The organism is Blastococcus sp. SYSU D00813, from assembly GCF_054050735.1.
Genome location: NZ_JBJGZX010000002.1, coordinates 168,529 through 223,230, shown reverse-complemented (window position 1 = coordinate 223,230; position 54,702 = coordinate 168,529). Strand labels below are relative to the sequence as shown.

Genomic DNA, 54,702 nt, shown 5'->3' with positions numbered 1-54,702 from the left:
GGGTACGGCCGGCGCTCGAAGTACTGGACGGCCTTGGGGGTGAGCGGCAGCCCGAGCCGGCGGCTGAGCCGGACCTTGGGGCGAGGTGTGTTCACGGGACCTCCGGTTTGGTTAGGCTCACCTTACTACTGGTCGACAGTCGCGAGGGAAGCCATGGACGCACGCCAACCGACCCGGACCCCGCGCCGGGGCACCGACGCCCCGGGCCCGGCCGAGCGCGCCCGCACGGTGGCGACCTGCGCCGCGGCCTGGGTGCACACGCTCGGGCAGGGGACGGCGCCGCTGCTGGCCGCGACGACGACGGCGAGCGGTGAGGTGCTGCTGGTCGTCCCGCGCTCGGGCGGCCTGGCCGAGGCCGTGCGGCGCTCTCCCCTCGGCGACCTGCCGGCCCGGCTCACCGTCACGCGCCGCTCGCCGCTCCCGCTGCGCGACCCCGTGCGCGGCCAGCTGGAGCTGGTCGGCTGGCTGACGCCGGTCGCACCCCCGGTCGAGGCGGCGCTCGTCCTCGACTTCGCCGAGGCCTGCCCGGCCGACGTCCTCCTCGACGTCGGGCTGACGGCGACGCTGCTGCGGCTCGACGTGGCCGAGGTGCTGCTCGAGGAGGGCGGCAGCTGCACGCCGATCGAGCCGGAGGACTTCGCCGACGCCCGTCCCGACCCGCTGGCCGCCGACGAGGTCGACCTGCTCGGCGAGCACGCCCGCGTCCTGGCCGAGCTCTGCGCGCGGGTCCGGCTGTGGGCCGGGGTGGACGACGGTGTGCACCTGCTCGGCGTCGACCGGTTCGGCGTCCTGTTCCGGGTCGAGTGCCCGGCGTCCCGTTACGACCTGCGCGTCCCCTTCCCCGGCCCCGTCGCCGACCGGGCGGCGTTCGGGGCGGCGCTGGCCGAGCTGCTGGCCTGCGCCCGCGCCTGAGTCCTCCGCGGCCGGGCGGCCGCTACGCTCCTCGACGGCGAGCTCGAACCCCGCGGCCGCTCGATCGGCCGGAGAGAGGCGTGGCGGTGAAGAGCTCGAGCCCGCGCAGCCACGCCCTCCCCCTGGGGACGCTGGCGGCCGTCGCGGCCACCGACGTCCTCCTCGGCCGCGACCAGGTGCTCATCAGCCTGGTGGCGATCGCGCCGATGGTCGCCGCGGTCCTGCTCGGCCGCCGGGCCACCGCCGCCTACGCGGTCCTCGCGGTGGTCACCGCGGCCCTGCTCGGCATCTACGACCAGCAGTACACGCCCGAGACCGTCCCCGCCCAGATCGCCCGCATCGTCGGTGTCGCCGTCGGCGGGGTGGTGGCGCTGGCGGCCTGCACGATCCGCCAGCGCCGCGAGCAGCAGGTGCTGCGCATGACCGCCCAGGCCGCGGCCGACCGCGCGCGCGTCACCGTGGCCGAGGCGATGCAGCGCAGCCTGCTCGCCGACCTGCCGCTGCTGCCCCGGCTGGAGACCGCGGTGCGCTACCTGCCCGCCACCCGCGACGCCCAGGTCGGCGGTGACTGGTACGACGCCTTCCGGACGCCGGACGGCGGCTCGATGGTCGTGGTCGGCGACGTCGCCGGGCACGACGCACCCGCCGCCGCGACGATGGCCCAGGCTCGGGGCATGCTGCGGGGCCTGGCGCAGGAGGTGCTCGGCTCCCCGGCGGCCGTGCTCGGCGCGCTCGACCGGGCACTGGTCCACCTGCACGTCGACACGCTCGTCACCGTGATCGCGGCCAAGGTGGTCGAACGACCCACGGGCGGGGTGCTGCTGCGCTGGTGCAACGCCGGCCACCCCCCGCCGGTGCTGGTGCGCGCCGGCGGCACCGTCGAGCTGCTCGCGCGGACGCCGGACCGCCTGCTCGGCGTGGGCACGTGGGTGGCCCGGACAGACCACGCGGTCGACCTGGCCCCCGGCGACACGGTGCTGCTGTACACCGACGGGCTGGTGGAGGCCCCCGACCTGTCCCTGGACGCCGGTACCGCCGCCCTGCTCGAGGCGCTGGCGGGCGCGGCCGGGCGGTCGCTCGAGCAGCTGTGCGAGGACCTCGTCGCCGGACCGGGACGACGCCACCACGACGACGTGGCCCTGCTGGCACTCCGCGTCCGGTCCTGAGTCACCGACCGCGTCGGCCTGGCTACGCTTCCGGCAGGTACCCGCGTCGCGCGAGAGCGTCGCGGCCGGACGAGGAGCACCGGAGTGGACCGACCCGCCGCAGCGGCACACGCGCTGCCGGTTGCGGCCGTCGCCACCGTGGCGGGGATCGTCGGGGCCGGGGTCGGCAGCATCGCGACGATGGTCGTCCGCGCCCGCCGGCAGCGGAGCGAGCCGGCGGCCGCGCCGCCGGGCGGCGGGGACGAGACCGACCGCGCCCTCCTGGAGCTCTCCGAGACGCTGCAGCGCAGCCTCCTCACCGCGCCGCCCCAGCTGCCGTGGCTGGCGACGGCGGCGCGGTACCGCCCGGCCACGGCGGGAGCCCACGTGGGCGGGGACTGGTACGACGCCTTCGCCGTCCCCGACGGCGCCACCCTGCTGGTCATCGCGGACGTCGCCGGGCACGACGCCGGCGCGGCGGCGACCATGGCCCAGGCCCGCGGGGTGCTCCGCGGCCTCGCCCAGTCGGTGGTGGGGTCGCCGGCCGCCGTCCTCTCCGCCCTCGACCGGGCCCTCGACGACCTGGGCGTCGGCACGCTCGTGAGCATGGTCCTCGCCTCGCTCGAGCCGCTCCCGGCCGGCGGCGTGCGGCTGAGCTGGACCAACGCGGGCCACCCGCCGCCGGTGCTGCTCGGCGCGGACGGCGGCGTCGTCCTCCTCGACCGCCCGGTCGACCCGCCCTTGGGGCTCGCGCCCGGGCTCCCCCGGGTCGACCACGAGCTGGAGCTGGCACCGGGCGACGCCCTGCTGCTCTACACCGACGGGCTGGTCGAGAGCCGGACGGCCGACCTCGACGCCGGCCTGCGCGTGTTGGTCGACGCCCTCCGGGACGCCCCGGACCGGTCCCCGGAGGGGGTGTGCGACGCCGTCCTGGCCCGGCTGGGCCGCCGCGCCGGGGACGACGTCGCGCTGCTGGCCGCCCGCCTGCTCAGCTGACGGCGCGCGACTCCTGCGCCAGCGCGGCCAGCGCCTGCTCGAAGCACTCCCGCGGCGGCTGCACCAGACCCGCCCCGACCTGCCCGGTGCCCGCCACCCGCCCGGCCATGCCGGTGTTGATCTGCGGCAGCCAGCCCGTGCGCGCCACCGAGACGACGTCGATGCCGGTCGGCGACCCGCGGAAGCCCAGGATCGGGATGGCCATCGCCGGGTTCTCCGCCAGCGTGAGCTGGTACATCCGCTCGGTGGTGGCCAGCGCGTCGGGCACGGTCCCGCCGACGAAGCGGACGATCGCCGGCGCCGCGGCCATCGAGAAGCCGCCGACGCCGTAGGTCTCCATGATCGCGGAGTCGCCGATGTCGGGGTTGGCGTCGTCGGGGCCGTAGTCGCCGAGGAAGAGGCCGACCGGCGTCTGCGCCGGCCCGGTGAACCAGCGGTCGCCGGTGCCGGCGGTCTGGATGCCGAACTCGGTGCCGTTGCGGGCCATGACGGTGACCATCGTCGAGCCGGGGACGTCGCGGGCGGCGTCCATCGCCAGCTTCGCCGTCGGCATGCCGAGGTTGAGGAAGAAGTGCTCGTTGCCGCCGATGAACCGCAGCACCGCCGCGATGTCGGCCGACGGGGCGTCGACCCCGACGATCGCCGGGGAGAGCTCGCGCAGCGCCATCAGCGAGCCGGCGCGGTTGCGGTTGTGCCCCTCGTCGCCCATCTGCAGCATCTGCGCGAGCACGGCCTTGACGTCCAGCGGGTCGCTCATGGACCCGACCGCGGCGGCCAGCACCGGCCCGAGCACGTCGCGCATCCAGGCCAGGCGGGTGAGCACCTCCTCGTTGAAGGCGCCCATCCGCAGCACCTTGCCCAGGCCCTCGTTGAGGTTGCAGTAGGCCTTCCCGCCCTGGACCGGGTCCTCGAGGCACCACATCCACATCGACGGGCTGGTGATCCCGGCCATCGGGCCGACCGCGGAGTGGTGGTGGCAGGGGTCCAGGGTGATCTCGCCGGCGGCCAGGACCCGCTCGGCCTCCTCGACCGTGTCGGCCCAGCCCTCGAAGAGGGTGGCGCCGATGAGGCCGCCGCGCAGCGGGCCGCTGGCGTCGGCCCAGTCGATGGGCGGGCCGGCGTGCAGGATCGTGCGGTCGGGCAGCCCGAGGACCTCACGGGCGGGGCGGACGTCGGTGAGCACCGAGCCCGCGGCCAGCACCCGCTCGACCGCCGTCCGGTTGGCCGCGGCCCGGCGCGGGTCGAGGGCCAGCTGCGCCAGGTCGGCGGCGTCGCCGAGGCCGGGCGGGCGCCAGTCGACGTCGTGCACCTCGGCGCCCTGGGCCCGCAGCGCGCCGGAGAAGACGTCGACGCCGGCGGCCACCACGGCGGGCGGTCCGGAGAGCAGGTCGGCGAGGCTCATCGGGCCGCTCCGATCAGGTCGAGGGCGAACCGGGTGGCTGCGGCGTTGGAGGCGAAGACGTGCGCGCCGGCCGCGGCGAGGGCGTCGGCCTGGCGGCTCCAGCCCTGCGGGTCGGCCTCGGTGCCGACCAGCGCGACGACCACCGGCAGCGTCGTCCGCGCGCGGGCGGCGGCCAGCGCCGGGGCGAGGGCGCCGGCCGGGTCGGGGTCGGCGCCGTACCCGAGGACGACGTCCAGCAGCAGCACCGCGGGCTCGCCGCTCGCCGCCAGCCCGGCGATCGCCTCCAGCCGCAGGGTCGGGTCGATCATCGGGTGGGCGCGGCCGACGGTCAGCGCGTCGTCGCCGAAGTCGACGACGACGTGCCCGCGGGCGGACAGGTCCGTCCCGAGGTCCAGCTCGGGCCGCAGCGGGGTGTTGGAGCGGACGTCGCCGAGCACCGGGGCGGCCAGCAGCATCGCCTCGTCGGCGAGCGTGCCGCCGGAGTAGAGGCCCTTGAGGACGGCGCCGGGCAGCGCGGCCTCCGCCGGCCCCGGGCGCGACGGCCAGTCCGGGACGGCCACACCCAGGTCGCCGAGCAGCGCCTCCACGGCGGCGGTGAGGTCGGGCGTCCCGGCGCTCAGCGCCGCGGAGCGGACCGGCACCGACAGCGCGGCGGCTGCCTCCTCGACCCGGGCGGCCACCGACGGCGCCGGTGGCTTGGACACCAGGAGCACCCGCTCGGTGGCCGGGTCGGCGTCGAGCGCGGCCAGGGCGTCGAGCGTGGCCAGCCCGCCGACGGCCTCCGAGAGGTCCCGGCCGCCCACGCCGAGCACGTGCGAGACGCCGATCCCGGCCATGTCGAGCAGGCACGACACCTGCTGGGCGCCGGTGCCGCTGGCGGCCACCAGGCCGACCGGCCCGCGGCGGACGACGTTCGCGAAGCCCAGCGCGAGGCCCGACACGATCGCCGTCCCGCAGTCGGGGCCCATGACCAGGACACCGGCCTCGTGCGCGGCGCGCTTGAGCGCCACCTCGTGCTCGACCGGGACGCCGTCGGAGAAGACGAGCACGCTCTGCCCGGCGGCGATCGCGTCGGCGGCCTCGGCGACGGCGTAGGGCCCCGGCACGCTGACGATGGCCAGCGCCGGACCGGCGTCGGGCAGCGCGTCCAGCCCCGCGCCGACGGTGCGGGCCGGGATCGCCTCGGCGCTGCCGGTGGACCGCTGGCGCTCGGCCAGGGCCGCCTCGACCGCGGCCACGGCGGCGGCCAGCGCGGCGTCGTCCTCGGCCTCGAGCCCGACCAGCAGCTGCTCGGGCGTGGCCGGCTCCTCCGGGGCCAGGCCCATGCCGGCGGCGAGCTCGAGGTTGAGCGGCGTGGCCATGGCGACGAGCACCGCGGTGACGCCGTCGCGGGCGCCGACGTCCCGGCTGACCTGCATCAACCGCACGGAGTCGGCGTAGACGCCGCTGCGCAGCACGACGGAGCGGACGCCGGGGCGGGGCGGGGAGCTCACGGCCCGAACGCTACCGCCGGAAGTACCTCAACGGTGAGACACCCCGGTAATAACGATTTAGCGGTGAGCTACTTCCGTTGGCCCGCCGAAGGGGTGTCAGATGGTGCCTCCCGGGCGCGGCCAGCAGGAGCCGGCCTCCGGGTCCCGTGGGTTCGAGCGAGTGAAGGGGCCGTTCAATGGCGTTCGGCTGGAGGCTCTACGGAGACGGCCAGACCCCACCCCTGGGCGAGGCGGTCGCCCCCGACGAGCGGCTCTCCTGGCCGCTGACCGTCGGCATCGGCGCCCAGCACGTCGTCGCGATGTTCGGCGCGACGTTCGTCTTCCCGATCATCATGGGGCTGGACGCCAACCTCGCGATCATGATGAGCGGGATCGCGACGATCGTCTTCCTGCTGATCGTGCAGGGGAAGGTGCCCTCCTACCTGGGCACCAGCGCCTCCTTCGTCGGCGCGGCCGCGGCCATCACGGCCGACGGCGGGGACGCCGGCGACATCGTCGGCGCGATCCTGATCGCCGGCGTCGTCCTCGCCCTGGTCGGCGTGGTCATCCACTTCGCCGGCATCCGGGTGGTCAACGCCGTGCTCCCCCCGGCGGTCACCGGGGCCGTGGTCATGCTGATCGGCTTCAACCTGGCGCCCGTGGCCGCCTCGACGTACTGGCCGCAGGACCAGTGGGTCGCGCTGGCCGTCATGACCTTCGTGATCGTCTGCGCGCTGGCGCTGCGCGGCTTCTGGGCCCGCATCTCGATCCTGCTGGGCCTGGTCTTCGGCTACCTGCTGTCGATCCTGCTCGACGCGACCTCCGGCCCGATCAACTCCGTCCTGCCCGGGCAGAACCTGCTCGACGCCGACGGCAACCCCTGCGAGGCGGCCGGCCCGTACTGCGTGGCGACGGCGTTCGACCACGACCGGATCAGCTTCCAGTCGGTGCAGGACGCCGACTGGTTCGGGCTGCCCGAGTTCACCGCGCCGTCCTTCTCGGTCAACTTCGCGCTGCTCGCCCTGCCCGCCGTCATCGCCCTGGTCGCGGAGAACGCCGGGCACGTCAAGGCGGTCGGCGAGATGACCAAGCGCGACCTCGACCCCTACATCGGCCGCGCGGTCGCCGCCGACGGCCTCACCACGGTCCTGGCCTCCTCCGTCGGCGGGTCGCCGACCACCACCTACGCCGAGAACATCGGCGTCATGGCCGCCACCCGCGTCTACTCGACCGCGGCGTACTACGTGGCGGCGATCGTGGCGATCCTGCTGGGCCTGTGCCCCAAGTTCGGCGCGCTGATCAACATCGTCCCGGGCGGGGTCCTCGGCGGGATCACCGTCGTCCTCTACGGGATGATCGGCCTGCTCGGCGCGAAGATCTGGAAGGAGAACCGCGTCGACTTCGCCAACCCGGTCAACCTCGTGCCGCTCGCCGCGGGGATCATCATCGGCATCGGCCCGGTCACGCTGCAGATCACCGACGACTTCTCGCTCGGCGGCATCGCCCTCGGCTCGATCGTCGCCGTCGCCGGCTGGCACCTGGCCAGGGCCCTCGCGCCGGCCGACATGAAGGCCGCGCTCACCCGCGAGGGCGCGCACCCGGCCGCGGGCACGACCTTCGGCCACGTCGCGGGCGACGAGGTCTCCCCCGACCCGTCGTCGGTCGACGAGGTCGGCCGGCCCGGTGTCACCGCCGGCCGCACGCCCGGCCGCGGCCGGGGCCCGGGCAAGGGGAGGTCCCGCCGGTGAAGCCCGCCCCCTTCCGCTACGCCGACCCCGGCTCGCTCGACGAGGCGCTCGCCGTCCTCGCCGCCGAGGGGGAGGGCGCCAAGGTGCTCGCCGGTGGCCAGTCGCTGCTGCCGCTGCTGTCCATGCGGCTCGCGGCGCCGACCACCCTGGTCGACATCAACCGGGTGCCCGGCCTCGACACCGTGGAGGCCACCGGGGACGGCGTGCGGGTGGGGGCGCTGGTCCGGCACCACGCGCTGCTGCACGACGACGCCGCCGCCCGGGTCCAGCCGCTGCTGGCCCGGGCGACGGCGAACGTCGCGCACCCCGCCATCCGCAACCGCGGGACGACGGTCGGCTCGATCGCGCACGCCGACCCCTCCGGCGAGATGACGTCGGTGCTCGCGCTCACCGGCGGCTCGGTGACGGTGGCGACGCCGTCCGGCCGCTCGACCGTGGGCTGGCAGGACCTGTTCGTCGGGCCGCTGGAGACCTCGGTGCACGGCCCCGCCGTCGTCGTCGACGCGTTCTTCCCCGCGCTGCCCGCCCGGTCGGGCACCGCCTTCGCCGAGATCGCGCGGCGCAAGGGCGACTACGCCGTCTGCGGGGCGGGCGTCGTGGTGACCCTCGACGCGGACCGCCGGGTGGAGCGGGTGACGGCGTCCTACATCTCCGTCGGGCTGGTGCCCGAGGTGCACGACCTGACCGAGGCCGTGCACGGGCAGCCGGCTGGGTCGGCCGACTGGTCCGCCGCCGGAGAGCTGGCCCGCACGCTGGTCGAGCCGGACGGCGACCTGCACGCCAGCGCCGCCTACCGCCGTCTGCTCGTGGGCGTGCTGACCGAGCGCACACTCGCAGGAGCTGCTGCCGAGGCACTGGAGAGGACCGCCGCATGACCTCCGTGGACACCGAGCGCTCGATCACCGTGACGGTCAACGGTGTCCCCCGGGAGGCGACGGTGCCGGTGCGCCGGCTGCTGTCGGACGCGCTGCGGCACGACCTCGGGCTGACCGGCACGCACGTGGGCTGCGAGCACGGGGTGTGCGGGGCCTGCACGGTGCTGGTCGACGGGGCGCCGGTGCGCTCCTGCCTGGTGCTCGCCGTCCAGGTCGACGGCGCCGCGGTGACCACCGTCGAGGGGCTGGCCCGCGACGACCACCGGGGCGGGCAGGTGCTGCACCCGGTGCAGGAGGCCTTCCGCGAGTGCCACGCGCTGCAGTGCGGCTTCTGCACGCCCGGCTTCCTGGTGACCATCGCCGCCGGCCTCGAGGCGCGCGACCGGTCGGCGGAGATCACCGACGAGGAGGTCGAGGAGCTGGTCGGCGGCAACCTCTGCCGCTGCACCGGCTACGCCAACATCAAGAAGGCCGTGAAGCACGCGGCCGCCGCGATGCGCCCCGGGGAGGGCGACCACACCGGCCACTTCGGCGGAGGGGACGGCGCCCGGTGAGAGCGTTCCGCGCGCGAGAGTCCCTCGGGGGAGGCGCCCGATGACCACCAAGCTGTTCGGCGAGCCGGTCCGCCGCCGCGAGGACGCCCGGCTGATCACCGGGAAGGGCCGCTACCTCGACGACATCGGGCACGACGCGCTGGCCGCCGCGTTCGTGCGCAGCCCGCACGCGCACGCGCGGATCACCGACGTCGACGTGGAGGGCGCGCTCGACGTCGAGGGCCTGGTCGCGATCTACACCTACGAGGACCTGACCGGCCCGATGGCCGAGCCGCTGCCGGTGCTCATCCCCCACCCGCAGCTGCACGCGCCGCGCACCGGCTACCCGCTGGCCGACGGCGAGGTGAACCACGTCGGCGAGCCGGTCGTCATGGTGGTCGCCACCGACCGGTACGTGGCCGAGGACGCCGCCGAGCGGATCGTGGTCAGCTACGAGGAGCTGCCGGTGGTCGTCGGGGTGGACGCCGCCCGGGACGCGGCCGCCGCCGTCCACGACGAGATCCCGGACAACGTCGCGGCGCGGCACCACCAGGAGACCGGGGACGTCGAGCCCGCGCTGGCCGCGTCTCCGCACACGTTGAGCTTCACCCAGTACATCGAGCGCAGCGCCTGCATGCCGATGGAGGGCAAGGGCGTGCACGCGCGGTGGGACCCGGCGGACTCGTCGCTGCGCGTCTACTCGAGCACCCAGGCGTCGACGTCCGTGCGGGCGGCGATCGCGGCGAAGCTGGAGCTGTCGCTGGACGCCGTCGAGGTGATCGCGCCCGACGTCGGCGGCGGCTTCGGCGTCAAGATCGTGCACCCGTGGCCGGAGGAGCTGCTGGTGCCGATGGCCGCGATCCGGCTGGGCCGGGAGGTGAAGTGGGCCGAGGACCGGCGGGAGCACTTCATCGGCAGCGCCCACGAGCGCCAGCAGCGGCAGGAGATCACCGTCGGGTTCGACGACGACGGCAGGATCACCGCGCTCGACGTGCACGCCTGGCACGACAACGGCGCGTACACGCCCTACGGGATCATCGTGCCGATCGTGACGGCGACCCAGCTGGTCGGGCCGTACGCGATCCCCGTGTACCGGGTGGTCGTGGAGAGCGTCTACACGAACACGGTGATCGTGACGCCGTACCGCGGGGCCGGGCGGCCGCAGGGCTGCTTCGCGATGGAGCGGACGATGGACCGCATCGCCGACGCGCTCGGTCTCGACCGGGCCGAGGTGCGGCGGCGCAACCTGATCCAGCCCGACCAGTTCCCCTACGACCACCACCTGACGTTCCAGGACGGCCGGCCGGTCATCTACGACTCCGGCGACTACCCGGGGCTGCTGGACAAGCTGACGGCGCTCGTCGACTGGGACGGCATCGAGGAGCGGCGGGCCGAGGCGGCCGCGCGCGGGAAGATGCTGGGCGCCGGGATGGCGCTCTACGTGGAGGGCACCGGGCCCGGGCCGTACGAGGGCGGGCACGTGCAGGTGCTGGGCAGCGGCAAGGTGCTGGTCGCCACGGGGCTGACGTCGCAGGGGCAGGGCCACGAGACGTCGTTCGCGCAGATCGTGGCCTCCGAGCTCGGCGTCCCGATCGAGGACGTCGAGGTGACCACCGGCGACACGCGGCGCTTCCCGTACGCCGTCGGCACCTTCGCCTCGCGGGCCGCGGTGATGAGCGGCAACGCGATCGCGCTGGCCGCCCGCGGGGTCAAGGAGAAGGCGCTGCGGATCGCCGCGGAGGTGCTGGAGGCCGACCCGGACGACCTGGAGATCGTCGACGGCGTGGTCGGGGTCAAGGGGACCCCCGGGGCCTCGCTGCCGCTGCGCACGGTCGCCGTCCTGTCCAACCCGCTGCGGTACGCGTTCGACGAGGCGGCCAAGCAGGCGACGCAGTTCGCGCGGGCCGGGTCGGACGACAGGCCGCCGGTGGCGCCCGGGGACGCGCCGGGGCTGGAGCACCGGGACTACTACTCGCCGATCCGCTCGACGTTCGCCTCGGGCGCGCACGCCGCGGTGGTGGAGATCGACCCGGCCACCTGGGAGATCGACGTCGTCTCGTACGCGGTCGTGCACGACTGCGGCAACGTGGTGAACCCGATGATCGTCGAGGGCCAGGTGCACGGCGGGGTCGCGCAGGGCGTGGCCGGGGCGCTGTACGAGCGGATGGCCTACGACGCCGACGGGCAGCTGCAGAACGCCTCGTTCATGGACTTCCTGATGCCGTACGCGTCGGAGGTGCCCGACGTGGCGATCGACCACCAGCAGACGCCGTCGCCGCTGAACCCGCTGGGCATCAAGGGCGCCGGCGAGGCCGGCGTCATCCCCGGGACTGCGGCGATCGCCTCGGCGATCGAGGACGCGACCGGACGGCGGATCGCGGCGATGCCGATCTCGCCGACCGAGCTGTACGACGTGATGCGCTCCCCGGATGCGGAGCTGACGGCGGCCGCGGGCCGCAGAACGGGAGTGGGTGCGTGAACCTCGACGGCTCGGCGGTGCTGCACGGGACGCCGGAGCAGGTGTGGGCGGTTCTCACGGACCCGGCGGTGCTGGCGCGGACGATCCCCGGTTGCGAGTCGCTGGAGCTGACGGGGCCGGACGAGTACCGCATGAACGTCTCGGTCGGGGTCGGCGCCATCCGCGGGACGTACGCCGGCGAGGTGCGGCTGACCGACCAGCAGAAGCCGACGTCGTACGTCATGCACGCCTCGGGCGCCGGTGCGCCGGGCAACGCGCGGGCGAAGGTGCTCATCTCCCTCGCCGGGGACGGCGACACGACGACGCTGACCTACTCGGCCGACGCCGTGGTCGGCGGGCCGGTGGCCGGCGTGGGGCAGCGGATGATCACCGGCGTCGCCAAGCGGATGGCGGGCCAGTTCTTCCAGGCCGTCGACGACGAGCTGATGAACCCGGCCGGGGCCGTGCCCGCACCCTCTCCGGCCGAGGCGCGGGCGACGTCCGCCGCGGTGAGCTCGACGACCGCGCCCGCCGCGGAGGCCGTTCCCGCGGGGACGTCCCCGGCGCCCGCTCCGCAGGTCTTCACCGGCCGCGCCGCCGCTCCCGCTGCGGCCGGGGGCACGCTGGACCTCCGCTCGTTCCTGGTGGGCGCGGCGTCCGGCGGCCTGCTCACCGCCTGGGGCGTCGCCCTCGGCTACCTCCTCGGCCGCCGCCGCTGATCAGGCGGGTCGTGGTGAGAGACCGCGCCGTTCAGTAGCTTCGCGTCACCACCCGCGTCTGGAGGCCCACCCGTGGTCGACGCTGCTCACGGACACCCCCGCACCGTCCGGCGGCGGCCGCTGCTCGCGGCTCTCCTCGCCCTGGTGGCGCTGGTCGCGGCGTGCACGTCGGACTCCGGCGGGGGCGACGACGCCTCCCCGGAGAGCAGCGAGGCGAGCACGCCCCCGGGTACCGATCCCCTGCCGCCACTGCCGGACGACGTCGCCCTGCCCATCGTCTTCGTGCACGGTTTCGCCGGCTCGGCGCAGCAGATCGAGTCCAACGCGATGCGGTTCGTGGCCAACGGCTACCCCGAGGCCCGGATCGTCGCCTACGACCACGACGGCGCCGGCCTGGAGATCGAGGCCTACGCCGCGGGCCTGGCCGAGGTGGTGGACGAGACCCTCGCCGGGTTCGGCGTCGAGCAGGTGTACCTGATCGGTCACTCGCGGGGCACCAGCGTCTCCAACCAGTTCCTCACCGACCCGGCGCAGGCCGCGAAGGTGGCGAAGTACGTCGCCATCGACGGCCGCCCCTGCCCCGGAGGCCCGGTCCCCTGCATCGCGCCGGTGCAGGCGCAGTTCCTCGGCCAGACGCACGTCGAGGTGGCCACCTCGAAGGAGTCCTTCGCCGTCCAGTACGAGTTCCTCGTCGGGGAGGCCCCCGAGGTGGTCGACATCGTGCCGCAGAACGACCCGGTCGAGATCTCCGGTCGGGCGGTCAACTTCCCGGCCAACACCGGCCGCGAGGCCACCCTCGACGTCTGGGCGATCGACCCCGAGACCGGCGCCCGCACCGGCGACGAGCCGCACGCCAGCGTCGAGCTCGGGCCGGACGGCGAGTTCGGGCCGATCGAGCTGGAGAACGGCGCCCACTACGAGTACGCGCTGAGCAGCGACGCCTCGCCGATCGTCCACCACCTCTACCTGCAGCCCTACGTCCGCAGCAGCTCCTTCGTCCGGCTGCTCTCCTCCGAGCCCGACGGCCCCGTCCGGCTGAACACGAACACCGGCGACGGCCACAGCGCGCTCGTGATCACCCGCATGCGGGAGTGGCACTCCGAGGGCGACGCCGACGTCCTGGAGCTGAGCGTCGACGGCGACGAGCCCGTCGACGTCATCACCGACTTCGTGGGCAACGACGGCATCGGCCTGCACGTCCACGACGACGCCGCCACCCCCGGCCAGACCACGCTGGCTCCGCTGCCCTACTTCAGCGAGCAGCCCTTCCAGAGCGGCATCGACGTGTACCTGCCCGCCTCCCCCGACGCGGACGGCACCATCACGGCCACCAACCTGCCGCGCGGCGACGCGAGCCGGCCGCAGACGCTCAACGTGCCGAACTGGCCGTCCAGCGGGCACACGGTCAGCCTGGTATTCACCGACTGGCCGGTCGACGGGGCGGCGTGAGGGTCAGCCCAGGGCGTCGTACACGGCCTCGACGTAGGCCTGGGCGCGGTTCGAGCCGAGGATGCCCGGCGCCATCGCGTTCATCACGTAGGTGATCGTCAGCCGGCGGTCGAGGTCCATCACGGCCAGCGAGCCGCCCCAGCCACCCCAGTAGAAGGTCCGCCCCTCCGGCACGTACGGCACCACCGGCGAGCCCAGGCAGTAGCCGATGCCGAACCGGAACGGCTCGCCGAGCACCAGGTCCACGCCGTCGGACTGCTGCCGCAACACCAGCTCGATCGTCTCCGGCGACAGCAGCCGCACCCCGCCGGCCTCGCCGCCCAGCGACAGCACCCGCAGCACGTCCAGCACGCCCCGCGCGTTCGAGTGGCCGTTGAGCGCCCCCAGGTCGGCGGCCCGCCACTCCGGCGTCGTCGTCGCCTTCACCGACATCGTCGGCGCGGTGAACGTCCGCACGGAGATCGAGTTCGGGTCGACCTCCCCGGCCGGCTCCACCCGCGGCGGCGCCACCACCGGGGCGATCCGCTCCCAGTCGGCCTCCCGCGCGCCGACCTGTAAGTCGGCGCCCAGCGGGCCGGCGATCTCGTCGCGCACGAACTTGCGGAACGTCTTGTTGGTGATCCGCCGGATCACCTCGCCGACGAGGAAGCCCTGGTTCGCCGCGTGGTAGCCCGACGCCGTGCCCGGCTCCCACCACGGCCGCTGCGCCGCCAGCCGCTCGGTCGCCGAGGGCCAGTCGTACATGTCGCGCACGGAGAACGGCTGCTCCCAGCCGGAGACGCCGGAGGTGTGCGACAGCACGTGCCGCACCAGCACGCCCTTCTTGCCGTTCGCGCAGAACTCCGGCCAGTAGTCGCCGACCGGCGCGTCGACGTCGAGCTCACCGCGCTCGACCAGCACCAGCGCGGCCAGCGCCAGCACGCACTTCGTCGTCGACCAGACGTTGGTGATCGTGTCCTGGGTCCACGGCGTCGTCCGCGCCTCGTCCCGGTAGCCGCCCCAGACGTCGACGACGGTCTCGCCGTCGAGGTCGACCGCGACGGACGCCCCCAGCTCGTCCTGCTCCAGGTGGTGCGCCAGCGCGTCACGCACCCCGGCGAACCTGTCGTTCCACGTGCCCTGCACCTCAGCCACGAGGACCTCCTACCCCGATCCTGCTGTTCAACCGCCCGTAACCTCTCACCGCATGAGTGCACGGCCCACCGCCCTGGTCACCGGCGCCAGCTCCGGCATCGGCGAGGCCTTCGCCGAGCGGCTCGCCGCCGACGGACACGACGTCGTCCTCGTCGCCCGCGACCGCGAGCGCCTCGAGACCCTCGCCGAACGGCTGCGCGCCGACCACGGCGTGCAGGCCGAGGTCCTCGTCGCCGACCTCGCCGACCCGGCCCAGCGCCGCGCCGTGGAGCAGCGGCTGGGCGACGGCACCCCGGTCGACCTGCTCGTCAACAACGCCGGCTACGCGACACCGGGCGAGTTCACCGACACCCCGCCCGACGTCCTCACCGCGAACCTCGAGGTGAACGTCGGCGCCGTGCTGGCGCTGACCCGGGCCGCCCTGCCCGGCATGCAGCGGCGCGGCAGCGGCTCGATCGTCAACGTCTCGAGCATCGCGGGTTTCCTGCCCGGCCGGGGGTCCGTCTACGGCGCCGGCAAGGCCTACGTCACCACGCTGTCGCAGAGCCTGGCGCTCAGCGCCGCCGAACACGGCGTCCGCGTCATGGCCCTGTGCCCCGGTTACACGAGGACGGAGTTCCACCAGCGCATCGGCCAGGAGCGCTCCGGCCCCGCCTGGCTGTGGATGGACGCCGACCAGGTGGTCGACGCCGCCCTCGCCGACCTCGCCCGCGGTCGCGTGCTGTCGATCCCGGGTGCGGTCTACAAGGGCATCTACGCGGCGACCCGCATCGTGCCGCCGAGCCTGGTCCGCCGGCTCGCCGCGAGGTCCGCCCGCGGCCGCGGCTGACCTGCGGCGGGCCGCGCCGCCGACGTATCGACGGCGTATGCGGAATCGCAGACGCCCCGGCAACCGGCCGGTGGCTGGACTGCCCGCATGCCTCCTCGACTCCGCGCCGCCCTGCTCGCCGTCCCGCTGCTGCTCGCCGGCCTCTCCGCGTGCTCGGACCCCACGACCGGGACGGCGACCGAGGTGGCCGCGGACGGCACCGCCCTCACCGTCCAGGACGGGTACGTGCCCCACGGCGCGGCCGTGTCCCCGTTCGCCGACGTGCCGGCCGTCACCCGGCTCGAGCCGGACCTGCGCGCGGCCCTGCAGGCGGCCGCCCGCGCCGCGGCGGAAGACGGCGTGGACCTGTACGTGACCAGCGGCTGGCGCAGCGCGGCCTACCAGCAGGCCCTCTTCGACGCCGCGGTCGCCGAGCACGGCAGCGTCGAGGACGCCCGGGCGTTCGTGCTGCGGCCGGAGGAGTCCGAGCACGTCACCGGGCGGGCCGTCGACATCGGCCCACCCGCCGCCACGAGCTGGATGCAGCAGCACGGCGCCGGCTTCGGCCTGTGCCAGACCTACGGCAACGAGCCCTGGCACCACGAGCTCGCCACCACCCCCGGCACCGCCTGCCCGCCCCCGTTGGCCGACGCCCGCGCCGGGTGAGCGACATACGCCCGCGATACGCCTACCTCCCTACCCTGGCGCGCGTGCGGTGCTGATCGCGGAGGACGAGCCCTACCTGGCCGACGCCGTCCGCGCCGGCCTGCGCCTGGAGGCCATCGCCTCCGACGTCGTCCACGACGGCGACAGCGCGCTGGAGAACCTCGCGGTGAACGCCTACGACGTCGTCGTCCTCGACCGCGACCTGCCGGGCACCCCAGGCGACGAGGTCGCCCGCCGGATCGTCGCCGACGGCCTGGCCTGCCGGATCCTCATGCTCACCGCGGGCCGGGCACCGCCGAGGCGTCCGAGGCCTGTTCGTGCTGGATCCGGCGCCCCGGCCGCCGCTACCTTGCCCGCGTGCGCGCGCCCGGGTCCCGGCTGCGCCGCGCCGCCCGCCGGCTCCGCCTCGCGCTGCTGCCGCTGCCCGGTCAGGCCCTCGCGCTGACGGTCCTCGTCGCCGTGCTCGCCGCGGTCGCCGTCTCCGTCCCGCTCGTGGCCGGGTCCGCCGAGGAGGGCGCCTGGGACCGCGAGCGCGACCGCAGCGCCGCCGTCGCGCTCGGCACCACCTACGCCACGACGACGGTCGAGGACCCCACCGACCCCGAGCCGCCCCGCGCCGCCCGCGCCGGCGCGCTCGACGACGCCGTCACCGCCACCGCGGCCGGGCTCGGCCTCGACCCGCCCCGGTCGCTGGTCCGCGTGCGCGACTCCCTCTTCCTCTCCACCCCCGGCGGGCTGAACCGGGTGCTGCTGTTCTCCCGCACCGGAGCGGAGCAGAACGTCGACCTCGTCGCGGGCGCGCCCCGCGCCGGCGCCGTGCTGATCCCGCAGCGGCTCGCCGACCTCGCCGGGCTGGGCCCGGGCGACGTCCTGCGCAGCGAGAGCAGCGGCGGCGCCCCGATCGAGCTGCCCGTCGCCGGCGTGTACGCCGAGCCGCCCCTGCCCCTGGACGAGTACTGGGCCGGGCAGGAGGCGCTGCTGGTCCAGCCGCGCTACCGCGGCCTGGACGACCCGGTCCACCCGACGGCCGCGGTCATCGCGCCGCGGGCGCTGGTGCTCGAGGTCGCCGACGAGCTGGAGAGCGGCCTGGCGCTGGAGTGGTTCCTGCCGCTGCCCCCCGGGCTGGACGTCGACGGCGCCCGTGGCGCCGCCGAGCGCCTCGACCGGTTCCGCGCCGCCCTGGCCACGCCGCGGGGGGACGTCGTCCGCGCGGCCGCCGCCGGCGACCTCGGCCCGCCGGCGCCGCTGACCCGGCTGCCCCAGGCGCTGGCGACGGTCGACCGCACCGTCGAGCTGCTGGTCCCGCCGGTGCGGGCCGTCGGCCTCGGCGGCGCGCTGGCCGGGCTCGTGCTGGTCGGCGCGTGGGCCGGCCAGCGCGTCCGCCGGCGGGAGGGCGAGCTGCGCGCCCTGCTGGTCCGCGGGCTCTCGCCGGCCCGGGCCGCCGGCGCGGCGCTGCGCGAGGCGCTGCTGCCCACGCTCGCCGGTGCCGCCGGCGGCGGTGCGGCCGGCCGGCTGCTCGTCCGCGCGTCCGGCCCCGCGGCCGACCTGCCCGACGGCGTCGCCGCGCAGGCTGCCGCGGTGCTGGCCGCCGGCGCGGGCGCCGCCCTGCTCGCCGTCACGGGGGTGACCGCGGCCGCGGTCGCCCGGATGGACGTCGTCGGACGACGGCCGCGCCGGGCCGTGCCGTGGGTCGCGCTCACCGCGGGGGTCACCGCCGCCGTCGCGGTGCTCGTCCTCACCGGGGACACCGACGACGGCGGCGTGGCGCTGCTGCCGCTGGTCCTCCCGCTGCTGGCCACCGTGGCCGCCGCCGGCGCCGTCACCGCCCTCCTGCCCCGGCTCGGCCGGCGCGGGCGCGCCCGGCTCGGGCGGCTGACGCCGGCACCCTTCCTGGCGCTGTCCCGCGTGGCGGCCGGGCGGGGCGCCGTCCGCCTCGTCGTCGTCACCACGGCGCTGGCGCTGGCCCTGGTCGTGCAGGCCGGTGCGCTCGCCGACTCCGCCGCCCGGACCATCGACGCCAAGGCGACCGTGGCCGCGGCCGGCGACGTGGTCGTGCCGCTGCTGCGCCAGGTGCAGGACGCCGGCCCCTCCCCCGAGGGGACGACGATCGTGGCGCGCACCGAGGGTCTGACGCTGGTCCCCGGCCGGCTGACCGTCGACGTCCTCGCCGTCCGGCCCGGCGACCTCGAGGCCGTCGTCCGCTGGGACCCCGCGCTGGCCGACCGCCCGCTCGCCGACCTGGCCGCGGCGCTGGCCGGCCGCGGCGGCGACCGGGTGCCCGTGCTGCTGGCCGGGCCCTTCCCCGGCGACCTGGGCGGTGACCTGGTGGCCGAGTTCGCCCGGGTCTACGCGGTGCCGGTCGAGGTGGTCGGCCGGGTGGCCGCCTTCCCCGGGCAGCGGGGCGACGGGCCGCTGCTGGTCGCCGACCGGGACCGCTTCGCCGCGGCCATCCGGGCGAGCGGGCGCGAGCCGGAGACGTTCCTCGACCAGGAGCTGTGGGCCCGCGGCGAGGCCGCGCCGCTGCTGGGCGCGCTGACGGCGGCCGGCTGGGCCTTCGACCCCGACCAGGTGGTCACCTCGGCCGACTTCGCCGCCCGCCCCGAGCTCAGCGCCCGCACCTGGTCCTTCGGCCACCTGCGCGCCGTCGCCGCGCTCGCCGGGCTGCTCGGGCTGACCGGGCTGGCCGTGCAGGCCGGCGCCCAGCAGCGCCGGCGCGCGGCAGCCTCGGTGCTCCTCACCCGCATGGGCATGGGCGGCCGGGCGCAGCGCACCGCGGCCGCGCTGGAGACCGGGCTGCTCGCCTGCCTCGGCGCCGTGCTGGCGGTCGCGGTGGCACTGCCGGTGTCGGCCCTGCTGGTGCGGCTGCTCGACCCGGTGCCCGACGTCCTGCCCGGGCCGCTGTTCAGCGTGCCGTGGGGCACCCTGGCCGCCGTGGCCGCCGGCGCCGTCACGGCCACCCTCGCCGGGTCGCTGCTGGTCGGCCGGGTGGCGCGGCAGACGACGGGCGGGCGGGTGATGCGCGATGCCGCATGAGGAGCCCGCGGCACGGTGCGACGGACTGGTCCGCATCTACTGGTCGCCCAGCGGCGAGGTGCACGCACTCAAGGGGGTGGACGTCGTCGTCCCGGCCGGCCGGGTCACCGCCGTCACCGGCCCCTCGGGCTCGGGCAAGAGCTCCCTGCTGCGCATCCTCGCCGCGCAGGACCGGCCGACCGCCGGCCGCGCCGAGGTCGCCGGACAGTCCCTGACCGGGCTGTCCACCCGCCGGCTGCGCGCGCTGCGCCGCCGCTCCATCGGCTACGTGTTCGCCCGGCCGTCGCAGAACCTCTCGCCGCACCTCACCGTCCGCGAGCACCTGGCCGCGGCCGCCCGGCTGCGCCGCACCCGGGGGGACGACGCCGCCGAGCTGCTCGACCGCCTGGGCCTGGCCGACCGCGCCGACCACGTGCCCGCGCAGCTGTCGGGCGGGGAGCAGCAGCGGCTGGCCTTCGCCGCCGCCGTCACCGGGCGGCCCACCCTCCTCGTGGCCGACGAGCCGACCAGCGAGCTCGACAGCCGCACCACCGCCGACCTGCTGGAGGCGGTGCGGGGTCTGGCGACGGCCGGGACGACGGTCCTGCTGGCCACCCACGACCCGCTCGCCGCGGCGGCCGCCGACCGGGTGGTGCACCTGCGCTCGGGCACCGTCGCGCACGAGGAGGTCGCCGGCCGCCGGCTGGCGGTCATCGACGGCGACGGCCGGGTGCAGCTGCCCGAGGACGCCCTGGCCCGCTTCCCCGACCGGCGGGCCCTGCTCGAGGTGACCGAGGACGGCGTCGTGCTGCGGGAGCCGACGTGAGCGCGCTGCGCGGCACCGGGCTGGCGAAGTCCTACCGGCGCGGCCGCGAGCAGGTGCACGCGCTGCGCGGGGTCGACGTCGCCGTCGCGCCGGGCGAGCTCGTCGCCCTGCTGGGCCGCTCGGGGTCGGGGAAGTCGACGCTGCTCAACTGCCTGCTCGGCTGGGAGCGCCCGGACGCCGGCGCCGTCGAGGTCCCCGGGGCGCCCGAGCCCGCCGCCGCCCCGTGGACGACCGTCGCCGTCGTCCCCCAGCAGTTCGGGCTGCTGGAGGAGCTGACGGTCGCCGGGAACGTCGCGCTGCCGGCCCGCCTGGCCGGGGACGCCGACCCCGCCGCGGCGGCGGCCGCCGTGCTGGCGCAGCTGCGGCTGGAGCACCTCGCCGACCGCCTGCCCGGCGAGGTGTCCCTGGGCGAGCAGCAGCGGACGGCGCTGGCCCGCGCCCTCGTCGTCCGCCCGGCGTTCGTCCTGGCCGACGAGCCGACCGGCCACCTCGACGAGGAGCTGACCGGCACGGTGCTCGGCGTGCTGCGCTCGGCCTGCGCCGCCGGCACCGGGGTGCTGGTGGCCAGCCACGACCCGGCGGTGGTGGCCTCCGCCGACCGCGTCCTGCGGCTGGACGACGGCCGGCTGGAGGCCACCGGCTGACCTATCCCTGCGCGGGAGCCGCCGCGTGCCGGGAGGCCATGGGCCGGCCGGCGTGCCGGAGCAGCAGGACCGCCGTGGCCAGGGTCCACAGCATCATCAGGATGAACGCCGGGAAGGCCGCCCAGCCGAGGCCGACGTCGTCGAAGTCCTCCTGGAACACGCCGCCCAAGCTGACGATGAGCAGCACCGCGACGACCGCGGCCCACCAGCCCAGCCAGTGCGGCAGCGTGCGCGTGGCCACGACCGCCGCCGCCACGCCGAGGAACAGCGCCGCCCCGGCCGGGACGCCGGCGAAGCCGACCCAGTCGTTGAGCACCGCGAGGGTGGTGAAGACAGCGGGGTCCCCGTCGATCTCGGCGGTGCCGCTCACCATCGCCAGGTAGATGCCCTCGGACACCATGATCGTCGCCGCGAACACCGCGCCGGCGATCGCCACCACGCCGGAGAACAGCCCGGCGCGGCCCTCCGCGCGGCGCAGCCGGCTCCACAGCCCGGCCAGGAACAGGAGGAACGCGACGTCGCCCAGGAAGGCGAGCAGCAGCGACCACTGGTGCCCGGTCCGGTCGGCGGCGATGTCGGCGGCGATCGCCGCGCCGCCCTCGTCGGCCATCGGCGTGCCCGGGGTGAAGAAGCTGGCCACCACCAGGACGACGAAGACCAGCCCCGCCACCGCGGCGACCAGGTCCCAGGTGTGGTCCCTGACCGGCGTCCCGTCGTCGTACGGCCCGTCGATCCCGGCCGCGGCTCCCGCGGCGGTCCCACTCGTGCGGTCCATGACCATCCCCTTCCGTGCTGTCAGGACCAGCTCGCCGGGTGTCTTCCGGCCAGGCGAGTGTGGACCCGTGGGGAGGGGACGGCGGCGTTCCGTGCGCGCCGCCTGACGGCGCCCGGCTCAGCCGGCCCGCAGCACCGGGTAGTCCGTGTAGCCCTCGGCGCCGCTGGCGTAGTAGAGGTGCGGCCGCTGCTCGTTCTCCGGGTGCTGCCCGGCCCAGCGCTCGACGAGGTCGGGGTTGGCGATGACGGCCCGCCCGACCGCGACGACATCGGCGTGCGCGCTGTCGATCAGCGCCGTCGCCTCCTCGCGGGTGGTGATCGAGCCGAAGCCGCTGTTGGCCATGAGGGGCCCGTCGAAGCGGCGGCGCAGCTCCTGCACCAGGTCGCCGGCCGGCTCGCGGTGCAGCACGGACAGGTAGGCCAGGCCGAGCGGGCGCAGCCGGTCGAGCAGGTGCCCGTAGGTGGCGAGGACGTCGTCCCGGTCGTCCTCCAGCGCGCCCTGGATGTTGTGCTCGGGGGAGATCCGCAGCCCCACCCGGCCGGCGCCGACCGCCTCCGCCACGGCCGTGACGACCTCGACCACGAAGCGGGCGCGGTTCTCCGGCGAACCGCCGTACTCGTCGTCGCGCCGGTTCGCCGCCGGGGAGAGGAACTCGTGCAGCAGGTAGCCGTTGGCGCCGTGCATCTCCACGCCGTCCAGGCCGGCCTCGACCGCCCGGCGGGAGGCGTCGACGAAGGTCTGCACCCGTTCGCGGAGCTCGTCGGTGGTGAGGGCGTGGGGCACCGGGTACGGGTGCTTGCCGGTGGCCGTGCGCGCCTCGCCCTCGATGGCGACCGCGCTGGGGGCCTCGACGCGGCGGCCGCCGTTGATCTCGGGGTGGGTCACCCGCCCGCCGTGCATCACCTGCATCACGATGCGGCCGCCACGGGCGTGCACCGCGTCGGCGACGCGGCGCCAGCCGGCCACCTGCTCGTCGGTGACGATGCCGGGCTGGCCGACGAACGCCTGCGACTCGTGCACCGGGTAGGTGCCCTCGGTGACGATCAGCCCGAGCCCGGCGCGCTGCGCGTAGTGCTCGACGACCAGGTCACCGGGGACGCCCGACGGGCCCGAGCGCATCCGGGTCAGCGGGGCCATCGCCACGCGGTTGGCCAGCTCGAGGTCGCCCAGGGTCACGGGTGAGAAGAGATCCACGGGAGGTTGCGACAACCAACCGACTGCGGGCATTCCGTGAGGCGACCGGCATCACGCCGACCACCGGTCCGGGCGGCGCCGACCTGCCCACTCAGGCCGCGGCGGCCGCGAGGTGCGGCTCGAGCGCCTGCATGATCATCGCCTGCGGCCGGGCGCCGACCACCGTCGCCACCAGCTCGCCGCGGACGAAGAGGGCCAGCGTCGGCATCCCCATGACCCGGTGGCGGCGGGTGGTCTCCGGGTTCTCGTCCACGTCGAGCGCGACCACGCGCATGCGGCCGGCCTGCTCCTCGGCGATGCGGGCCAGGACCGGCGCGATCATGCGGCACGGTGGGCACCAGCTCGCGGTGAACTCGACGAGCACCGGGACGGCGCTGGCGAGCACGTCGGCGGCGAAGGCGGCGTCGGTCGTGGTGGGCAGGTCGGCCATGGCGGCGTCCTCTCGGTGTCGGCCGTGCGGGAGCCCGGTCAGCGGTTGACCTGGGCGACGAGTTGCTCGCGCGGGGCGATCTGCGCTCCGCACTCGCAGGTCAGCCGGGCGGTGACCCGGCCGCCGCAGCCGCCGTGCCGGTAGTCGACGGCCGCCTGCGTCCCGGCACCGAGGTGCCGCTCGCCCCAGTCCGACATGGCGGCGAGCAGGGGGATCAGGTCGTAGCCGGCCTCGGTGAGCACGTACTCGGAGCGCACCCGGCTGCCGGGCAGCTGGTAGGGCCGGGGGGCGAGGACGCCGGCCTCGACGAGCCGGCGCAGACGGTCGGACAGCACCGTCCGGGAGGCGCCGGTCGCAGCCTCCAGCTCGTCGAAGCGCCGCAGCCCGAGCGAGACCTCCCGGACGACGAGGAGCGACCAGCGCTCCCCCACCAGCGTCAGCACCTCGGCCACCCGATCCTTCACGGTGCTGAGTATGGACCCAGGACCCAGGTCCTGACCAGAGGTCGCTGCACGGCCGCCGTGCACCTGCCCACTCCTGGGACCGCCCGGGAGGTGGACAGGTGCACGGCGGCCGCGGGCCTCAGGCGACGGCGCGGCGGCGGGTCACGACGGCGCCGGCGACCAGCGCGACGAGCACCCAGCCGGCGAGGATCGCGACCGAGCGGCCGGTGGCGTCCCCCTGCGCCAGCGCGATCACGGCCTCGGCCGGGTCGAGCCGCGAGCCGATCTCCGGCTTGAAGGTCCGCACCACCGGCAGGGCGCCCAGGATGACGAGGTACAGACCGGTCAGCGCCGCGGGGGTGTTGGTCAGGGCGGCCCCGGTCCCGGCGCCGACCAGCGCGAACGCCGCCCCGGCGGCCACCGCGGCGACGACGGCGCGACCTGCGCCGTCCCACGCGACGTCGCTCTCCAGCAGGGCCAGTCCGAGCACGGTCAGCGCCGTCGACACCGCGGCCAGAGCCGCTCCGAGCAGCGCCACGGCGACCGCCTTGGCGGCCAGCACCCGGCCGCGACGGGGCGTGAGCAGGAACGTGGTCTGCACCGTGCGGTGCGTCCACTCACCGGCGGTGGACAGCACCCCCAGGGCCAGCAGGACCAGCGCGGTCAGCATCCCCATCACGCCGACCGGACCGGTGACCGAGCCCAGCGGCTCGGAACTGGCGGTGGAGATGACCGCGGCGGCGGCCGGCATCAGCAGCGCCGACGCGGCGGCCAGCGCCTTGCCCGAGCGGGTCGACAGCGACTTGCGCACCTCGAGCGCGACGAGGGTGGCCGGCGACGCCGGGCCGGGACGGACGGCGGGGCGGGCGGTGGTCGGGACGGCGGTGGTCACGGCGGGCTCCGGGGACAGGGTGGTGGTCACGGTGGGCTCCAGGGGGTCGTCGAAGGGGGGTCGTCAGGCGGTGAGGGAGAAGAAGAGGTCCTCGAGCGCGCGCTCGGTGGGCCGCAGGTCGACCAGGGCGTGACCCCCGGCCGCGGCGACGGCGCCGACCGCGGCCGGCTCCGCGCCCGGGACGACGAGGGCGCCGTCGTCGCCGTGTTGCACGTGGAACCCCGCGGTCGCCAGCGCGCCGGCGAGGGCGGCCGGGTCGACGGCGCGCACCGTCGTCCCCTCGGCGCCGAGCAGGGTGGCGACCGAGCCGTCGGCGACGATCCGCCCCTGCCCGATCACCAGCAGCCGGTCGACGGTGTGCTCGACCTCGCCGAGCAGGTGGCTGGAGAGCAGCACCGTGCCGCCGCGGGCGGCGTGCCCGCGGAGCAGGTCGCGCATCCAGCGGATGCCCTCCGGGTCCAGGCCGTTGGCCGGCTCGTCGAACACCAGCACCGGCGGGTCGGTCAGCAGCGCGCCGGCGATGCCGAGCCGCTGCCGCATGCCCAGCGAGTAGCCCCCGACCCGGCGGCGGGCGGCGCCGGCCAGGCCGACGAGCTCCAGCACCTCGTCGGCCCGCGCCGCGGGCACGCCGGCCGCCGCCGCGAGCAGCCGCAGGTGCGCCCGGCCGGTGCGGCCGGGGTGCACCGCCGAGGCGTCGAGCAGGGTGCCGACGACGGCGCCGGGGTTGGGCAGGTCGACGTAGGGGCGGCCGTCGACCAGCGCGGTGCCGGAGGTGGCCGGCACCAGGCCGGTCATCATCCGCATGGTCGTGCTCTTGCCGGCGCCGTTGGGGCCGAGGAAGCCGGTCACCGTGCCGGGCTCGAGGGTGAACGACACGTCGTCGACGACGGTCCGGGTGCCGTACTGCTTGGTCAGTCCGCTGACCGTGATCATCGCTGCCTCCAGGGGTCGGGCTGTCGACGACCAACCTGCCGGTCGGGGTGCCGCCTCCGCGTCGGCCGGAGGCAGCCGATCGCGTCGACGGAGGTCGCGGCCGTGTCATCCGATGGATGACGTCGGCCGGGACGATCGGTCGACCCGCCGCGGCCGGGCGCGGACATACGCTCCGCCGCATGGGGTTGCGGGACCGCGTCTGGCCGGGGCTGCGCGCGCGCAGCATCTGGTTCGAGGTCCTGCTCGCCCTCGTCAGCACGGGCACGGTCGTGATCGGCGTCGCGACCCCCGAGGCGCGCCTGGCGCCCGACGCCGTCCTCGTGACCGGCGGCGTGCTGCTGGTCCTGACCCTGCTGCTCTTCCGCCGGTCGGCGCCGCTCGTGCCGTTCGTCGTGAGCGCGGCGCTCGGGGCGCTGGTGCCGGCACTGACCGTCGGCATGCTGCTGACCGCCTACGCCGTGGGCCGGTACGAGGGCCGCTGGCGGGTGCGGGTGCCCGCCGCCGTCGTCGGGGCCGTGGCCGTGGCGCAGCCCTGGGCCGTCGACCGGCTCGACGAGGCGGTCGCCGCGGTCGGCGGGGTCGCGATCGCCCTGGTGCTGCCCGCCGCGGTGGGCATCTGGCAGCGCACCCGCGCCGAGCTGCTCGCCGCCCTGCGCGAGCGCGCCGAGCGGGCCGAGACCGAGCGGGAGCTGATGGCCCGCGAGGCGGTGCTGGGCGAGCGCACCCGCATCGCCCGCGAGATGCACGACGCCGTCGGGCACCGGGTGAGCCTCATGGTGCTGCAGGCCGGCGCCATCGAGGTGGCCGCGGCCGACCGGGACCGGGTCGAGCAGCTCGCCGGGCAGGTGCAGGCCGCCGGCCGCCAGGCGCTGGAGGAGCTGCGGCAGATGGTCGGCGTCCTGCGGGCCGACGACGCCGTGCCGCTGGCCCCCCAGCCGGGCCTGGAGAGCGTCGGCCGGCTGGTCGAGGAGAGCCGCGCGGCCGGGCTGGACGTCGAGCTGCGGGCGGCCGACGGCGGGGACGCCGTCGACCCCTCGGTGGGGCGGGCCGCCTACCGGGTCGTGCAGGAGGCGCTCACCAACGCGGCCAAGCACGCGCCGGGGTCGAGGGTGTGCGTGGAGCTGGACCGGCGGGAGGAGGAACTGGTGGTGCGGGTGGTCAACGGGCCGGGGCGGGAGCCGGCGGCCGACGCGCCCTCGGGCGGCTACGGGCTGGTCGGGCTGGCCGAACGGGTGCGCACCCTGGACGGGCGGCTGACCACCGGCCCGCGGCTGGACGGCGGCTTCGCGGTCGAGGCGGTGCTGCCGGCGTGAGCGGACAGGGGCGGGGGCATCGCGGCGAGCGCCGGCGAGCGGGGAGCGGAGCGCTCCGCGGGAACGGACCCTGGATCCGGTGAGCGACGCGATCCGGGTGCTCCTGGTCGACGACGAGGAGCTGGTGCGCTTCGGCCTGCGCACCGTGCTGGAGGCCACCGGCGGCTTCGAGGTGGTCGGCGAGGCGGGGGACGGCGCGGCCGGCGTCCGCGCGGCGCGGGAGCTGCGGCCCGACGTCGTCCTCACCGACATCCGGATGCCGGTGCTCGACGGGCTGGAGGCGACCCGGCAGATCCTGGCGCTGCCCGACCCGCCGCAGGTCGCCGTCCTCACGACCTTCCACCTCGACGAGTACGTCTACGCCGCGCTGGCCGCCGGCGCCGCGGGCTTCCTGCTCAAGGACACCCCGCCCCGGGAGATCGCCGCCGCGGTGCGCGCGGTGGCCGACGGGACGGCGTCGCTGTCGCCCGCGGTGACCGCCACGCTCATCGACTCCTACGTCGAGCGCCGGGCCGCGCCCCGCCGGGTGGAGGCGCTGCGCCGGGTCGCCGAGCTGTCGGACCGGGAGCGCGAGGTGCTCGTGCTGCTGGGCGGCGGCGGGTCCAACGCCGAGCTGGCCCGCGAGCTGTTCGTCAGCGAGGCGACGGTGAAGACCTACGTCAGCCGGCTGCTGGCCAAGCTCGACCTGGCCAACCGGACGCAGGCGGCGATCCTCGCCCACGAGGCCGGGCTGCTGGAGGGCTGACCCGGCCCCTCAGCGTCGCGGGCCGGGCGGCTCCTCGCGCACCGAGCGGCGGCGGCGGTGGGTCTTCACGCCGTACATCGCCCGGTCCGCGCGGCTGATCAGCTCGTCGGCGCTCTCCCCGGGCCGGCCGACCGCCGTCCCCACGCTGAGCCCCAGGGTCACGGGGCCGGCCGGGGTGGGGAACGGCGCCGACATCCGCTGCGTCACCTCGGCGGCCAGGTGCTCGAGGTCGCCCGCCGTGGCGGCGGGGCAGACGACGACGAACTCGTCGCCGCCGAAGCGGGCCACGAGCTGCTCCGGTCGCACCGCCGCCGCGAGCCGGCCCGCCGCCTCGGCGAGCACGAGGTCGCCCACCGGGTGCCCGTGGGCGTCGTTGACGGCCTTGAACTCGTCGAGGTCGCAGAACAGGACGCCGCAGCCGACGCCGCCCTCCTGGTACACGCGCAGGACGTCGAACAGGACGCCCCGGTTGGGGACGCCGGTGAGCAGGTCGGTCTCGGCGCGGTGGTGCAGGCGGGCGTCGCGCTGCGGGTCGTCGCTGACGTCGAGCGCCACGCAGGCGACGGCGGCCGGCCGGCCGGCCGCGTCGAGGAGCACCGTGTTGCGCATCGTGACCCGGCGCCGCTCCCCGGTGCCGGTGAGCCAGTCGCCCTCCTGCCGGTGGGCCCGGCCGGTCGCGATGGCGCGGGCCACGGCGTCCTCGGCCAGGGCGACGTGCTCGGGGACGACGTACACCTCGGTGAACCGCCGGCCCAGCAGGTCGGCGGGCGACCGGCCGGTGAAGCGCTGCAGCGCGGGGTTGGCCAGCAGGATCCGGCCTCCGGCGTCGACGACGACCAGCAGCGCCTCGGTCGCCTCGGCGAGGGAACGGAGCAGTGCGGCGTCCAGGGCGGCGTCCAGGGCGGGGTCGTCCAGGGCGGCGGCGTCCGGGGCGGCGCCCCCCGCGGGCACGGACTCCGTCGCCACGTCACCCCCGCCGGTCCGCTGGGCCCCGGCACGCCCGGGACCCGGGACACTAGCCCCGCTCGGGAGCTCCCGCACCGTTCCGGTACGGATCCGGCTGTGCGGGCTCCTCGCGGCCGTCGCCGACCAGCGTCCCGCCGGCCACGAGGGCGGCCTGCGGGTGCCGGTCGGGCACCTCCGGCTCCTCGTGCGTGACGGGGTCCCGGCGGACGGCGGGCACCAGCAGCCCGGCGACCGCCGCCAGCAGCAGCCCGCCCGCGGAGAGCAGGAACGCCGTCGTGTAGCCCGACTCCTGCGGCAGGCCCGAGGACGACGCCCCCGCCGTCACCACCCCGGCCAGGACGGCGGTGCCGATCGACCCGCCGATCGTGCGGATGTTGGTGTTCATCCCGCTGGCCACGCCGGTCTGGGACGACGGCACGGCGGCGACCACCAGGTTCGCCATGGCGGAGAACGACATCCCGAAGCCGACGCCCATGAGCACGCAGACCAGGCTCGCCTGCCACAGCGAGTGGCCCAGCAGGGCGAAGAGCACGAACCCCGCCGAGGTGGCGACCGAGCCGACGACCAGCAGGTTCTTCGACCCGAACCGCCGGGCCAGCCGCCCGGACGCCAGCCCCAGGGCGAACGACGCCGCCGACTGCGGCAGCAGCACCAGGCCGGAGGCGGTGATCGACGCCCCGAGCCCGTAGCCGCTGGCCGCCGGCGTCTGCAGGAACTGCGGGATGAAGGTGAAGCCGGAGTACATGGCGGCGCCGAAGAGCAGGCCGACCACGTTCGCCGTCCACACCCCGCGCAGCCGCATCATCCGCATGTCGATCAGCGGCTGCCGGGCCCGCGTCTCGACGCGCACCCAGGTGGCGAGCAGCACGGCGCTGCCGGCCAGCATGCCGAGCACCGCGCCGGAGGCCCAGCCCCACTCGGGCGCCTGGCTGATGGCCAGCAGCAGGCAGACCAGCCACCCCGACAGCAGGACCGCCGCCAGCGGGTTGAGCGTGCCGCCGGCCCGCGCCCGCGACTCGGGGACGACCCGCTGGGCGGCCACCGCGGCGACCGACACGAGCAGCATCGGGATCCAGAACAGCCAGTGCCAGCCGAGGTGGTCGACGATCGGGCCGGCGAGCACGGTGCCCAGCGCGCCGCCGACCGCCATGAGCGAGGAGATCGTGCCGATCGCCCCGGGCACCCGGGCCGGCGGGAACTCGTCGCGGATGATCCCGAAGGTGAGGGGCAGGACGCCGCCGCCGGCCCCCATGAACAACCGGCCGACGACCATCAGGGGCAGCGACGTCGACAGCGCCGCGAGCAGGCCGCCCACCGCGACGGCGCCCAGCGCGAGGACGAACACCCGCTTCTTGCCGATCATGTCGCCCAGCCGGCCGAGGATCGGGGTGGACACCGCGGTCGCCAGGAAGTTGGCCGTGATCACCCACGTGACGTCGGCCTGCGTGGTGCCCAGCTCGCGCTGCAGCGTGGGCAGGACCGGCGCCACCAGGCCCTGCTGGAGGACGAAGGCGACCACGCCGAGGGCCAGCACCGCGTACGTCACCTGGTACCGGACGCGGGCCGGTGCAGGGGCTGCTGAGGGGGTCACGGTGGCGCGGGGTCCTCTGTTCCGGTTGCCGAGCGCAACCGAAGGTACGGTACGGCTTGCGGTAGCCGCCCGGCCCGCGTCGCTACTCCTCGCCGGCGCCCGCCACGGTGCCCCCGGGCACCAGCGCCGCCTGGGGGTGGCGGTCCGGGACGGCGGGCTCCTCGCGGGTGACGGGGTCGCGCGGCACCCGCGGGACCAGCAGCACCGCCCCGGCCGCGACCAGCGAGGCGCCGGCCAGCAGCAGGAAGCCGGTCGTGTAGCCGCCCTCGGCGGGCAGCCCGCCGGGTCCGGCGTGGGCGGTGACGACCGTGGACATCAGCGCCGACCCGATCGCGCCGCCCACCGTGCGGATGTTGGCGTTCATGCCGCTGGCCACGCCGGTCTGCTCCGGCGGGACGGCCGACACCACGAGGGTCGCCATCCCCGCGAAGGAGGTGCCGAAGCCGAGGCCGACGAGCACCGCGACCAGCACCGACTGCCAGAAGTGCTCGTGCGCCAGGCCCATCACCGTGTAACCGGCGGCGAAGGCCAGGACGCCGCCGAGCAGCACCGTCCGCGAGCCCAGCCGGGTGGTCAGCGGGCCGACGACGAGCCCGACGAGGAACGCCGTCCCGGTCTGGACCAGCATCACCAGCCCCGACTCGGTCACCGTCGAGCCGAACCCGTAGCCGGCCGACGGCGGGGTCTGCAGGAACTGCGGCAGGAACGCGAACGAGGCGTACATGCCGACGCCGGCCAGCAGCGCGACGAGGTTCGCCGTCCACACCCCGCGGCGGCGCATCATGCGCATGTCGACCAGCGGGTGCCGGGCCCGCGCCTCCACCGCCACCCAGGCGAGGAGCAACACGGCGGCCCCGGCCAGCAGGGCCAGCACGCGCGCGGAGCCCCAGCCCCACTGCGGCCCGCGGCTCAGGCCCAGCAGCAGGCAGACCAGCCAGGCCGACAGCAGCAGCGCCGCCGCCCAGCTGATCCCGCCGGGCTGGCGGGTGCCGGTCTCCGGCAGCAGCACCACGCCGGCGACGACGGAGCCGACCAGCAGGACCAGCGGCACCCAGAACAGGCCGGAGACCCCGAGCAGGCCCTCGATCGGCCCGGCCAGCGCCACCCCGGCGCCGGCGCCCAGGGCGCCGAGCGTGGCCAGGTCGCTGATCCCCTTGTTCAGCCGCTCCGGCGGGAACGTGTCGCGGATCATCCCGAAGGCGATGGGGAGGACGCCGGCGCCCAGCCCCTGCAGCACCCGGCCGGCCAGCATCACCGGCAGCGAGCCGGCCAGCGCGCAGACCAGGCAGCCGAGCGTCGTCAGGACCATGACCGCGACGAAGACCCGCTTGCGGCCCAGCATGTCGCCGAGCCGGCCGCTGACCGGGGTGGCGATCGCCGACGCCAGCAGCGTGGCGGTGAGGATCCAGGTGGCGTCGGCCTGGGTCGTCCCCAGCGCCTCCTGGAAGGTGGCCAGCGCCGGGATGACCAGCGACTGCAGCAGGGCGCCGGAGAAGATCCCGATCGCCAGGACGGCGGAGACGGCCCGGTGGGAGGTGTGCACGGCCGCCGGCCTACGGGTCGCCCGGCAGGGGGGCCAGCGGTGACGCCGACACCTCGGGTGCCCGCCGGGACCGGCGGGCCCGGCGGGGCGCGGGCATGGCCCGCGTGGCCAGGGCCGCGGCGACCATGCCGAGGGTGAGCAGCAGGAAGCCGGTCGTGTAGCCGCTCTCGGTGGGCAGCCCGCCCGGCGGGGCCGACGATGTGACCACCGTGGCCATCACGGCCGAGCCGATCGAGCCCCCGATGGTGCGGATGTTGGCGTTCATGCCACTGGCCACGCCGGTCTGCTCGCGGGGCACCGCGGTCACCACCACGTTGGCCATCGACGCCTGCGTCGCGCCCGTGCCCAGGCCCATGAGCACGAAGGCGATGGCCAGCTGCCAGTGCTCGTCGTGGGCGACGGTGACCAGGCCGTAGGACAGCGCGGTGAGCAGCGTGCCGGCGGTGACGACGTTGCGCGGGCCGAACCGCTGCCCGAGCCGCCCGGCGACCAGGCCGGCGCAGAAGCCGGCGGCGGTCTGCGGCAGCAGCGACAGCCCGACCTCGCCGATGGTGGCGCCGAAGCCGTAGCCGGCCTCCGGCGGCGTCTGCAGGAACTGCGGGATGAACGCGAACGCCGCGAAGATCGTCAGCCCGACGAGGAAGGCGATGAGGTTCGCCGTCCACACCGCCCGCAGCCGCATCATCCGCATGTCGATCAGCGGCTCGGCCGACCGCGCCTCGACGGTGATCCACAGCGCGAGGAGCACGACCCCGCCGGCCAGCAGCCCGAGGACCGCCGGCGAGCCCCAGCCCCAGGCGGTCGACCGGCTGACCCCGAGCAGCACGCAGACCAGCCAGCCCGACAGCAGCACGGCCGCCGGCCAGTTGACCCGTCCCGGCGTGCGGACCCTGGGCTCGGGGACGACCCGGGACGCGGCGCCCGCGGCGAGCAGCCCGGCCACCATCGGCAGCCAGAAGAGCCAGTCCAGGCCGAGCGCGGAGTCGATCGGCCCGGCGATGACCAGCCCGAGCCCGGAGCCGACGGCGATAAGGGACGACAGCGCCCCGATCGCCCCGGCCACGGCCCCGTCGGGGAACTCGTCGCGCAGAAGGCTGTAGCCCAGCGGGATGACGCCGCCGCCGACGCCCTGCAGCACCCGGCCGACGACCATCAGCGGCATCGAGGCCGCCAGCGCCGACAGCAGGCAGCCGACGCTGAGCACCAGCAGCACGGTGACGAACAGCCGGCGCTTGCCGAACATGTCCCCGAGCCGCCCGACGATCGGCGTCGCCACGGCGGCCGCCAGGAGGTTCGCGGTGAGCACCCAGGTGACGTCGGACTGGGTGGTGCCGAGGTCGGCCTGCAGCGCCGGCAGCACCGGGATCACCATGGACTGCAGCAGCGAGTAGGCGCACAGGCCCGCGGCGAGGACGAGGAAGGTCGCGCGCTGCGGCGTGCGGGCGCCGTCGGCTCCCATGTGTCCCTCCCCGCGCCGTCCCGGCGGTCGCCCACGGTGGTTGCTGCCGGCAACTCAGCACTCTGACAGGCCCCCGCCACCGGGCACACCACAGGTGCGGCGCGTCGCCCGCTGCCTCCTCGGGGTGAGGCCACTCAATCGTGCGCAACGGATGCCGATGGAGAGGACACCACCTCCGGAAGGGGCTCCACGTGCGTCGACAGCGCTCGGCCGCCGACCAGCGGATCGCCGATCTGCTGGCCACGGCCCGCACCTCGCTCGGGATGAGCGTCGCCTTCCTCAGCCGGTTGGACGGGACCACCCAGCACCTCGAGGTGGTCGACGCCTCGGTGCCCGCCTCGGTGCTCGTGCACGAGGGCGCCACGGTGGCCCAGGAGACCTCCTTCTGCCAGGCCGTCCTCGACGGCCGGCTGCCCGCGGTGATCCCGGACGTCAGGCGCTTCCCGCTGGCGATGTCGCTGCCCTCGGCGCGCATCCCGCGCATCCGCAGCTACGTGTCGGCGCCGGTCCGGCTCAGCGACGGCAGCCTGTACGGCACCTTCTGCGCCTTCGGGTTCACCTCCGACCCCGAGCTGGGCGCGCGCGACCGGGCCCTCGTGGAGGTGCTCGCAGGCGCCGCCGCGGTGATCGTCGAGCCCGAGGTGCGCGACCAGGAGCGGCGCAGCGACATCGACGCCCGGCTCGACCCGGTCGTGGCCGGCGGCGGCCCGACCGTCGTCCTGCAGCCCATCGTCGACCTCACCACCGGCGCCCGGGTGGGGGCCGAGGCGCTGAGTCGCTTCCCCGCCGACTGGGCCAGGGCGCCCGACGTCGTCTTCGCCGAGGCGCACAGCGTCGGCCGCGGGCACGAGCTGGAGATGCTGGCCCTGCGCGGCGCCGCGGCGCACCTGGACCGCATCGGCGGCTACGTCGCGATGAACGTCTCCCCCGCCACCCTGCTGACCCGGCCCTTCGCCGACCTGCTCGCCACCCTCCCGCTGGACCGCGTGCTGCTCGAGCTCTCCGAGCACGACCCGGTCGAGGACTACGACGCCCTGACCACGGCCCTCCTGCCGTTCCGCGCGGCCGGCCTGCGGCTGGCGGTCGACGACGTGGGCGCCGGCTTCTCCTCGCTGCGGCACATCGTCGTCACCTCCCCCGACGTGCTGAAGCTCGACCGCAGCATCGTCGCCGGCGTGGGCGAGGACCCGGTGCTGCGCACCCTGGTCGGGTCGCTGGTCACCTTCGGGCACGGCTGCGGCGCGACCGTGGTCGCCGAGGGCGTGGAGACGGCGGACGACGCCGCGACCCTGCTCTCGCTGGGCGTCGACCTGGGCCAGGGCTGGTTCTTCGGCCGCCCCGGCCCGGCCGAGGCCCTGGCGCCGGCCGCTCAGTCGTACTCGGGCCCGATCGCGCCGGTCTCCACCTCCCCGGCCCGCGTGTAGGTGCTCAGCACGACGCCGGCCGGCGTCGTCCGCGACGTGGCCAGCCGCCAGCCGCCGGCGCGCGCGCCCGCGCCGAACAGCCGCTTCCCCCCGGCCAGGACGACGGGGAAGACGACGAGCCGGAGCTCGTCGACCAGGTCCTCGGCGAGCAGGGTCTGGGCCAGCCCGGGGCTGCCGTGCACCTGGAGCTCGCCGTCGCCGCCCTCCTTGAGCCCGCGCACGGCCGCGGGCACGTCGCCCTCGAGCAGCGAGGAGCCGGCCCACTCCAGCGGGGCGGTCAGCGTGCGGGACGCGACGTGCTTGGGGAGCTCGTTGAGCGCCTTGGAGATCGGGTCGTCGGGGGGCACCAGCGGCCACGAGGCGGCGAAGACCTCGTAGGTACCGCGGCCCAGGAGGAACGCGGTGGCCGGCTCGAACCAGGCGGTGACCTGGTCGCCGAGGACGTCGTCGAAGTGCGGCACCAGCCACCCGCCGTACCGGAACCCGCCCGAGGTGTCCTCGTCGGGCCCGCCCGGGGCCTGCACCACGCCGTCCAGGCTCGTGAACACCGTGACCACCAGGGGGCGCACGACCCTCCCTCCCGCGCCCGCACCGTGCGGGCGACGTCAGGGCAGACGGCCCGGGACGGGCGGACTCATCGGCCGGCGCGGTAGACGACGTGGTCGGGTGGGTCGACCGGGTTGTCCGGCGTCAGCGGGCCCTCGGCGACCCGCACGAACCCCGCGCGCTCCAGCGCGCGCCAGGAGGCGACGTTGCCCGCGGCCACCGGGACGACGACGTCGCGCGCCGCCGGGTACCGGGCCCAGCCCTCCGCCACGAACGCCGCGATCATCGCCGCACCGGCCCCCCGCCCGCGCAGCGCCGGCTCGCCGATCAGGTAGTCGATGCCCAGGGCGCCGTCCGGCACCGGGTACACCGGCTCCAGCTCGGCGACGTACTCGGGGTTGTCGGCGAAGGTGTAGCGCTGCAGCAGCCCGAACGGGCGGCCCTCGGCGAGCGCCAGCTGAACCTCGGTGGGGTCCCGGCCGTCGAGCACCGGCCCGAGGTCGGCCTCCACCGCCTCCGGCGACGGGTCGTGCGCCCACCAGCGGGCGACGAGCGGCTCGGCCAGCCAGCGCGACAGCAGCGGGAGGTCGGCGCGCTCGAGCGGCCGGAAGGTGACCTCGACGGCCGGCACCGCCCCACTGTAGGAGCGCGGGTAGACAGGGCCCATGTCGAAGACCTGGTTCATCACCGGCGCGTCCCGCGGCTTCGGCCGGGAGTGGGCCGCCGCCGCCCTCGAGCGTGGCGACCGCGTCGCGGCCACCGCCCGCGACACCGGCACGCTGGACGACCTCGTGCAGCGGCACGGGGACGCCGTCCTCCCCATCGAGCTCGACGTCGCCGACCGCGAGGCCGACATCGCGGCTGTGCAGCGGGCGCACGACACCTTCGGCCGGCTCGACGTCGTGGTGAACAACGCGGGCTACGGGCAGTTCGGGATGGTCGAGGAGGTCAGCGAGGCCGAGGCCCGGGCGCAGTTCGACGTCAACGTCTTCGGCGCGCTGTGGGTCTCCCAGGCCGCGCTGCCGCTGATGCGCGCCCAGGGCTCGGGGCACCTGCTGCAGGTCAGCTCGGTCGGCGGCATCGTCGCGCTGCCCAACATCGGCGTCTACAACGCCTCCAAGTGGGCGCTGGAGGCGTTCAGCCAGTCGATGGCCACGGAGGTCGCCCAGTTCGGCATCAAGGTCACCATCATCGAGCCCGCCGGGTACTCGACCGACTGGTCGGGCTCGTCGGCCAAGCACGCGCAGCCCGAGCCCGCCTACGACGAGTACCGGGCGAAGGTGCAGGCCACCCGCGCCAAGGCCGCGCAGTCCGCCGGTGACCCGGCCGCCACCGCCGCCGCCGTCCTACGGCTGGTCGACGCCGAGGAGCCGCCGCTGCGGGTCTTCTTCGGCAGAGCGCCACTGGCGATGGCGACCAAGGAGTACGAGCGGCGCCTGGCCACGTGGCGGGAGTGGGAGGAGCTGTCGATCGCGGCGCACGGCGGCTGATCGCGGCCGGCACCCGGCACCGACGGCCCCTACGGTCGGCCGCATGACGCTCACCGCGACCGCCGGCGAGGTCCTCGGCGCCCGCGTCCGGGCACAGCAGCTGGACCGCGACGCCGGCACCGTCGAGGACACCGCCGTCCTCGACATCGGCATGCAGGACACCGGGCCCGACGGCGGCCGCTGGGCGCTGGCGCTGCGCGGGCTCACGCCGGCGCCCGGCGAGCTGGCCACGGTGTGGAGCATCCGCGGCGCGCCGCACCTCTACCGGCGGGCCGACCTGCCGGGGGTCGCGGCCGCCACGGCGCCGTTCTCCGAGGACGACGCCGCGAAGCGGGTCTTCGACGCCGCCAAGCCGCTCAAGGCCGCCGGCATCCCGGTGCTCACCGCGCTGGACACCGTGGCCGCCGCGATGCGGACCATCGCCGCCGAACCGGTGGTCAAGGGCGAGATGTCGAGCCGGCTCACCGCGGTGCTGGACCCGCCCTACCTGCGGTACTGCCGGCCGTGCGGGGCGACGCACCCCTTCGAGCAGCCGTTCCGGCTCGCCGCGCTGCGTGCGGGACTGGAGCTGCAGCCGGGCACCTCGCCGCCGGTGCTGCAGCGGGTGCCGGACCTCGCGCCGGCCGACACCGTGCCCGAGCGGCTGGACGTCGTCCGTGCGTACCTGCGGCTGCTCGGCCCGGCGACGCCGCAGCACGTCGCCGCCTACCTCGACGCGCCGGTGGAGGACGTGAAGGCGCACTGGCCGGACGACGCCGTCGAGGTGACGGTCGAGGGCGGCCGTCGCTGGACCCTCGACCCGGACGGGCTCGCGGCCGGCCCGCCGACCGCGACCCGGCTGCTGGGGCCCTTCGACCTGTTCCTCCAGGCGCGCGACCGCGAGCTGCTCGTGCCGGACCCGGCGCGGCGCAAAGAGCTGTGGCCGGTGCTGGGCCGGCCGGGCGCCGTGCTGTCGGGGGCGGAGCTCGCCGGCGCCTGGCGGCCACGCAAGGCCGGGTCGGCGCTGACGGTGACCGTGGACCCGTGGGTGCGGGTGACGACAGCGCTGCGGACGGCGGTCGAGGAGCAGGCCGAGCGCCTGGCGGCGTTCCGCGGGGCGGCGCTGAGGGCCGTCGACCTCTCCTGACCCCCTCGACGCGCTCAGTCGCCGGCGGCGGCCGCCGGGACCTCGGCGCCCGAGGGCAGGCCGGCGGCGAGGTGGGCGGCGTAGACCGGCTCCCAGGGGAGGACGCCGTCCCCGTGGGGGCCGCTGCCGGGCCGGCCGTCGAGCGCCTTCGCCAGCTCGGCCAGGCAGACCAGCCAGCCGCTGGCGTTGCGGGCGGCGGCCGCGCGGTCGCCGAGGGTGTTGACCAGCGTGAGCCGGCAGCCGCCGCCGGCCGTCTCCTCCAGCGTCAGGTGCAGCTCGTCCTCGAACCAGCTGAACGACAGCCGGCGCGGCGGGTCCCAGACCAGGACGACGCCGGTGGCCCCCTCCGTGTACGGGTCGTCGGAGAAGGTGATCCGCCCGCCCTCGCGCGGCTCGATCGTGACGCGCGAGGGGAACCAGTGCGCGAGCTCGGCGGGGTCGCTGACCGTGCGCCAGACGCGCTCGACCGGGTGCGGGTAGGTGCGCACGAACCGGACGGCGGGCCGGCCGCCGTGCTCGACGTAGGTGCCCAGGTCGCTGCTCGGCACGGTGTCCATCAGGCCTCCTCGGGGTCGGCGGTCGCGTCCAGGTGGGCGCCCAGCGCGTCGAGCGCCGGGTTCCACAGGTCGCGGTAGGGCGCCAGCCAGGCGTCCAGCTCGGCCAGCGGCGCGGGGTCGAGCGCGTAGATGCGCTGCTGTGCCCGCGGCAGCACCCGGACCAGGCCGGCCTCGCGCAGCACCCGCAGGTGCTTCGAGGTGGCCGGCTGGCTCAGCCGCAGCTCACCGACGAGCTCGCCGACCGCCCGCGGCCGCCGCCGCAGCAGGCCGAGCACCGCCCGCCGGTTCGGGTCGGCCAGTGCCGCCCACGTCGTCTCCCGCACGGCCTCAACATGCCCCGCCGGGCATATGCCTGTCAAGGCATGTACGGCACGCCGACGGGCCGGGGGCTCAGGCGGGCACGGGGAGGTGCGGCGCCAGCGCCTCCATGATCGCCCAGCCGGGGCGGCCGCCGACGAGGGTCTCCACGAGCTCGCCCCCGACGAACAGGCCCATCGTCGGCATGCCCATCACCTGGTAGCGCCGGGTCGTCTCGGGGTTCTCGTCGACGTCGAGCACGACCACCCGCAGCCGGCCGGCCTGGTCGTCGGCCAGCCGGTCGATCGTCGGGGCGAGCATCCGGCACGGCGCGCACCAGGCGGCGCTGAAGTCGACGAGCACCGGCAGCGGACTGCGCAGGACGTCCTCGGCGAAGGTGGCGTCGGTGGTGACGGCGGCGGGCATCGGGGACCTCCTGGGCGGACGACGAGGGGTTGTCGGCGACCAGCGTCCGCGCGGGTGCTTGCGGCGGACTTGCAGCGCACCTACCCGGATCCGCGCCGGCGCTTCCCGCGCGGATTCCTCAGCCCTAAGGTATCGGCCATGAGCGCCCCGACCGCCGCGCGCCGGATCCGGATCGGCATCGACACCGGGGGCACGTTCACCGACGTCGTCGCGGTGGACGAGCAGACCGGCCGGACGACGACCACCAAGACGCCGTCCACCCCGGCCGACCCCGCCGAGGGCTTCCTGGCCGGCGTCCGCAAGGTCCTCGACCTGATGGGCCTGACCGGCGAGTCGGTCACGGCCGTCAGCCACGGGACGACGGTCGCCACCAACCAGCTGCTCGAGGGCAAGCTCGACCGGATCGGTTTCATCACCACCGAGGGCTACGAGTCGGTGCTGGAGATCGCCCGCCAGTCGGTGCCCGACGGCTACGGCAACAGCTACTTCTGGGTCAAGCCGCCGCGGATCGTCCCCGCCGACCTGGTGCGCACCGTGCGCGGCCGGCTCGACGTGAAGGGCGGGGAGGTACGGCCGTTCGACGTCGACGACGCGCGTGCGGCCGCCCGGTTCTTCCGCGACGCCGGCATCAGCACGATCGGCGTCTGCTTCCTGCACGCCTACGCGAACGACGCGCACGAGCGGGCCATGCTCGACGTCCTGCGCGAGGAGCTGCCGGGCGCGGTGGTGTCGCTGTCGAGCGAGGTGCTGCGCGAGTACCGCGAGTACGAGCGGTCGGTGACCACGCTGGTCGACGCCGCGGTCAAGCCCCGGGTGGGCGCCTACGTCACCAACATCCGCACCCGGCTCGACGAGATCGCGCCGGGCGTGCCGTTCTACGTGATGAAGAGCAACGGCGGCGTGCTGTCGGCCGAGGAGGTCGTGCACCAGCCGATCACCACGATGCTGTCCGGTCCGGCCGCCGGCGCCCTGGGCGCCGCGCTGATCGCCGGGGCCGCCGGCTTCGACCGGGTGCTGACCTGCGACGGCGGCGGCACCTCCACCGACGTCACCGTGGTCGTCGACGGCGAGCCGACGCTCACCACCGAGGGCTCGGTCGGCGCCTACCCGAGCAAGATCCCGATGATCGACGTCGTGACCGTCGGCGCCGGCGGCGGCTCGATCGCCTGGCTGTCCCCGGAGGGCACGCTCAAGGTGGGCCCGCAGTCGGCCGGCGCCGACCCCGGGCCGATGTGCTACCCGTCCGGCGGGGACCGGCCGACCGTGACCGACGCGCACGTCGTCCTCGGCCGGATCCCCCCGCACCTGCTGGGCGGGGAGATCCCGCTGTCGATCGAGAACGCGGCCGCCGGCCTCCGGCAGCTGGGCGAGACGCTGGACCTCTCGCTGGAGCGCACCGCCACCGGCATCCTCGAGATCTCGGCGTGGAACCAGGCCAACGCGCTGCGCCAGGTGACGGTGGCCCGCGGCCTCGACGTCCGCGACTTCACGCTGACGACCTTCGGCGGCTCCGGCTCGCTGCTGGCCTGCCGGCTGATGGACGTTCTCGGCCTCCCCCGCACGCTGGTGCCACCGAACCCCGGCAACGTCAGCGCGTTCGGCCTGCTCACGGTCGACGTCCGCAACGACTACGTGCAGACCGTGGTGTCCAAGCACGCCGACCTGGACCTGGACCGGGTGCGCACCGTGTTCGCCGGCCTGGAGGACCGCGCCCGCACCGCCCTCGACGGCGAGGGCTTCGCCCGCGTCGACCAGCGGATGCAGCGGACGGCGGACCTGCGCTACGTCGGCCAGGCGTTCGAGGTGCGGGTGCCCGTGGCGGACGGCGAGCTGGACGCCGCGGCCGCCGAGGACGTCGCGCAGGCCTTCCACGCCGCCCACCGGCAGCTGTACGGCTACGACTTCGCCGACGACCCGCGCCAGGCCGTGGAGTGGGTCAACCTGCGGGTGAGCGGGATCGGGCCGATCCGCCGTCCCGACCTGGTCGAGCTGCCGCCGGGCGAGGGCGGGACGGACCGGGCCGTCACGGGCTCGCGGCGGGTGTTCTTCGACGACTGGGTCGACACCCCCACCTACGACCGGACGCGGCTCGCGCCGGGCGATGTGGTGGCCGGGCCCGCCATCATCGAGGAGTTCGGGTCGACCGTCCCGGTGCACCCGGGCTTCGCCGCCACCGTCGACGCGCACGGCAACCTGCTGATCACGAGGGAGTCCGACCGATGAGCGAGACGCAGCAGAAGGTCGAGGCCGACCCGGTCCTCGTCGAGATCGTCGCCGGCACCTTGGCGGCGATCGAGCGCGAGGTGGAGACGGCGATCGGGCGCACCTCGCGGTCGCCGATGATCCGGGACGCGCACGACTTCCGCGCCGGCATCCACGACCGGCAGATGCGCAAGCTCACCGGCCGCTCGTACTCGGCGCTGGTGCACCCCGTGGTGCGCGACTACCCGATCGAGACGATGAACGTCGGCGACGTCTTCTTCCACAACGACGTCTACCTCTCCGAGGGCGGGATCGGGCACCTGCCCGACCTGTGCGTGACGGTGCCCGTGTTCGCCGGGAACGCCGAGACCGGGGAGCCCGAGGTCGTGGCGTTCGTGCAGGCCTTCGGGCACCACGACGACATCGGTGGCGCGGTGCCGGGCTCGATGCCCTCGGCGGCGACGTCGGTGTTCGAGGAGGGCCTGATGGTCCCGCCGATCAAGCTGTGGGACCGCGGCGTGCCCAACGAGAGCGCGCTCAAGATCATGACCCGCAACTCCCGGATGCCCGACTCGCTGGCCGCCGACCTCGACGCCGAGTGCTCGGCCTGCCTGGCCGGGGCGCGGCGGCTGGGCGAGCTGTTCGACCGGTACGGCGTGGCCGCGGTCGAGGCGTGCTTCGAGGCGATCCTGGCCGGGTCGACCGAGGTGTACCGGCGGGAGATCCTGTCGCAGATCCCCGACGGCACCTACGTGTGGGAGGACTACGCCGAGCACGACGGCGTCGAGGAGCCCAAGCTCCACCGGCAGCGGATCACGCTGACCATGGACTCGAGCGCCGAGGTGCCGCTGGTCATCGACTTCACCGGCACCGGCCCGCAGGCCAAGGGCCCGATCAACCACTGCGGCGACTACGCCGACGGCAACTTCCTCAAGAAGTGGCTGGCGCCGATCCTGCGCAACCTGGCGGAGTCGCCGGAGCGGATGGCGCAGCTCGACGTCAACGAGGGCGTCGTCCCGCTGATCGAGATGCGCTTCCCGGAGAAGGGCACGCTGCTCACGCCGGTCTTCCCGGCGCCGACCAACGCCCGGACGTTCGTGATCCTGCGGTTGCTCGGCGTGCTGGCCGGCGTGCTGGCCAAGGCCACCGGCGGCCGGATGCCCGCCGACCAGGAGACGATCCGCTACACCGGCGTCTACGGCACCGACTGGGACGGCCAGCCCTACCTGATGCGCGAGGTGCTCGGCGGCGGCTCGGGCGGCCGGTACTACGCCGACGGCGAGGACACCATCCACGTCGTCCCGGACTCGCGGAACCTGCCCACCGAGTTCACCGAGTCCCGGTTCCCGCTGCGGGTGGAGCGGCTGGGGCTGGCGATCGACTCCGGCGGCCCGGGGCGCTACCGCGGGGGCTGCGGCTACGAGAAGCACATCCGCGTGCTGCGCGACGCGCACTTCATGTCGATCGCCGACCGCTCCATCCTCGCCTGCTGGGGCGTGAACGGCGGCAGGGCGGGAAGGCCGTTCTCCATCACCGTGGACCCGGGCGGCCCGGACGAGCACGAGGTGGACGCGCTCGCCGACGCCGAGCCGCTGCCCGCCGGGACCGTCGTCCGGATCCGCACGACCGGGGGCGGCGGCTGGGGCGACCCGCTGGACCGCCCGGTGGAGGAGGTCCTGCGCGACATCGCCTGGCGCAAGGTCTCGGTGGCCGGCGCGCGGGACGACTACGGCGTGGTCGTGCGGGACGACGGCACGGCCGACGAGGCGGCGACGACGGCCCTGCGCGACGAGATGCGTGCCGCCCGCACCGGCGGAGAGCCGTTCTTCGACCGCGGCCCCGGCTACGCGCTCCTCTCCGGCGGGGCGGCGTTCAACGAGTTCGACGTCCTCTAGCCCTCCGGCCGCACACCTCCTCCCCACGAGCTCGTGCTCTGCCCACTGTCGTGGGCAGAGCACGGGGAATGCCCGTGCTCTGCCCGCAGGGGCGGGCAGAGCACGAGCGCGCTGGAGGGACACCGTGTGGCCGGGGGCTGCCGTGCGGGGAAGGGTGGGGCCATGAGCGAGCCGAACGAGGAGCCCGAGGGCAACAACCTGCGCCCGGGGCAGCACGACGAGGGCGGGCACGGCGGCATGGCGACCCGCGAGCTGGAGGCGGAGGAGCGCGCCGAGGAGCAGCCGGGCTCAGCCGACTGACGCCACCCGCAGCGCGTCGGCGGTCGCCGCGTCGGCGGGCAGGAACGCCTCGACGCTGAGCTCGGCGGCGGTCACGTCGACCGCGGTGCCGAACGTGGTGACGGTGCTGACGAACGAGAGCACGCCGGCGCCGGTGCGCAGCCGCAGCGGGACGACGATGCCGTCGGGCGTCGTCCGGTCGGTGCCGCCGGGCAGTGCGGCGAGCTCCCGGTGCAGCGCCGCCAGCGCGGGGTCGCCGGTCAGCTCGGCCTCGCGGCCCAGCCGGTGCAGCACGTGCGCCCGCCACTGCGGCAGGTTGCCGATCCGCGGCGCCAGCCCGTCGGGGTGCAGGCTCAGCCGCAGCACGTTGACCGGCGGCTCGAGCAGGTGCGCGGCCACGCCGTCGGTGAGCAGCGCGACCGTCGCGTTGGCCGTGACCAGCTCCCACGCGCGGTCCACCACGAGCGCCGGGTAGGGCTCGTAGGCGCGCAGCACCAGGTCCAGCGCCCGGCTCACCGCGGCCATGTCCGGGTGGTCGAGGCCGCGCTGCCCGTAGGCGGGGGCGAAGCCGGCGGCGAGCAGCAGCTCGTTGCGCTCGCGCAGCGGCACCTCGAGCTGCTCGGCCAGGTGCAGCAGCATGTCGCGGCTGGGCCGGGAGCGTCCGGTCTCGACGAAGCTGAGGTGCCGCGTCGAGACGCCGGCGTCGCTGGCCAGGTCCAGCTGGGACAGCCGGCGCCGGCGGCGCCAGTCGCGCAGCAGCTCCCCCACGGGCGGTCGGACGGCGGTGGTCACGCCCCGGACGCTAGCGACGCCCGGTCCGCCCGTCGCTTACCCGGGAGGTAATCGACGCCGTTCCCCGCCCCGGCCACGGTCGTCGCCATGACCACTGCCACGACCACCACCACCCGCCGCCCGCTCGACCTGCTCCGCCTGGCGCTGCGCCTGGACGCCGCCGTCACCGGGGCCAACGGAGCCGCGTACCTGCTCGCGGCGCCCCTGCTCGCCGACCTGCTCGGCGTCCCGGCCGGGGCGCTGCGCGGGCTCGGCGCGTTCCTGCTCGTCTACGCCGGCGCGGTCGCGCTCGTCGCCGCCCGGCCCGTGGTGCCCGCCGCGGCCACCGAGGCCGTCGTCGCGGCCAACACGCTGTGGGCCGCCGGCAGCGTCGCCGTCGTCGTCACCGGCCGCTTCGAGCTCACCGGCGCCGGGACGGCGTGGGTGCTGCTGCAGGCCGCCGTCGTCGCGGGCTTCGCCGCCGTCCAGCTCGTCGCGCTCCGGCGCCGCTGACCCACCCACCCCACCCCACCCGAGGAGAGCGCCATGCCTGCCACCACCGCCCACGCCGACCGCTACATCGCCGCCTGGAACGCGACCGACGCCGCGGCCCGCCGCGCGGCCGTCGACGAGCTGTTCGCCGCCGACGCCCGCTACACCGACCCGCTGGTCGACGCCGAGGGCCGCGACGCCATCGAGGCGACCATCGCCGCCGTCCAGCAGCAGTTCCCCGGGTTCGCCTTCCGGCTGGCCGGGCCGGCCGACGCCCACCACGACCAGCTCCGTTTCACGTGGCACCTCGGTCCCGCCGACGGCGAGCCGCCGATCACCGGCTCCGACGTGGCGGTCGTCGACGGCGACGGCCGGATCCGCACCGTGCTGGGCTTCCTGGACCGGGTCCCGGCGGCCTGAGGCAGCGCAGCGGCCCGTCGCGAGCGGAGAGCTCGCGGCGGGCCGCTGCACGTGCTCAGGACAGGGGCTCGGTGGGGCCGGGCGAGGGCTTGGCCTCGTCGCCCGTCGTCCCCTCGCCGGTGTCGGTGGCGCCGGCCACGTCCTCGGGCGCGGTCGGGGTCTCCTCCTCGACGTTCTTGCGGGCCTGGTCGCGGTCGGTGCCTGGTACCTCGGACATGACGGTCCTCTCGTCGGGAACGGGCACGCCCACTCCTACCCGCCGCGGCGGCGGGGACCCCGGGCGTTCGCTGGGGGCGCAACCGGCCTCAGCGCCGGCGCCACCAGCGCCGGCGCGGGCGTTCCGCGGGCGGCGCCGGTGCCGGCGGCGGGGCCGGCGGCCGGTCCCGCCGCCAGCCCTCGACGAGCGCGTCGACGTCGGCCAGCCCGGGCACCGGCGCCCACCGGCTCTCCTGCGGCAGCCGCCAGAAGGCCTGGACCCGGGCGTTGTAGTCCTCGGCGAGCGCGCGGACGGCGTCCTCGCTCGGCAGCCGGGCCGCCCGCGCCGGCAGCTCGTCGCGCTCGCGCCGCAGCCGCAGCCCCGGCGGCAGCATGTCGGCGGTCTCCACGCCCTCCCGGCGCGCCTTGGCCAGCGCCCAGTCGTAGGCGGTCTGCTCGGGGTCGATCCGCAGCGGCTGGCCCGCGCCCGGCAGGCCGGTGAACGCGCCCCGCTCCTGCGCCTGCCGGATCTGCTGCTCCACCCAGGTCTCGAACGAGATCCCCTGGGGCTTCCGGTCGGTCATCGCCCTCCATGTCGTCGCACCCCATGGTCCCCGTTCTGCGAGGCTCGGGCACATGCGGACGACGAGCAGCCGGGAGGTGTACCGCAACCCGTGGATCCGGGTGCGGGAGGACACCGTCGAGCGCGACGACGGCAGCACCGGCATCTACGGCGTCATCGAGAAGGCGCACTTCGCGCTCGTGATCCCGGCCGAGCGCGACGGCTTCTGGCTGGTCGAGCAGTACCGCCACCCCGTGGGCCGCCGGGCGTGGGAGTTCCCGCAGGGCACGTGGGGCGCCGGCAGCGAGGGGACGCCGGAGGAGCTGGCCCGCGCCGAGCTGGCCGAGGAGACCGGGCTGCGCGCGGGCTCGCTGCGCCACCTGGGCCACCTCGACCTCGCGTCGGGCATGTCCACCCAGGAGTTCGACGTGTGGCTGGCCACCGACCTCACGCCCGGCCCCACGGCACGGGAGGCGTCGGAGGCCGACATGCGGCACGCCTTCGTCCCCGAGTCCGAGCTGCGGGCGATGGTCCGCGGCGGCCGGTTCACCGACGGCCCGTCCCTGGCGGCGTACTCGCTCCTGCTCCTCGGGTGAGGACCCCGGTGCCCCCCACCGCCCGCCGGCTCGCGGCGACCCCTGCACCCGGGCCTAGGCGTCGCGGAGGGTGCGCAGCGCGGCGGTGACGCGCAGCAGCTCGTCGAGCATCGCCTTGCCGCCCGCCTCGAGCTCGGCGTTGCCGGCGAAGACCTCGTCGTCGGCGAGGAACTGGGTGAAGAACGGCACCGACACCGCCTCGGGCACGGGGTGCAGGCGCAGCGCGGCGAGCACGGGCTTCAGCGCCGTGGCGGCGCGCAGGCCGGCGGAGACCCCGCCGTAGGACACCAGGCCGGCGGCCTTGTCCGCCCACTCGGCGTGCAGGTGGTCCAGCGCGTTCTTCAGCGACGCCGGGAACGAGTGGTTGTACTCGGGGGTCACGAAGACGAAGGCGTCGGCCCGGTCCACGGTCGCGCTCCAGTCCTTCGTCGTCTGCTGCACGTACCGGCGCAGCCGGGGGTGGTCCGGCTCGTCGAGCAGCGGCAGCCCGACCTCGGCCAGGTCGACCAGCTCGACGTCGAAGCCGGCGTGGGCCTCGGCCAGCTGCTGCACCCAGCGCGCGACCGCGATGCCCTTGCGGCCGGGACGGGTGCTGGCGGCGACCACCTGCAGCACGGGACGGGACATGGCGGCACTCCAGGGGACGGCGCGGGTGGTTCCGTCGAGCTCTCAACTCGTCGCGGCCCCCGTGATTCCGATCCGGCACCGTGACGGACCTCGCAGCACCCTCCTCTCACGTGAGGGTCGAGTCGTGGGGCAGAGTGGTCGCACGTGCCGACCGCTCTCCGCGCCCTCCGTCCGGCCCGCCCCGCCTGGCTCTCGCCGCGCGTCGCCCGTACCGAGGTGCTCGCCGGCCTGGTCGTCGCGCTCGCGCTGATCCCCGAGGCCATCAGCTTCTCGATCCTCGCCGGGGTCGACCCGCAGGTGGGCCTGTTCGCCTCCTTCACCATGGCCGTGGTCATCGCCTTCACCGGCGGCCGTCCGGCCATGATCAGCGCCGCGACCGGCGCGATCGCCCTGGTCGTGGCCCCGCTCGTGGCCGACCACGGCCTCCCGTACCTGATCGCCGCCGTCGTCCTCGGCGGTGTCTTCCAGGTCCTGCTGGCCGTCGCCGGGGTCGCCCGGCTCATGCGCTTCGTCCCGCGCAGCGTGATGGTGGGGTTCGTCAACGCCCTGGCGATCCTCATCTTCGCCGCGCAGGTGCCGCACCTCGTCGGCGTCCCGGCGCTGGTGTACCCGATGGTCGCCGCCGGCCTGGCCGTGGTCTTCCTGCTGCCCCGCCTGACGACGGCGGTGCCGGCGCCGCTGGTGGCCATCGTCGTGCTCACCGCCGTCGCCCTGCTCGCCGGGTGGGACCTGCCCGACGTCGGTGACGAGGGGGCGCTGCCCGACAGCCTGCCCTTCCTCGCGCTGCCCGACGTCCCCCTCACCTGGGAGACGCTGCGCATCATCACGCCCTACGCGCTGGGCGTGGCCTTCGTCGGGCTGATGGAGTCGCTCATGACGGCGAAGCTGGTCGACGACCTGACCGGCACACCCTCCGACAAGACGCGCGAGTCCTGGGGGCAGGGCGTGGCCAACGTCGTCACCGGCTTCTTCGGCGGCATGGGCGGCTGCGCGATGATCGGCCAGACGATGATCAACGTGAGGTCGGGTGCCCGCACCCGGCTGTCGACGTTCCTCGCCGGCGTCCTGCTGCTGGTGCTCGTGGTGGCGCTCGGCGACGTCGTCGCCCTCATCCCGATGGCCGCGCTGGTCGCCGTGATGGTCTTCGTGTCGATCGCCACGTTCGACTGGCACAGCCTGCGCACCCTGCCCCGGATGCCGCGCAGCGAGACCGCGGTGATGCTGGCGACCGTGGCGGTCACGCTGGTCACCCACAACCTCGCGATCGGCGTCGGGGTCGGCGTCCTGGTCGCCTGCGTGCTGTTCGCCCGGCGCGTGGCGCACGTGGTCCGCGTCGAGCGGGTCGTCGACGGCGACACCGCCCGCTACACGGTCGAGGGCGCGCTCTTCTTCGCCTCCAGCAACGACCTCGCCGGGCAGTTCGACCCCGCCGTCGACCCCGACCGGGTCGTGGTCGACCTCTCGCGCGCGCACGTCTGGGACGCCTCCACGGTCGCCGTGCTCGACGCCCTCGCCCACCGCTACGCCGCCCGCGGCAAGCAGGTCGAGATCGTGGGCCTCGCCGGCCACTCCGCCGACCGCTACGAGCGGCACACCGGCCGGCTCGTCGGGGCGCACTGATGACCCGGCTGGTGCAGATCGGCCAGGTCGCCGAGCGCACCGGGCTCAGCCTGCGCACGATCCGCTTCTACGAGGAGAGCGGGCTCGTGGTCCCGACGGCCCGCAGCGAGGGCGGCTTCCGGCTCTACAGCGAGGACGACGTCGGCCGGCTGGAGGTCGTCAAGCGGATGAAGCCGCTGGGCTTCACCCTCGACGAGATGCGCGAGCTGCTGACCCTGCTCGCCGACCTCGCGGCCACCGGGAGGCCGGAGCGCGCGGCGCTGGTCGATCGGTTGCGGATGTTCCACGAGGCCGCCCGGGTGCGGGTGGACGCGCTGCGGGCGGAGCTCGCCGTCGCCGAGGAGTTCGCGGCCGGCCTCGCCGGCCGGCTGTCCGCCGTCCGCGACTGACGTCCGCGGGAGCTCCCCGGCACGGGCACTGCGCGCTCCGGGACCGATCCGCCGCCGGGACGGGCACTCCGCGCACACTGCCCGTGGCCGGACGCGACCCGAGCGCGACCCGATCGTGACTTGACCCGCACGCGCCGCTCGTGCCCCTGACCGGCCACGACGCGGAGCGTGGCGACCCTCCACCGAACGGGTGATCCGGTCCGCCGGGGCGCTGCGGGAGCCCGCGGCAGCCCGCAGGCTGGCCGTCGTGCCGCTGACCGCCCCCGGCTTGCCGGACCTGCCACCGGACCTGGCCGGCCCGGTCGCGGTGCAGCTCGCCAAGCCGGTGCGGGACCTCCCCGCGGCCGGCGCGCTTCCCGGCGGCTGCCTCTACGAGCCGAAGTGGGACGGCTACCGCCTGGTCGTCGTCCGCGGCGCGCGCAGCACCCGGCTGTGGTCGAAGCAGGGCCGCGACCTGACCGACCGCTTCCCCGACGTCGCCGCCGCCGCGCTCGCGCAGCTGCCGGCCGGCTCCGTGGTCGACGGCGAGGTGGTCATCTGGCACGACGACCGGCTGGACTTCGGCCTGCTGCAGAAGCGGATGGTCACCGCCCCCGGCCGGATCGCCGCCCAGGCCGCCGCGGCGCCGGCGTCCTACGTGGCCTTCGACCTGCTCGCCGCCGGCGGCACCGACCTGCGCCGCCGCACGCTGCGGGTCCGCCGCGCGGAGCTGGAGGCGCTCGCCGCGCGGTGGGCGCCGCCCATGCAGCTCTCCCCCGCCACCACCGACCCCGACGAGGCCCGGCAGTGGTCCCGCGAGTGGCGCGCCGCCGGCGTGGAGGGCCTGGTCGCCAAGGGCGCCGGCACGCGCTACGCGCCCGGCCGGCGGGAGTGGCTGAAGGTCAAGTCGTGGGAGACCACGGAGGTGCTCGCCGGTGGGGTCATCGGCTCCGTCGACCGGCCCAGCCAGCTGGTCGCCGGGCGCTACCGGGACGGCGAGCTGGTCGTCGTCGGCCGCACCAGCCCCCTGACGCCGGCCGCGGCCGAGGAGCTGGCCGCCGTCCTCACCCCCGCCGACCCGGGCCACCCGTGGCCCGAGCGCATCGGGACCGGCCGCTTCGGGGGCGGCCGGCTGAGCGTCGCGCTCACCCGCGTGCGGCCCGACGTCGTGGTGGAGGTCAGCGCCGACGCCGCCCTGCAGGCCGGCGTCTTCCGGCACCCGCTGCGCTACGTCCGCACCCGCCCCGACCTGCGCCCCGAGGACGTCCCCGGCATCGGCTGACCCGCGGTCAGGGGTGCTGCGGCACCCGGCCCAGCGACACCAGGAAGCGGCGCAGCAGGTCGGCCAGGCGGGCCAGCTCCTCGTCGTCGAGCCCGGCCAGCAGCCGCCGCTCGGTCTCCAGGTGGTCGGGCAGCGCGGCGTCCAGGGCGGCCCGCCCGGTGTCGGTGAGGGTGACGACGACGCCGCGGCCGTCGGACTCGCTGCGCGTGCGGGTGATCAGCCCGCGCTCCTCGAGCCGGTCCAGCCGCTGGGTGATGGCGCCGGAGGTCACCAGCGCCGTCCGCATGAGCGCGGTGGGGGTGAGCTGGTAGGGCGGTCCCGCCCGGCGCAGCGCCGCGAGGACGTCGAAGGCGGCGGCGTCCAGCCCGTGCCGCGCGAAGGTGGCGCGCTGAGCGAGGTGGACCTCCCGCTGCAGCTGGGTGATCCGGCCGATGACACCCATCGGCGCGCAGTCCAGGTCGGGGCGCTCCCGGGCCCACTGCTCCAGGATGAGGTCGACGGCGTCCGCGGGCTCGCTCATGTCGCGGCCAGCAGGTCGGCGAGGTGCTCGGCGTAGCGGCGGGGCGGCCGGCCCAGCAGCGCGGCGGCCACCCGGGGGCTGCCGGTGAACCCGTGCGCGCGGTAGTGGTCGAGCATCAGCCGCAGGCAGCGCGCCGGGTAGGCGTCCGGCACCTCGCCCGGGGGGACGGCGTCCTCGGCGACGACCTCGCGGCCCAGCGTCGCACCGAGCAGCCCGGCCAGCCGTGGGGCGGTCAGGGGCTCGGGACCGGCGACCTCGAAGGTGCCGCCGTCGAGGCCGTCCTCGGTGAGCAGCACGGCGGCCGCCTCCCCCACGTCGGCGACGTCGACCAGCGACTGCGCCGTCCGCAGGCCCCACCTGCTGTGCAGCACGCCGGTGCGCGCGGCGTGGAGGACCTCTTCGTCGAGGTTCTGCGCGTAGGCGCACGGCTGGAGCACCCGCCAGGGCACGCCGGCCCGGTCGAGCGCCTCCTCGGCGCGGTCCTTGGCGGCGTGGTGCGGCATCGCGCGGGCCTGCGGGCGGAGCACGGAGTGGTAGACGACCCGGCCGACGGCGGCCTCCCGTGCCGCGGCGAACAGCGCCGCGGCGCCCTCGGCCTCACCCGGGTCGAAGTTCGGCCAGATCACGTAGAGCCCGTCGGCGCCGGTGAGGACGGCGGACCACTCCGCCGGCCGCGTCAGGTCGGCCACCACGACCTCGGCGCCCACCACGTCCAGCTCCGGTCGCGGGCCCGGACGGCCCACGACGGCGCGCACCGGCAGGCCGCGGGCCCGCAGCGCCCCGACGACGGCGGTGCCCGTCCGGCCCGCCGCCGCCGTCACCACGATCACCGGAGTAGCTGAGCAGTGAGGGACCCCCGGGTCAAGCCGCCGCTCAGGACAGCGACGTGGCCAGCCGGACGGTCAGCCCCCGACCGTCGTTGAGCAGTTCGACGGAGTCCCACAGCTTGCGCGCCAGCCACAGGCCCATCCCGCCGTGGGCCAGGTCCTCACCGTGGGCCGGTTGGTAGCCGGCCAGGGGGTCGTCGTAGCCGCGGCCGGAGTCGGTGATCGAGCAGACCAGGCGGCGGCCGTCGTTCCACAGCCGTGCCGACACGGGCGCACGGCCGTGCCGGAAGGCGTTGGCGGCGACCTCGCTCACCCCGAGCACCAGGTCCTCCCGGAGGTCGTCGTCGGCGACCACCCCGGCGAGCGCGGCCCGGAGGCGGCCTCGCAGCTCGGCGAGGACGGTGGCACCGTCGACGGCCAGCACCGGCACACCGTCCTCGGCCGGCTCGCGGGGCACCGGCAGCGACCGGACCAGCGCCGCCGGCTCCCGGAACTCGGGGTTGTCGCGCAGGTCGTCGCCGACGGCCAGCTGCGGGTGCGCGGCACGGACGTGCGCCGCCACGTCCTCGTCGATGGCCGTCCGGTCGTAGACGCACAGGACCGAGGCCGGCGCACCGGCGAGGACGGTGTTCGCCGCCGCCTCGAAGCGGATCGCCTCCCGGGGCGAGACGGGGCTGTGGCCCAGGCCCGGCTCGCCCAGCACCCGGATGCGGCCGTTGCCGGTCGCCTGCGCCCGCTGCATCGCCCGGCGCGTGGCGATGAAGGCATCGGGGCCCCGGGCGCCCAGCAGGCTCAGGCGGGTGTCGGACTCCACGGAGCCCGACCGCTCGCCCAGCGCGTCGCAGACCAGTTCCGCGACCTGCGGCAGCACCGCCATGCAGACCAGGTCCCCGGCGTCCAGGCCCGCCTGCAGGAAGGGAGCCGCAGCGGCGAGCAGGGAGGCCGGGTCGTCGTAGATGCAGACGGCGTGCCCGTGGCCGGCCGCGGCGGCGGCCCACCCGCGCACCGACGGCGCGGTGGAGGCCGCGTCGTCCTCAGCCGTTGCGTTCACCCGTTCCTCGACACCTGCAGGGCCGGATCGACCGGCCGACCGGAGAGCATTGTGCGCCACCGGACCCGTGGATGCGCCACCAGGTCCGGCAGCGGACTGCCCGGACGGGTGTGTGCCGAAACCGGCTCGCCCGCGCGCCCCACCCGTCCGAGGGAGGACGCGCGGCCCGGAACGGTCAGTCGCTGTCCACCAGCAGGTCGGCCGGCAGGCCGGACAGCCGCAGGACCCGCTCCGGCGCGCTGCCCGCCGTCACCCGGACCCGCGCCCGCCCACCGGCCGCACGAGCGGCGGCCGCGACCTCGAGCAGCAGGCCGACCCCGGCGCTGGCCAGGTAGCTCACCGGCCGCAGGTCCAGCACCGCCTCCACCGACGGCCGGGACACCGCGGCGAGCAGCTCCGGTCCCAGCCGGCCCACCGCGAGGAGGTCCAGCTCCCCGGACAGCTCCAGCAGGGGACCGTGCGGGCCGGGCCGCACCGTCAGCGCCGCCTCGTCCTCCGCCGGCGCCGCGTCGGGGGCGGCCGGCGCGGTGGCGGCGTCACCTCCCGGCGCCGGCGGCGCCACGCGGAAGCGGACCTCGGTGCCGCCGCCCTCGGCCGGGCCGATCGAGACGTCGGTGGACAGCGCGCCGATGAGCTCGATGCCCCGCCCGCGGAAGCCCTTGTCCGCGGGGGCCGGGCGCCAGGTGCCGTTGTCGCGCACCCGCACGAGGACCGAGCCGTCGGGCTCGCCCTCGAGCGAGTACTCGCACTCCCCGGCGTGGCCGGGTCCGGGGTAGGCGTGCTCGACCGCGTTGGCCAGCGCCTCCCCCAGCGCCAGCTGCAGGTCGTCGACGGCCTCGGGGTCCAGCCCGGCGGCCGCGGTCCAGGCGGTCACGGTGCGGCGCACCCGGGCCAGCCGCGCGGGATCCGCGGGCAGCCGCTCGGTGAGCGGGGGCGGGAGGACCCGGATGGCGATCACGGCCACGTCGTCGGGCTGGTCGCTGTCACCCAGCACGTCGCCGAGCAGGTGGCGGACCAGCCGCTCCGGGGCGGCAGCCGCGTGCCGCCGGGCGGCGTCGGCGATCCGGCCCAGGCCGGCGTCCAGGGTCTCGCCGCGGCGCTCGACGAGCCCGTCGGTGTAGAGCAGCAGCGTCGTCCCCGGGGCGACCTCCGCCGAGCCCTCGGTGTACCGGCCCCGCCCGGGCACGCCCAGCACGGGGCCGGCGCCGGCGCCGTCGAGCAGGGCGGCACCCTCGCCGGTGACCAGCAGCGCCGGCGGGTGCCCGGCGCGGGACCAGCGGACCCGCCCGGCCGCGCGGTCGACGACCAGGCACGCGGCGCTGGAGGCCAGGGCGCCGGGCAGCCGGGCGGCGAACCGGTCGAGCAGCTCGAGCGCGGCGGCCGGCGGGCACCCCTGCAGCAGCGCGGCGGACAGCGCGCTGCGCAGCTGCCCCATGACCGCGGCGGCGGCCGGCCCCTGGCCCACGACGTCGCCGACGGCGATCGCCACCACGCCGTCGTCGAGCTCGACGACGTCGTACCAGTCCCCGCCGGCCGAGCTGCCGATCGCGCCGGGGAGGTACTCGGCAGCCAGCGCCAGCCCGGGGAGCCGGGGGAGCTCGGCGGGCAGCAGGCTGCGCTGAAGGGTCGTGGCGATGTCCAGCTCGGCCCGGTAGAGGCGGGCCCGGTCCAGGCCCAGCGCGATCTGCTCGGCCACGGCCAGCAGCAGCGTGCGCTCGTCGTCGGGGAAGTGGTGCGGCCGGCCGAACGCCATGCCGAGCACGCCGATCACCCGCCCGCCGACGGCCAGCGGCAGCGCCGCGGCGGCGCCCAGCGGGTTCGTCGCGAGGCTCTCGGCGAGCGCCGACGGCAGGCCCGGACGGTCCGCCGTCACCACGTCCACGCCTTCCACCCACACCGGGCGGCCGGTGCGCACGGCTGCGGTCAGCGCGATGGGTGCGGTCAGCGGGACCGAGGCCCACGCCCGCCGCTCGGCGGCCTCGCGGGGGTCGCGGCCGCTCATGGCCAGCGCGTCCAGCGAGCGGCGCGCGGCATCGAGCTCGTAGA

At 76.0% G+C, this 54,702-nt stretch carries 56 protein-coding genes (2 of these 56 cut by a window edge); 29 read left to right on the top strand and 27 right to left on the bottom strand.

The annotated features are described in order from the left end of the window. Positions 1 to 95: the 5' end (the start) of a 30S ribosomal protein S4 gene (rpsD, locus tag ACI8AX_RS02510; protein WP_456548211.1), read on the bottom strand. 508 nt of this gene lie to the left of the window's left edge; 95 of the gene's 603 nt are visible here — the first part of the coding sequence; it begins with the start codon at positions 93 to 95; the stop codon falls past the left edge of the window. Positions 96 to 153: 58 nt separating this feature from the next. Between rpsD and ACI8AX_RS02505 the strand changes: the two genes are divergently transcribed. The 3 genes from ACI8AX_RS02505 to ACI8AX_RS02495 all read left to right on the top strand — a co-directional run bounded on the left by ACI8AX_RS02505 (position 154) and on the right by ACI8AX_RS02495 (position 3,053). Further along, positions 154 to 912, top strand: a complete 759-nt coding sequence (locus ACI8AX_RS02505; protein WP_456548210.1) for a DUF2470 domain-containing protein — start codon at positions 154 to 156, stop codon at positions 910 to 912. Between the two features lie 86 nt (positions 913 to 998). Beyond that, positions 999 to 2,078: a PP2C family protein-serine/threonine phosphatase gene (locus ACI8AX_RS02500; RefSeq protein WP_456548209.1), complete on the top strand. Its 1,080-nt coding sequence runs from the start codon at positions 999 to 1,001 to the stop codon at positions 2,076 to 2,078. An 84-nt stretch (positions 2,079 to 2,162) separates the two neighbouring features. Continuing rightward, on the top strand, positions 2,163 to 3,053 hold the full coding sequence (locus tag ACI8AX_RS02495) for a PP2C family protein-serine/threonine phosphatase (protein WP_456548208.1): 891 nt from the start codon (positions 2,163 to 2,165) through the stop codon (positions 3,051 to 3,053). Here ACI8AX_RS02495 and ACI8AX_RS02490 read toward each other — a convergent pair. Together ACI8AX_RS02490 and ACI8AX_RS02485 are read right to left on the bottom strand one after the other, a co-directional pair. Further along, on the bottom strand, positions 3,046 to 4,455 hold the full coding sequence (locus ACI8AX_RS02490; protein ID WP_456548207.1) for a DUF1116 domain-containing protein: 1,410 nt from the start codon (positions 4,453 to 4,455) through the stop codon (positions 3,046 to 3,048). The two genes, ACI8AX_RS02495 and ACI8AX_RS02490, sit on opposite strands and share 8 nt — an antisense overlap. After that, a complete protein-coding gene (locus ACI8AX_RS02485; protein ID WP_456548206.1) occupies positions 4,452 to 5,948 on the bottom strand; it encodes an FdrA family protein in 1,497 nt (498 codons plus the stop codon). Before ACI8AX_RS02485 ends, ACI8AX_RS02490 begins: the two co-directional genes overlap by 4 nt. Before the next feature lie 176 nt (positions 5,949 to 6,124). On the opposite strand from ACI8AX_RS02485, the gene ACI8AX_RS02480 reads away from it, so the two are divergent. From ACI8AX_RS02480 to ACI8AX_RS02455, 6 genes are all read left to right on the top strand, one after another. Beyond that, on the top strand, positions 6,125 to 7,675 hold the full coding sequence (locus ACI8AX_RS02480; protein ID WP_456548205.1) for a uracil-xanthine permease family protein: 1,551 nt from the start codon (positions 6,125 to 6,127) through the stop codon (positions 7,673 to 7,675). Next, positions 7,672 to 8,550 (top strand): FAD binding domain-containing protein, encoded by an 879-nt coding sequence (locus ACI8AX_RS02475; protein ID WP_456548204.1) that lies wholly within the window; start codon positions 7,672 to 7,674, stop codon positions 8,548 to 8,550. The genes ACI8AX_RS02480 and ACI8AX_RS02475 overlap by 4 nt, the downstream gene beginning before the upstream one ends. Further along, positions 8,547 to 9,104 carry a (2Fe-2S)-binding protein gene (locus ACI8AX_RS02470; RefSeq protein ID WP_456548203.1) on the top strand — a complete coding sequence of 186 codons (558 nt, stop codon included), beginning with the start codon at positions 8,547 to 8,549 and terminating at the stop codon, positions 9,102 to 9,104. Before ACI8AX_RS02475 ends, ACI8AX_RS02470 begins: the two co-directional genes overlap by 4 nt. 40 nt (positions 9,105 to 9,144) lie before the next feature. Next, complete coding sequence (gene cutA, locus ACI8AX_RS02465) at positions 9,145 to 11,562, top strand: aerobic carbon-monoxide dehydrogenase large subunit (protein ID WP_456548202.1); 2,418 nt, start codon at positions 9,145 to 9,147, stop codon at positions 11,560 to 11,562. Then, positions 11,559 to 12,260, top strand: a complete 702-nt coding sequence (locus ACI8AX_RS02460; protein ID WP_456548201.1) for an SRPBCC domain-containing protein — start codon at positions 11,559 to 11,561, stop codon at positions 12,258 to 12,260. The genes cutA and ACI8AX_RS02460 overlap by 4 nt, the downstream gene beginning before the upstream one ends. 72 nt (positions 12,261 to 12,332) lie before the next feature. Continuing rightward, the gene (locus tag ACI8AX_RS02455; RefSeq protein WP_456548200.1) at positions 12,333 to 13,709 is read left to right on the top strand and encodes an alpha/beta fold hydrolase; all 1,377 of its coding nucleotides are present in this window, start codon (positions 12,333 to 12,335) and stop codon (positions 13,707 to 13,709) included. Between the two features lie 3 nt (positions 13,710 to 13,712). Here ACI8AX_RS02455 and ACI8AX_RS02450 read toward each other — a convergent pair whose 3' ends face one another. Further along, positions 13,713 to 14,843, bottom strand: a complete 1,131-nt coding sequence (locus tag ACI8AX_RS02450; RefSeq protein ID WP_456548199.1) for a serine hydrolase domain-containing protein — start codon at positions 14,841 to 14,843, stop codon at positions 13,713 to 13,715. A gap of 52 nt (positions 14,844 to 14,895) precedes the next feature. Between ACI8AX_RS02450 and ACI8AX_RS02445 the strand changes: the two genes are divergently transcribed. The 6 genes from ACI8AX_RS02445 (at position 14,896) to ACI8AX_RS02420 (ending at position 20,799) form a co-directional block, all read left to right on the top strand. Beyond that, on the top strand, positions 14,896 to 15,672 hold the full coding sequence (locus ACI8AX_RS02445; protein ID WP_456548198.1) for an SDR family NAD(P)-dependent oxidoreductase: 777 nt from the start codon (positions 14,896 to 14,898) through the stop codon (positions 15,670 to 15,672). Positions 15,673 to 15,759: 87 nt separating this feature from the next. Further along, positions 15,760 to 16,317, top strand: a complete 558-nt coding sequence (locus tag ACI8AX_RS02440) for a M15 family metallopeptidase (protein ID WP_456548197.1) — start codon at positions 15,760 to 15,762, stop codon at positions 16,315 to 16,317. A gap of 49 nt (positions 16,318 to 16,366) precedes the next feature. Beyond that, entirely contained in the window at positions 16,367 to 16,762 is a 396-nt protein-coding gene (locus tag ACI8AX_RS02435; RefSeq protein WP_456548196.1) for a response regulator, read from the top strand. Further along, entirely contained in the window at positions 16,675 to 19,350 is a 2,676-nt protein-coding gene (locus tag ACI8AX_RS02430; protein WP_456548195.1) for a hypothetical protein, read from the top strand. The genes ACI8AX_RS02435 and ACI8AX_RS02430 overlap by 88 nt, the downstream gene beginning before the upstream one ends. Continuing rightward, the gene (locus ACI8AX_RS02425) at positions 19,340 to 20,155 is read left to right on the top strand and encodes an ABC transporter ATP-binding protein (RefSeq protein ID WP_456548194.1); all 816 of its coding nucleotides are present in this window, start codon (positions 19,340 to 19,342) and stop codon (positions 20,153 to 20,155) included. The genes ACI8AX_RS02430 and ACI8AX_RS02425 overlap by 11 nt, the downstream gene beginning before the upstream one ends. After that, positions 20,152 to 20,799, top strand: a complete 648-nt coding sequence (locus tag ACI8AX_RS02420) for an ABC transporter ATP-binding protein (protein WP_456548193.1) — start codon at positions 20,152 to 20,154, stop codon at positions 20,797 to 20,799. Before ACI8AX_RS02425 ends, ACI8AX_RS02420 begins: the two co-directional genes overlap by 4 nt. A gap of 1 nt (position 20,800) precedes the next feature. Here the strand turns inward: ACI8AX_RS02420 and ACI8AX_RS02415 are convergent, their stop codons facing one another. From ACI8AX_RS02415 to ACI8AX_RS02390, 6 genes are all read right to left on the bottom strand, one after another. Further along, complete coding sequence (locus ACI8AX_RS02415; RefSeq protein WP_456548192.1) at positions 20,801 to 21,574, bottom strand: hypothetical protein; 774 nt, start codon at positions 21,572 to 21,574, stop codon at positions 20,801 to 20,803. A gap of 117 nt (positions 21,575 to 21,691) precedes the next feature. Next, positions 21,692 to 22,801 (bottom strand): alkene reductase, encoded by a 1,110-nt coding sequence (locus tag ACI8AX_RS02410; RefSeq protein ID WP_456548191.1) that lies wholly within the window; start codon positions 22,799 to 22,801, stop codon positions 21,692 to 21,694. A gap of 58 nt (positions 22,802 to 22,859) precedes the next feature. Next, complete coding sequence (locus tag ACI8AX_RS02405) at positions 22,860 to 23,198, bottom strand: thioredoxin family protein (protein WP_456548190.1); 339 nt, start codon at positions 23,196 to 23,198, stop codon at positions 22,860 to 22,862. 38 nt (positions 23,199 to 23,236) lie between these two features. Next, on the bottom strand, positions 23,237 to 23,662 hold the full coding sequence (locus ACI8AX_RS02400) for a winged helix-turn-helix transcriptional regulator (protein ID WP_456548189.1): 426 nt from the start codon (positions 23,660 to 23,662) through the stop codon (positions 23,237 to 23,239). 118 nt (positions 23,663 to 23,780) lie between these two features. Then, a complete protein-coding gene (locus ACI8AX_RS02395) occupies positions 23,781 to 24,563 on the bottom strand; it encodes a hypothetical protein (protein WP_456548188.1) in 783 nt (260 codons plus the stop codon). A 33-nt stretch (positions 24,564 to 24,596) separates the two neighbouring features. Beyond that, a complete protein-coding gene (locus ACI8AX_RS02390; protein ID WP_456548187.1) occupies positions 24,597 to 25,466 on the bottom strand; it encodes an ATP-binding cassette domain-containing protein in 870 nt (289 codons plus the stop codon). Between the two features lie 179 nt (positions 25,467 to 25,645). Here ACI8AX_RS02390 and ACI8AX_RS02385 point away from each other — a divergent pair, with 179 nt between their 5' ends. Both ACI8AX_RS02385 and ACI8AX_RS02380 read left to right on the top strand, forming a co-directional pair. After that, positions 25,646 to 26,779, top strand: coding sequence for a sensor histidine kinase (locus tag ACI8AX_RS02385; RefSeq protein WP_456548186.1), 1,134 nt, complete (start codon positions 25,646 to 25,648; stop codon positions 26,777 to 26,779). Positions 26,780 to 26,858: 79 nt separating this feature from the next. After that, the gene (locus ACI8AX_RS02380; protein WP_456548185.1) at positions 26,859 to 27,524 is read left to right on the top strand and encodes a response regulator transcription factor; all 666 of its coding nucleotides are present in this window, start codon (positions 26,859 to 26,861) and stop codon (positions 27,522 to 27,524) included. A gap of 9 nt (positions 27,525 to 27,533) precedes the next feature. Here the strand turns inward: ACI8AX_RS02380 and ACI8AX_RS02375 are convergent, their stop codons facing one another. From ACI8AX_RS02375 to ACI8AX_RS02360, 4 genes are all read right to left on the bottom strand, one after another. After that, complete coding sequence (locus ACI8AX_RS02375; RefSeq protein ID WP_456548184.1) at positions 27,534 to 28,490, bottom strand: diguanylate cyclase domain-containing protein; 957 nt, start codon at positions 28,488 to 28,490, stop codon at positions 27,534 to 27,536. 49 nt (positions 28,491 to 28,539) lie between these two features. Next, complete coding sequence (locus ACI8AX_RS02370; protein ID WP_456548183.1) at positions 28,540 to 30,081, bottom strand: MFS transporter; 1,542 nt, start codon at positions 30,079 to 30,081, stop codon at positions 28,540 to 28,542. A gap of 82 nt (positions 30,082 to 30,163) precedes the next feature. Next, the gene (locus ACI8AX_RS02365; RefSeq protein WP_456548182.1) at positions 30,164 to 31,624 is read right to left on the bottom strand and encodes an MFS transporter; all 1,461 of its coding nucleotides are present in this window, start codon (positions 31,622 to 31,624) and stop codon (positions 30,164 to 30,166) included. Positions 31,625 to 31,634: 10 nt separating this feature from the next. Continuing rightward, positions 31,635 to 33,083: an MFS transporter gene (locus ACI8AX_RS02360; RefSeq protein WP_456548181.1), complete on the bottom strand. Its 1,449-nt coding sequence runs from the start codon at positions 33,081 to 33,083 to the stop codon at positions 31,635 to 31,637. Between the two features lie 191 nt (positions 33,084 to 33,274). Between ACI8AX_RS02360 and ACI8AX_RS02355 the strand changes: the two genes are divergently transcribed. Next, positions 33,275 to 34,507, top strand: coding sequence for a sensor domain-containing phosphodiesterase (locus ACI8AX_RS02355; protein ID WP_456548180.1), 1,233 nt, complete (start codon positions 33,275 to 33,277; stop codon positions 34,505 to 34,507). Here ACI8AX_RS02355 and ACI8AX_RS02350 read toward each other — a convergent pair. Both ACI8AX_RS02350 and ACI8AX_RS02345 read right to left on the bottom strand, forming a co-directional pair. After that, entirely contained in the window at positions 34,453 to 35,076 is a 624-nt protein-coding gene (locus ACI8AX_RS02350; protein ID WP_456548179.1) for a dihydrofolate reductase family protein, read from the bottom strand. The genes ACI8AX_RS02355 and ACI8AX_RS02350 overlap by 55 nt on opposite strands. Before the next feature lie 65 nt (positions 35,077 to 35,141). Then, positions 35,142 to 35,684, bottom strand: a complete 543-nt coding sequence (locus ACI8AX_RS02345) for a GNAT family N-acetyltransferase (RefSeq protein WP_456548178.1) — start codon at positions 35,682 to 35,684, stop codon at positions 35,142 to 35,144. Positions 35,685 to 35,718: 34 nt separating this feature from the next. On the opposite strand from ACI8AX_RS02345, the gene ACI8AX_RS02340 reads away from it, so the two are divergent. Together ACI8AX_RS02340 and ACI8AX_RS02335 are read left to right on the top strand one after the other, a co-directional pair. After that, positions 35,719 to 36,543 carry an SDR family oxidoreductase gene (locus ACI8AX_RS02340; protein ID WP_456548177.1) on the top strand — a complete coding sequence of 275 codons (825 nt, stop codon included), beginning with the start codon at positions 35,719 to 35,721 and terminating at the stop codon, positions 36,541 to 36,543. Positions 36,544 to 36,586: 43 nt separating this feature from the next. Then, positions 36,587 to 37,669: a winged helix DNA-binding domain-containing protein gene (locus ACI8AX_RS02335; protein WP_456548176.1), complete on the top strand. Its 1,083-nt coding sequence runs from the start codon at positions 36,587 to 36,589 to the stop codon at positions 37,667 to 37,669. Between the two features lie 14 nt (positions 37,670 to 37,683). On the opposite strand, the gene ACI8AX_RS02330 is transcribed toward ACI8AX_RS02335, so the two are convergent. The 3 genes from ACI8AX_RS02330 to ACI8AX_RS02320 form a co-directional block, all read right to left on the bottom strand. Continuing rightward, positions 37,684 to 38,226, bottom strand: a complete 543-nt coding sequence (locus ACI8AX_RS02330; protein ID WP_456548175.1) for an SRPBCC family protein — start codon at positions 38,224 to 38,226, stop codon at positions 37,684 to 37,686. Next, the gene (locus ACI8AX_RS02325; RefSeq protein ID WP_456548174.1) at positions 38,226 to 38,549 is read right to left on the bottom strand and encodes an ArsR/SmtB family transcription factor; all 324 of its coding nucleotides are present in this window, start codon (positions 38,547 to 38,549) and stop codon (positions 38,226 to 38,228) included. The genes ACI8AX_RS02330 and ACI8AX_RS02325 overlap by 1 nt, the downstream gene beginning before the upstream one ends. Positions 38,550 to 38,616: 67 nt before the next feature. Next, positions 38,617 to 38,949, bottom strand: a complete 333-nt coding sequence (locus tag ACI8AX_RS02320) for a thioredoxin family protein (protein WP_456548173.1) — start codon at positions 38,947 to 38,949, stop codon at positions 38,617 to 38,619. 138 nt (positions 38,950 to 39,087) lie between these two features. Here ACI8AX_RS02320 and ACI8AX_RS02315 point away from each other — a divergent pair, with 138 nt between their 5' ends. From ACI8AX_RS02315 to ACI8AX_RS02305, 3 genes are all read left to right on the top strand, one after another. Further along, positions 39,088 to 41,172 carry a hydantoinase/oxoprolinase family protein gene (locus tag ACI8AX_RS02315; RefSeq protein WP_456548172.1) on the top strand — a complete coding sequence of 695 codons (2,085 nt, stop codon included), beginning with the start codon at positions 39,088 to 39,090 and terminating at the stop codon, positions 41,170 to 41,172. Continuing rightward, positions 41,169 to 43,046, top strand: a complete 1,878-nt coding sequence (locus ACI8AX_RS02310; protein ID WP_456548171.1) for a hydantoinase B/oxoprolinase family protein — start codon at positions 41,169 to 41,171, stop codon at positions 43,044 to 43,046. The genes ACI8AX_RS02315 and ACI8AX_RS02310 overlap by 4 nt, the downstream gene beginning before the upstream one ends. 162 nt (positions 43,047 to 43,208) lie before the next feature. Next, positions 43,209 to 43,346 (top strand): hypothetical protein, encoded by a 138-nt coding sequence (locus tag ACI8AX_RS02305; RefSeq protein ID WP_456548170.1) that lies wholly within the window; start codon positions 43,209 to 43,211, stop codon positions 43,344 to 43,346. Here ACI8AX_RS02305 and ACI8AX_RS02300 read toward each other — a convergent pair. Further along, on the bottom strand, positions 43,335 to 44,117 hold the full coding sequence (locus tag ACI8AX_RS02300; protein ID WP_456548169.1) for a helix-turn-helix transcriptional regulator: 783 nt from the start codon (positions 44,115 to 44,117) through the stop codon (positions 43,335 to 43,337). The two genes, ACI8AX_RS02305 and ACI8AX_RS02300, sit on opposite strands and share 12 nt — an antisense overlap. 87 nt (positions 44,118 to 44,204) lie before the next feature. Between ACI8AX_RS02300 and ACI8AX_RS02295 the strand changes: the two genes are divergently transcribed. Together ACI8AX_RS02295 and ACI8AX_RS02290 are read left to right on the top strand one after the other, a co-directional pair. Next, positions 44,205 to 44,609: a hypothetical protein gene (locus ACI8AX_RS02295; protein WP_456548168.1), complete on the top strand. Its 405-nt coding sequence runs from the start codon at positions 44,205 to 44,207 to the stop codon at positions 44,607 to 44,609. Between the two features lie 33 nt (positions 44,610 to 44,642). After that, positions 44,643 to 45,008: a nuclear transport factor 2 family protein gene (locus ACI8AX_RS02290; RefSeq protein WP_456548167.1), complete on the top strand. Its 366-nt coding sequence runs from the start codon at positions 44,643 to 44,645 to the stop codon at positions 45,006 to 45,008. A 55-nt stretch (positions 45,009 to 45,063) separates the two neighbouring features. On the opposite strand, the gene ACI8AX_RS02285 is transcribed toward ACI8AX_RS02290, so the two are convergent. Next, positions 45,064 to 45,225, bottom strand: a complete 162-nt coding sequence (locus tag ACI8AX_RS02285) for a hypothetical protein (RefSeq protein WP_456548166.1) — start codon at positions 45,223 to 45,225, stop codon at positions 45,064 to 45,066. Positions 45,226 to 45,313: 88 nt separating this feature from the next. Beyond that, positions 45,314 to 45,787, bottom strand: coding sequence for a DnaJ family domain-containing protein (locus ACI8AX_RS02280; RefSeq protein ID WP_456548165.1), 474 nt, complete (start codon positions 45,785 to 45,787; stop codon positions 45,314 to 45,316). A gap of 52 nt (positions 45,788 to 45,839) precedes the next feature. On the opposite strand from ACI8AX_RS02280, the gene ACI8AX_RS02275 reads away from it, so the two are divergent. After that, positions 45,840 to 46,361, top strand: coding sequence for an NUDIX domain-containing protein (locus tag ACI8AX_RS02275; RefSeq protein WP_456548164.1), 522 nt, complete (start codon positions 45,840 to 45,842; stop codon positions 46,359 to 46,361). A gap of 54 nt (positions 46,362 to 46,415) precedes the next feature. Here the strand turns inward: ACI8AX_RS02275 and ACI8AX_RS02270 are convergent, their stop codons facing one another. Continuing rightward, entirely contained in the window at positions 46,416 to 46,988 is a 573-nt protein-coding gene (locus tag ACI8AX_RS02270; RefSeq protein ID WP_456548163.1) for an NADPH-dependent FMN reductase, read from the bottom strand. A 144-nt stretch (positions 46,989 to 47,132) separates the two neighbouring features. Between ACI8AX_RS02270 and ACI8AX_RS02265 the strand changes: the two genes are divergently transcribed. The 3 genes from ACI8AX_RS02265 to ACI8AX_RS02255 all read left to right on the top strand — a co-directional run bounded on the left by ACI8AX_RS02265 (position 47,133) and on the right by ACI8AX_RS02255 (position 50,258). Beyond that, positions 47,133 to 48,608, top strand: a complete 1,476-nt coding sequence (locus ACI8AX_RS02265; protein ID WP_456548162.1) for a SulP family inorganic anion transporter — start codon at positions 47,133 to 47,135, stop codon at positions 48,606 to 48,608. Further along, positions 48,608 to 48,997, top strand: coding sequence for a MerR family transcriptional regulator (locus tag ACI8AX_RS02260; protein ID WP_456548161.1), 390 nt, complete (start codon positions 48,608 to 48,610; stop codon positions 48,995 to 48,997). Before ACI8AX_RS02265 ends, ACI8AX_RS02260 begins: the two co-directional genes overlap by 1 nt. Before the next feature lie 247 nt (positions 48,998 to 49,244). Then, complete coding sequence (locus tag ACI8AX_RS02255; protein ID WP_456548160.1) at positions 49,245 to 50,258, top strand: ATP-dependent DNA ligase; 1,014 nt, start codon at positions 49,245 to 49,247, stop codon at positions 50,256 to 50,258. Positions 50,259 to 50,265: 7 nt separating this feature from the next. Here the strand turns inward: ACI8AX_RS02255 and ACI8AX_RS02250 are convergent, their stop codons facing one another. The 4 genes from ACI8AX_RS02250 to ACI8AX_RS02235 form a co-directional block, all read right to left on the bottom strand. Further along, entirely contained in the window at positions 50,266 to 50,778 is a 513-nt protein-coding gene (locus ACI8AX_RS02250) for a MarR family winged helix-turn-helix transcriptional regulator (protein WP_456548159.1), read from the bottom strand. Further along, positions 50,775 to 51,608 carry an SDR family oxidoreductase gene (locus tag ACI8AX_RS02245; protein WP_456548158.1) on the bottom strand — a complete coding sequence of 278 codons (834 nt, stop codon included), beginning with the start codon at positions 51,606 to 51,608 and terminating at the stop codon, positions 50,775 to 50,777. Before ACI8AX_RS02245 ends, ACI8AX_RS02250 begins: the two co-directional genes overlap by 4 nt. A gap of 43 nt (positions 51,609 to 51,651) precedes the next feature. Then, complete coding sequence (locus ACI8AX_RS02240) at positions 51,652 to 52,656, bottom strand: anti-sigma factor RsbA family regulatory protein (protein WP_456548157.1); 1,005 nt, start codon at positions 52,654 to 52,656, stop codon at positions 51,652 to 51,654. A gap of 175 nt (positions 52,657 to 52,831) precedes the next feature. Further along, a protein-coding gene (locus ACI8AX_RS02235) for a SpoIIE family protein phosphatase (protein ID WP_456548156.1) crosses the window boundary here: on the bottom strand, positions 52,832 to 54,702 show its 3' portion. 3,253 nt of this gene lie beyond the right edge of the window; the window shows 1,871 of its 5,124 coding nt (coding positions 3,254–5,124); the start codon falls outside the window, past its right edge — the gene reads right to left on this strand; the stop codon is at positions 52,832 to 52,834.

What these genes read in the sequence shown, in the direction of transcription:
- ACI8AX_RS02490 (WP_456548207.1), bottom strand. Translation starts at nt 4,455, where the DNA reads ATGAGCCTCGCCGACCTGCTCTCCGGACCGCCCGCCGTGGTGGCCGCC.
- ACI8AX_RS02390 (WP_456548187.1), bottom strand. Translation starts at nt 25,466, where the DNA reads ATGATCACGGTCAGCGGACTGACCAAGCAGTACGGCACCCGGACCGTC.
- ACI8AX_RS02405 (WP_456548190.1), bottom strand. Translation starts at nt 23,198, where the DNA reads ATGGCCGACCTGCCCACCACGACCGACGCCGCCTTCGCCGCCGACGTG.
- ACI8AX_RS02340 (WP_456548177.1), top strand. Translation starts at nt 35,719, where the DNA reads ATGTCGAAGACCTGGTTCATCACCGGCGCGTCCCGCGGCTTCGGCCGG.
- ACI8AX_RS02315 (WP_456548172.1), top strand. Translation starts at nt 39,088, where the DNA reads ATGAGCGCCCCGACCGCCGCGCGCCGGATCCGGATCGGCATCGACACC.
- ACI8AX_RS02360 (WP_456548181.1), bottom strand. Translation starts at nt 33,083, where the DNA reads ATGGGAGCCGACGGCGCCCGCACGCCGCAGCGCGCGACCTTCCTCGTC.
- ACI8AX_RS02385 (WP_456548186.1), top strand. Translation starts at nt 25,646, where the DNA reads ATGGGGTTGCGGGACCGCGTCTGGCCGGGGCTGCGCGCGCGCAGCATC.
- ACI8AX_RS02425 (WP_456548194.1), top strand. Translation starts at nt 19,340, where the DNA reads ATGCCGCATGAGGAGCCCGCGGCACGGTGCGACGGACTGGTCCGCATC.
- ACI8AX_RS02305 (WP_456548170.1), top strand. Translation starts at nt 43,209, where the DNA reads ATGAGCGAGCCGAACGAGGAGCCCGAGGGCAACAACCTGCGCCCGGGG.
- ACI8AX_RS02335 (WP_456548176.1), top strand. Translation starts at nt 36,587, where the DNA reads ATGACGCTCACCGCGACCGCCGGCGAGGTCCTCGGCGCCCGCGTCCGG.
- ACI8AX_RS02505 (WP_456548210.1), top strand. Translation starts at nt 154, where the DNA reads ATGGACGCACGCCAACCGACCCGGACCCCGCGCCGGGGCACCGACGCC.
- ACI8AX_RS02290 (WP_456548167.1), top strand. Translation starts at nt 44,643, where the DNA reads ATGCCTGCCACCACCGCCCACGCCGACCGCTACATCGCCGCCTGGAAC.
- ACI8AX_RS02260 (WP_456548161.1), top strand. Translation starts at nt 48,608, where the DNA reads ATGACCCGGCTGGTGCAGATCGGCCAGGTCGCCGAGCGCACCGGGCTC.
- ACI8AX_RS02480 (WP_456548205.1), top strand. Translation starts at nt 6,125, where the DNA reads ATGGCGTTCGGCTGGAGGCTCTACGGAGACGGCCAGACCCCACCCCTG.
- ACI8AX_RS02250 (WP_456548159.1), bottom strand. Translation starts at nt 50,778, where the DNA reads ATGAGCGAGCCCGCGGACGCCGTCGACCTCATCCTGGAGCAGTGGGCC.
- ACI8AX_RS02275 (WP_456548164.1), top strand. Translation starts at nt 45,840, where the DNA reads ATGCGGACGACGAGCAGCCGGGAGGTGTACCGCAACCCGTGGATCCGG.
- ACI8AX_RS02280 (WP_456548165.1), bottom strand. Translation starts at nt 45,787, where the DNA reads ATGACCGACCGGAAGCCCCAGGGGATCTCGTTCGAGACCTGGGTGGAG.
- ACI8AX_RS02270 (WP_456548163.1), bottom strand. Translation starts at nt 46,988, where the DNA reads ATGTCCCGTCCCGTGCTGCAGGTGGTCGCCGCCAGCACCCGTCCCGGC.
- ACI8AX_RS02415 (WP_456548192.1), bottom strand. Translation starts at nt 21,574, where the DNA reads ATGGACCGCACGAGTGGGACCGCCGCGGGAGCCGCGGCCGGGATCGAC.
- ACI8AX_RS02295 (WP_456548168.1), top strand. Translation starts at nt 44,205, where the DNA reads ATGACCACTGCCACGACCACCACCACCCGCCGCCCGCTCGACCTGCTC.
- ACI8AX_RS02470 (WP_456548203.1), top strand. Translation starts at nt 8,547, where the DNA reads ATGACCTCCGTGGACACCGAGCGCTCGATCACCGTGACGGTCAACGGT.
- ACI8AX_RS02285 (WP_456548166.1), bottom strand. Translation starts at nt 45,225, where the DNA reads ATGTCCGAGGTACCAGGCACCGACCGCGACCAGGCCCGCAAGAACGTC.
- ACI8AX_RS02445 (WP_456548198.1), top strand. Translation starts at nt 14,896, where the DNA reads ATGAGTGCACGGCCCACCGCCCTGGTCACCGGCGCCAGCTCCGGCATC.
- ACI8AX_RS02320 (WP_456548173.1), bottom strand. Translation starts at nt 38,949, where the DNA reads ATGCCCGCCGCCGTCACCACCGACGCCACCTTCGCCGAGGACGTCCTG.
- ACI8AX_RS02330 (WP_456548175.1), bottom strand. Translation starts at nt 38,226, where the DNA reads ATGGACACCGTGCCGAGCAGCGACCTGGGCACCTACGTCGAGCACGGC.
- ACI8AX_RS02310 (WP_456548171.1), top strand. Translation starts at nt 41,169, where the DNA reads ATGAGCGAGACGCAGCAGAAGGTCGAGGCCGACCCGGTCCTCGTCGAG.
- cutA (WP_456548202.1), top strand. Translation starts at nt 9,145, where the DNA reads ATGACCACCAAGCTGTTCGGCGAGCCGGTCCGCCGCCGCGAGGACGCC.
- ACI8AX_RS02410 (WP_456548191.1), bottom strand. Translation starts at nt 22,801, where the DNA reads ATGCCCGCAGTCGGTTGGTTGTCGCAACCTCCCGTGGATCTCTTCTCA.
- ACI8AX_RS02440 (WP_456548197.1), top strand. Translation starts at nt 15,760, where the DNA reads ATGCCTCCTCGACTCCGCGCCGCCCTGCTCGCCGTCCCGCTGCTGCTC.